Origin of the sequence: Psychrobacter glaciei (assembly GCF_014652895.1) — a bacterium.
Classification (GTDB): Bacteria; Pseudomonadota; Gammaproteobacteria; order Pseudomonadales; family Moraxellaceae; genus Psychrobacter; species Psychrobacter glaciei.
This window is the reverse complement of record NZ_BMZR01000001.1, coordinates 1-57,671: the sequence shown is the minus strand read 5'-3', so window position 1 is coordinate 57,671 and position 57,671 is coordinate 1. Positions and strand designations below refer to the sequence as shown.

General features: G+C 43.8%; 47 protein-coding genes and 1 pseudogene (1 of these 48 running past the window's edge). 19 read left to right on the top strand and 29 right to left on the bottom strand.

The window, feature by feature from the left end:
• From hutH to hutI, 3 genes are all read left to right on the top strand, one after another.
• Positions 1 to 1,081, top strand: the 3' portion of a protein-coding gene (hutH, locus tag IE130_RS00240; RefSeq protein ID WP_189579981.1) for a histidine ammonia-lyase. 482 nt of this gene lie to the left of the window's left edge; the window shows 1,081 of its 1,563 coding nt (coding positions 483-1,563); the start codon falls outside the window, past its left edge; the stop codon is at positions 1,079 to 1,081.
• Positions 1,082 to 1,104: 23 nt separating this feature from the next.
• Positions 1,105 to 2,151, top strand: a complete 1,047-nt coding sequence (hutG, locus tag IE130_RS00235; RefSeq protein ID WP_189579978.1) for a formimidoylglutamase — start codon at positions 1,105 to 1,107, stop codon at positions 2,149 to 2,151.
• 110 nt (positions 2,152 to 2,261) lie between these two features.
• Complete coding sequence (gene hutI / locus IE130_RS00230) at positions 2,262 to 3,539, top strand: imidazolonepropionase (RefSeq protein ID WP_227676127.1); 1,278 nt, start codon at positions 2,262 to 2,264, stop codon at positions 3,537 to 3,539.
• A 358-nt stretch (positions 3,540 to 3,897) separates the two neighbouring features.
• Here the strand turns inward: hutI and gdhA are convergent, their stop codons facing one another.
• A complete protein-coding gene (gene gdhA / locus IE130_RS00225) occupies positions 3,898 to 5,244 on the bottom strand; it encodes an NADP-specific glutamate dehydrogenase (RefSeq protein ID WP_189579972.1) in 1,347 nt (448 codons plus the stop codon).
• A gap of 542 nt (positions 5,245 to 5,786) precedes the next feature.
• Between gdhA and IE130_RS00220 the strand changes: the two genes are divergently transcribed.
• From IE130_RS00220 to IE130_RS00195, 6 genes are all read left to right on the top strand, one after another.
• Positions 5,787 to 6,149 (top strand): roadblock/LC7 domain-containing protein, encoded by a 363-nt coding sequence (locus tag IE130_RS00220; protein ID WP_189579969.1) that lies wholly within the window; start codon positions 5,787 to 5,789, stop codon positions 6,147 to 6,149.
• A gap of 177 nt (positions 6,150 to 6,326) precedes the next feature.
• Positions 6,327 to 6,821 (top strand): PAS domain-containing protein, encoded by a 495-nt coding sequence (locus IE130_RS00215; RefSeq protein ID WP_189579966.1) that lies wholly within the window; start codon positions 6,327 to 6,329, stop codon positions 6,819 to 6,821.
• Between the two features lie 3 nt (positions 6,822 to 6,824).
• The gene (locus tag IE130_RS00210; protein ID WP_189579963.1) at positions 6,825 to 7,574 is read left to right on the top strand and encodes a PhnD/SsuA/transferrin family substrate-binding protein; all 750 of its coding nucleotides are present in this window, start codon (positions 6,825 to 6,827) and stop codon (positions 7,572 to 7,574) included.
• A gap of 11 nt (positions 7,575 to 7,585) precedes the next feature.
• Positions 7,586 to 8,209 carry a hypothetical protein gene (locus tag IE130_RS00205; RefSeq protein ID WP_189579959.1) on the top strand — a complete coding sequence of 208 codons (624 nt, stop codon included), beginning with the start codon at positions 7,586 to 7,588 and terminating at the stop codon, positions 8,207 to 8,209.
• 140 nt (positions 8,210 to 8,349) lie between these two features.
• Positions 8,350 to 8,964 carry a hypothetical protein gene (locus IE130_RS00200; RefSeq protein WP_189579957.1) on the top strand — a complete coding sequence of 205 codons (615 nt, stop codon included), beginning with the start codon at positions 8,350 to 8,352 and terminating at the stop codon, positions 8,962 to 8,964.
• Between the two features lie 385 nt (positions 8,965 to 9,349).
• On the top strand, positions 9,350 to 10,030 hold the full coding sequence (locus tag IE130_RS00195; RefSeq protein WP_189579954.1) for a class I SAM-dependent methyltransferase: 681 nt from the start codon (positions 9,350 to 9,352) through the stop codon (positions 10,028 to 10,030).
• A gap of 30 nt (positions 10,031 to 10,060) precedes the next feature.
• Here IE130_RS00195 and IE130_RS00190 read toward each other — a convergent pair whose 3' ends face one another.
• From IE130_RS00190 to IE130_RS00165, 6 genes are all read right to left on the bottom strand, one after another.
• Entirely contained in the window at positions 10,061 to 10,615 is a 555-nt protein-coding gene (locus IE130_RS00190; RefSeq protein ID WP_189579951.1) for a GNAT family N-acetyltransferase, read from the bottom strand.
• Between the two features lie 56 nt (positions 10,616 to 10,671).
• Complete coding sequence (locus tag IE130_RS00185; RefSeq protein WP_189579948.1) at positions 10,672 to 11,376, bottom strand: nucleotidyltransferase family protein; 705 nt, start codon at positions 11,374 to 11,376, stop codon at positions 10,672 to 10,674.
• Complete coding sequence (locus IE130_RS00180; RefSeq protein WP_189579945.1) at positions 11,373 to 12,680, bottom strand: XdhC family protein; 1,308 nt, start codon at positions 12,678 to 12,680, stop codon at positions 11,373 to 11,375. Before IE130_RS00180 ends, IE130_RS00185 begins: the two co-directional genes overlap by 4 nt.
• Positions 12,681 to 12,792: 112 nt before the next feature.
• Positions 12,793 to 15,231, bottom strand: coding sequence for a xanthine dehydrogenase family protein molybdopterin-binding subunit (locus IE130_RS00175; RefSeq protein ID WP_189579941.1), 2,439 nt, complete (start codon positions 15,229 to 15,231; stop codon positions 12,793 to 12,795).
• A 2-nt stretch (positions 15,232 to 15,233) separates the two neighbouring features.
• On the bottom strand, positions 15,234 to 16,226 hold the full coding sequence (locus IE130_RS00170) for an FAD binding domain-containing protein (protein ID WP_189579938.1): 993 nt from the start codon (positions 16,224 to 16,226) through the stop codon (positions 15,234 to 15,236).
• The gene (locus IE130_RS00165; protein ID WP_189579935.1) at positions 16,223 to 16,894 is read right to left on the bottom strand and encodes a 2Fe-2S iron-sulfur cluster-binding protein; all 672 of its coding nucleotides are present in this window, start codon (positions 16,892 to 16,894) and stop codon (positions 16,223 to 16,225) included. Before IE130_RS00165 ends, IE130_RS00170 begins: the two co-directional genes overlap by 4 nt.
• 559 nt (positions 16,895 to 17,453) lie before the next feature.
• Between IE130_RS00165 and IE130_RS00160 the strand changes: the two genes are divergently transcribed.
• The 3 genes from IE130_RS00160 to IE130_RS00150 all read left to right on the top strand — a co-directional run bounded on the left by IE130_RS00160 (position 17,454) and on the right by IE130_RS00150 (position 19,739).
• A complete protein-coding gene (locus IE130_RS00160; RefSeq protein WP_189579932.1) occupies positions 17,454 to 18,008 on the top strand; it encodes a carboxymuconolactone decarboxylase family protein in 555 nt (184 codons plus the stop codon).
• Between the two features lie 323 nt (positions 18,009 to 18,331).
• A complete protein-coding gene (locus IE130_RS00155) occupies positions 18,332 to 18,985 on the top strand; it encodes a DsbA family oxidoreductase (RefSeq protein ID WP_010201018.1) in 654 nt (217 codons plus the stop codon).
• Between the two features lie 55 nt (positions 18,986 to 19,040).
• Entirely contained in the window at positions 19,041 to 19,739 is a 699-nt protein-coding gene (locus tag IE130_RS00150) for a haloacid dehalogenase type II (protein WP_189579928.1), read from the top strand.
• 517 nt (positions 19,740 to 20,256) lie between these two features.
• Here the strand turns inward: IE130_RS00150 and IE130_RS00145 are convergent.
• Complete coding sequence (locus IE130_RS00145; RefSeq protein WP_189582404.1) at positions 20,257 to 21,366, bottom strand: S-(hydroxymethyl)glutathione dehydrogenase/class III alcohol dehydrogenase; 1,110 nt, start codon at positions 21,364 to 21,366, stop codon at positions 20,257 to 20,259.
• A gap of 211 nt (positions 21,367 to 21,577) precedes the next feature.
• Here IE130_RS00145 and IE130_RS00140 point away from each other — a divergent pair, with 211 nt between their 5' ends.
• Together IE130_RS00140 and IE130_RS00135 are read left to right on the top strand one after the other, a co-directional pair.
• Positions 21,578 to 22,471: a LysR family transcriptional regulator gene (locus IE130_RS00140; protein WP_189579925.1), complete on the top strand. Its 894-nt coding sequence runs from the start codon at positions 21,578 to 21,580 to the stop codon at positions 22,469 to 22,471.
• A 264-nt stretch (positions 22,472 to 22,735) separates the two neighbouring features.
• Entirely contained in the window at positions 22,736 to 23,254 is a 519-nt protein-coding gene (locus IE130_RS00135; protein WP_189579922.1) for a DUF302 domain-containing protein, read from the top strand.
• 83 nt (positions 23,255 to 23,337) lie between these two features.
• Here IE130_RS00135 and IE130_RS00130 read toward each other — a convergent pair whose 3' ends face one another.
• The 8 genes from IE130_RS00130 to epmB form a co-directional block, all read right to left on the bottom strand.
• On the bottom strand, positions 23,338 to 23,625 hold the full coding sequence (locus tag IE130_RS00130) for a DUF4031 domain-containing protein (protein WP_189579919.1): 288 nt from the start codon (positions 23,623 to 23,625) through the stop codon (positions 23,338 to 23,340).
• Between the two features lie 66 nt (positions 23,626 to 23,691).
• The gene (locus tag IE130_RS00125) at positions 23,692 to 25,953 is read right to left on the bottom strand and encodes a transglutaminase TgpA family protein (protein WP_189579916.1); all 2,262 of its coding nucleotides are present in this window, start codon (positions 25,951 to 25,953) and stop codon (positions 23,692 to 23,694) included.
• On the bottom strand, positions 25,950 to 26,987 hold the full coding sequence (locus tag IE130_RS00120) for a hypothetical protein (RefSeq protein WP_189579913.1): 1,038 nt from the start codon (positions 26,985 to 26,987) through the stop codon (positions 25,950 to 25,952). The genes IE130_RS00125 and IE130_RS00120 overlap by 4 nt, the downstream gene beginning before the upstream one ends.
• A 91-nt stretch (positions 26,988 to 27,078) precedes the next feature.
• Positions 27,079 to 28,086 (bottom strand): AAA family ATPase, encoded by a 1,008-nt coding sequence (locus IE130_RS00115; protein WP_189582402.1) that lies wholly within the window; start codon positions 28,084 to 28,086, stop codon positions 27,079 to 27,081.
• A 66-nt stretch (positions 28,087 to 28,152) separates the two neighbouring features.
• On the bottom strand, positions 28,153 to 28,614 hold the full coding sequence (locus IE130_RS00110) for a c-type cytochrome (protein ID WP_189579910.1): 462 nt from the start codon (positions 28,612 to 28,614) through the stop codon (positions 28,153 to 28,155).
• Positions 28,615 to 28,814: 200 nt separating this feature from the next.
• A complete protein-coding gene (locus IE130_RS00105; protein ID WP_189579907.1) occupies positions 28,815 to 30,908 on the bottom strand; it encodes an EAL domain-containing protein in 2,094 nt (697 codons plus the stop codon).
• A 364-nt stretch (positions 30,909 to 31,272) separates the two neighbouring features.
• Entirely contained in the window at positions 31,273 to 33,027 is a 1,755-nt protein-coding gene (locus tag IE130_RS00100) for a cyclic-di-GMP receptor FimW-related protein (RefSeq protein WP_189579904.1), read from the bottom strand.
• A 153-nt stretch (positions 33,028 to 33,180) separates the two neighbouring features.
• The gene (epmB, locus tag IE130_RS00095; RefSeq protein ID WP_189579901.1) at positions 33,181 to 34,188 is read right to left on the bottom strand and encodes an EF-P beta-lysylation protein EpmB; all 1,008 of its coding nucleotides are present in this window, start codon (positions 34,186 to 34,188) and stop codon (positions 33,181 to 33,183) included.
• A 165-nt stretch (positions 34,189 to 34,353) separates the two neighbouring features.
• On the opposite strand from epmB, the gene efp reads away from it, so the two are divergent.
• Entirely contained in the window at positions 34,354 to 34,926 is a 573-nt protein-coding gene (efp, locus tag IE130_RS00090; protein WP_189579898.1) for an elongation factor P, read from the top strand.
• A 475-nt stretch (positions 34,927 to 35,401) separates the two neighbouring features.
• On the opposite strand, the gene IE130_RS00085 is transcribed toward efp, so the two are convergent.
• The 13 genes from IE130_RS00085 to IE130_RS00025 all read right to left on the bottom strand — a co-directional run bounded on the left by IE130_RS00085 (position 35,402) and on the right by IE130_RS00025 (position 50,644).
• A complete protein-coding gene (locus tag IE130_RS00085) occupies positions 35,402 to 37,219 on the bottom strand; it encodes a GAF domain-containing hybrid sensor histidine kinase/response regulator (protein WP_227676090.1) in 1,818 nt (605 codons plus the stop codon).
• Between the two features lie 21 nt (positions 37,220 to 37,240).
• Complete coding sequence (locus tag IE130_RS00080; RefSeq protein ID WP_189579891.1) at positions 37,241 to 38,110, bottom strand: tRNA threonylcarbamoyladenosine dehydratase; 870 nt, start codon at positions 38,108 to 38,110, stop codon at positions 37,241 to 37,243.
• An 87-nt stretch (positions 38,111 to 38,197) separates the two neighbouring features.
• Positions 38,198 to 39,223 carry a TatD family hydrolase gene (locus tag IE130_RS00075; protein ID WP_189579888.1) on the bottom strand — a complete coding sequence of 342 codons (1,026 nt, stop codon included), beginning with the start codon at positions 39,221 to 39,223 and terminating at the stop codon, positions 38,198 to 38,200.
• Between the two features lie 725 nt (positions 39,224 to 39,948).
• On the bottom strand, positions 39,949 to 42,195 hold the full coding sequence (gene gspD, locus IE130_RS00070; protein WP_189579885.1) for a type II secretion system secretin GspD: 2,247 nt from the start codon (positions 42,193 to 42,195) through the stop codon (positions 39,949 to 39,951).
• Positions 42,196 to 42,335: 140 nt separating this feature from the next.
• Positions 42,336 to 43,226: a type II secretion system protein N gene (locus IE130_RS00065; protein WP_189579882.1), complete on the bottom strand. Its 891-nt coding sequence runs from the start codon at positions 43,224 to 43,226 to the stop codon at positions 42,336 to 42,338.
• Positions 43,227 to 44,042, bottom strand: coding sequence for a type II secretion system protein N (gspN, locus tag IE130_RS00060; RefSeq protein WP_189579879.1), 816 nt, complete (start codon positions 44,040 to 44,042; stop codon positions 43,227 to 43,229). It abuts the gene before it with no gap.
• 206 nt (positions 44,043 to 44,248) lie between these two features.
• Entirely contained in the window at positions 44,249 to 44,572 is a 324-nt protein-coding gene (locus tag IE130_RS00055) for an H-NS histone family protein (protein WP_189579877.1), read from the bottom strand.
• A 696-nt stretch (positions 44,573 to 45,268) separates the two neighbouring features.
• Positions 45,269 to 45,706, bottom strand: coding sequence for a BLUF domain-containing protein (locus IE130_RS00050; RefSeq protein WP_189579874.1), 438 nt, complete (start codon positions 45,704 to 45,706; stop codon positions 45,269 to 45,271).
• A 52-nt stretch (positions 45,707 to 45,758) separates the two neighbouring features.
• Entirely contained in the window at positions 45,759 to 46,277 is a 519-nt protein-coding gene (locus tag IE130_RS00045) for a BLUF domain-containing protein (protein WP_010201341.1), read from the bottom strand.
• A gap of 75 nt (positions 46,278 to 46,352) precedes the next feature.
• Positions 46,353 to 47,036 (bottom strand): hypothetical protein, encoded by a 684-nt coding sequence (locus tag IE130_RS00040; protein WP_189579871.1) that lies wholly within the window; start codon positions 47,034 to 47,036, stop codon positions 46,353 to 46,355.
• A 572-nt stretch (positions 47,037 to 47,608) separates the two neighbouring features.
• Entirely contained in the window at positions 47,609 to 48,232 is a 624-nt protein-coding gene (gene ssb, locus IE130_RS00035) for a single-stranded DNA-binding protein (RefSeq protein WP_189579868.1), read from the bottom strand.
• 312 nt (positions 48,233 to 48,544) lie between these two features.
• Positions 48,545 to 49,147, bottom strand: a complete 603-nt coding sequence (locus IE130_RS00030) for a DUF3833 domain-containing protein (RefSeq protein WP_227676089.1) — start codon at positions 49,145 to 49,147, stop codon at positions 48,545 to 48,547.
• 132 nt (positions 49,148 to 49,279) lie between these two features.
• Positions 49,280 to 50,644 carry an MFS transporter gene (locus IE130_RS00025; protein WP_189579865.1) on the bottom strand — a complete coding sequence of 455 codons (1,365 nt, stop codon included), beginning with the start codon at positions 50,642 to 50,644 and terminating at the stop codon, positions 49,280 to 49,282.
• Positions 50,645 to 51,289: 645 nt separating this feature from the next.
• On the opposite strand from IE130_RS00025, the gene uvrA reads away from it, so the two are divergent.
• The 4 genes and pseudogenes from uvrA (at position 51,290) to IE130_RS00005 (ending at position 57,645) form a co-directional block, all read left to right on the top strand.
• A complete protein-coding gene (gene uvrA / locus IE130_RS00020) occupies positions 51,290 to 54,196 on the top strand; it encodes an excinuclease ABC subunit UvrA (RefSeq protein WP_189579862.1) in 2,907 nt (968 codons plus the stop codon).
• 375 nt (positions 54,197 to 54,571) lie between these two features.
• On the top strand, positions 54,572 to 55,996 hold the full coding sequence (locus tag IE130_RS00015) for a hypothetical protein (RefSeq protein WP_189579859.1): 1,425 nt from the start codon (positions 54,572 to 54,574) through the stop codon (positions 55,994 to 55,996).
• A gap of 385 nt (positions 55,997 to 56,381) precedes the next feature.
• Positions 56,382 to 56,816, top strand: a pseudogene (locus tag IE130_RS00010) (ATP-binding cassette domain-containing protein); the annotation flags it as partial.
• Positions 56,817 to 57,000: 184 nt separating this feature from the next.
• Entirely contained in the window at positions 57,001 to 57,645 is a 645-nt protein-coding gene (locus tag IE130_RS00005; RefSeq protein ID WP_189579856.1) for a hypothetical protein, read from the top strand.
• Positions 57,646 to 57,671 lie beyond the last annotated feature (26 nt).

Sequence of the window (57,671 nt, the reverse complement as noted above, 5' to 3'; positions counted from 1 at the left end):
GGGTGAAGGTGATGTCTTTGTTGCTGGTAAAAAAGTGCCTGCTGCTGACGCTCTAGCCCAGCATGGACTTGAGCCTATTACTCTTGCAGCCAAAGAAGGCCTTGCACTGATCAACGGTACGCAAGTATCAACTGCACTGGCATTACGTGGTTATTTCTTGGCACGTGATTTACTTGAAACAGCTACCATTGTCGGCTCACTGTCGATTGATGCTGCCAAAGGCTCCGATTCACCGTTTGATGCGCGTATTCACGAAGTACGTGGCCATCATGGTCAAATCGAAATCGCCAAAGCACATCGTCAGCTAATCAAAGGTAGCGCTATTCGTGCCTCACACGATGGCGAACAAGACGATAGAGTTCAGGACCCTTACTGCTTACGCTGTCAGCCGCAAGTCATGGGTGCCTGTCTTGATATCATCAACCAAGCAGGGAAAACCTTATTAATCGAATCCAATGCGGTAACTGACAATCCACTTATCTTTAATAACGAAGATGGTCCTGTCGCCATATCAGGTGGTAACTTCCATGCTGAGCCAGTCGCTTTTGCCGCTGATATTTTAGCCTTGGCAATTGCCGAGATTGGTTCTATGTCTGAGCGCCGTATCGCTTTGCTAATCGATGCAACTCTGTCAGGTGGCTTACCGCCATTCTTGGTTGATAACGCTGGGGTGAACTCAGGCTTTATGATTGCTCATGTGACCGCCGCAGCACTGGCTTCAGAGAATAAATCTATCGCCCATCCTGGTAGCGTCGATAGTATCCCAACCTCTGCCAACCAAGAAGACCATGTGTCTATGGCCACCTATTGCGCACGCCGCCTATACGAGATGGCGCAAAACACCGCGACCATCATTGGCATTGAGCTATTAGCTGCTGGTCAAGGTATCGATTTTCATCGCGGACTAGACACTTCAGAGCCGTTGACTGTGGCACATCAGAAACTACGTGAGCAAGTGACTTTCTATGACAAAGATCGCTACCTCGCCCCTGATATTGAAGCGGCCAAGCAGTTAGTATTAGACGGTACGCTTGCTGAACACTGGCAGTCACTACGCAGCAACTGGTATGAGTCTAAATAAATATTAATTTGCGGAGAACGGCGATGACAATAGCGAGAACAACAACACCGAATACCACACGCATTAGCCATACACCTGCTGATATGACCCAGTGGACAGGACGTGCAGAGCCATTTGAGACTGCGCGTGCCCGCTATTGGTATCAACTTTCTCAGCCTTACGAGGATCAAAATATTGGGCTAATTGGCTTTGCATGTGATCAAGGCGTCAGACGCAATCAGGGCCGCGTGGGTGCTAGAGCTGCCCCGCCATTGATTCGTCGAGCTTTTGCTAAGCTGCCAGTCATCGCTGATTTACAACAACGTTTTGATGGTCAATTATCAACCTTATTGGGTGATGCTGGCGACATTTATTGTGATGATAATGATGGCTTTGCCGAGAGCACCCTTGAGCAAGCTCAGATTAAATATGCCGATGCAGTGAGCACTATCGTTAAGCAAGGTGGATTACCCATCGGACTGGGCGGTGGTCATGCCATTGCTTATGGTAGCTTTTTAGGGTTGTGGCAGGCCTTAGAAAATACGAAAAATGCCAATGTCACACCTACTATCGGGATCATTAATTTTGATGCCCATCTTGATATTCGTCAGTCGGATGTAGCGACTTCTGGGACACCATTTCGCCAAATTGCCGAGCATCTTGACGCACACGATCAGCCTTTTCACTACTGCTGTATCGGCGTCAGTCGCTTTTCTAATACGGCAGCGCTTTTTGATCGCGCTGAACAATTGGGCGTACAGGTTATCAGTGATGAAGACTGTCATTATCAGCCTTGGGACACACTTGCTGAGCGGGTCAAAAACTTTGTAGATCAGGTCGATATAATATATCTAACCATCGATATGGATTGCCTACCATCTAGTATTGTCCCGGGAGTGAGCGCACCTGCCGCTTACGGCATTGAACTAGGTTTTGTTGAGCGTATGGTCAAAACTATCATGGCATCAGGCAAAGTAAAAATGGCAGACATTGCTGAGATCAATCCTACCTTTGATATTGACAGTCGTAGCTGCAAAGTTGCTGCTCGCTTACTAGCCACTATTGTAGAGCAGCACTTACTTAGCGCTTAGATCTTACCAACAAAGATCACTGACTTCACAATAATTAGGAGCATATTATGAATGAATTAAAGAACTCCATATCGAAAAATCCTATAGAACAAACGCTAGATGCATCTACTATGACATCATTTGACCATGTCATTATCAATGCCAATCTTGCGACGTTTTCAGCGCAGCATGGTTTTGGTATTAATACAGGTGGTGATACAAATGAGCAGGCTGATAGCATCCCATATGGCCAGTTACTTAACGCGGCTATCGGTATTAAAAACGGCAAAATTGCTTGGATTGGTGCACAGGAGCAAATTACTGCTTATTTGCCGCATTATCAAAAACATCAAATCACAGACGTCGATAGCAAATGGCTAACCCCAGGGCTTATCGATTGTCACACGCATATCGTTTATGGCGGCAACCGCAGCAATGAATTTGAAGCGCGCTTGCAAGGTGCTAGTTATCAAGACATTGCAGCACAAGGCGGTGGTATTGTCGCGACTGTCACTGCCACCCGCGCCGCCAGTATTGAATCGCTATTTGCACAAAGTGAAAAACGTCTACTCGCGCTTATGAAAGAAGGCGTTACCAGTATCGAAATCAAGTCCGGTTATGGTTTGGACTTGAACACTGAGCGCAAAATGCTCACGGTCGCCCGTCAGCTAGGAGAAAAATACGACATTCATGTGAGCACCACTTACCTAGCAGCGCATGCCCTACCCACTGAGTACAAAGACCATGCGGACGACTATATCGAGCAAGTCTGCGAGTGGCTGCCGATTCTACATGCAGAAGGCTTAGTCGATGCAGTCGACGGATTTTGTGAAAACATCGCCTTTAGCACAGAGCAAATTAGACGAGTGTTTGAAGTGGCTCGTTCATTAAACCTACCAGTCAAACTGCACTCTGAGCAATTATCTGATATAGGTGGTAGTGCCTTAGTTGCTGAATACAAAGGGCTATCGAGCGACCATCTAGAACACTTATCAGAAGAAGACATCAAAAAAATGGCGGCTAGCAATACGGTTGCCGTGATATTGCCAGGGGCGTTTTATACACTACGTGACACTAAGTTGCCGCCGATTGAAGCTTTGCGCAAACACCAAGTTCCTATAGCGATTTCAACCGATTGTAACCCTGGTACCTCACCGTTAACGTCGCTGTTATTAACGATGAACATGGGCTGTACGCTGTTTTACCTGACACCCGAAGAAGTGCTGGCAGGCTCGACCGTCTATGCAGCTCAAGCTTTAGGACTACCGAATAAAGGAAAAGTAGAAGTGGGCTGTGATGCTGATTTGGCACTATGGGATATCGCCCGTCCTGCGGATTTGGCTTACCAGATGGGATTAAATCCTATCCAAGGCATTATGGTTCAAGGTAAATGGCGCGAGATAGTATAGCTAGAGTGGATTTACTTTAAAACAGAGACAGTGCGGCTGGGATGAATTTTTCGTAGCCTCTGTGATAGCAGCAAGCAAGGAAAATTTATACCAGTCGCATCTATAGTCGGTGAACTACTAAACCGCTACGGCGTTACCCTCCTTAAATGTACTACTTGTACAATCTACAGTCGGCTGCCTTGTACCCATTTTAGAGTTCTTTGACTATAACGAGTAATATATCGATATTATTCTGAACTGACTATAACTCATCTTGATTTATCGCCATTAAAAAAGCCCCAATCATTCAACGACTGGGGCTTTGCTATTTGTCCATATGAACCAACTATTAAGGCTTGTTTAACCCATATAAGTAAGACTAGTTCAAAATACCAAAAGCGACCAACGCATCAGCCACACGTTTGAAACCAACCATATTGGCACCAGCCATATAGTCGACATAACCATTGTCAGTTTGACCATATTGTTCTGAAGCGTTCGCAGCACTGTCGTGGATATCTTTCATAATACCTTTTAGACGCTCATCGACTTGCTCAAAGGTTTGATATTGACGTACAGAGTTTTGCGACATCTCAAGCGCAGATACCGCAACCCCGCCAGCGTTAGCGGCTTTACCAGGTGCATAATGGACTCGGTGCAAACGGATATGATCAATCGCTTCAGCAGTGAGCGGCATATTAGCGCCTTCGACCACGTACTTCACACCATTTTCGACGAACAGTTTGGCGTCAGCTTCATTGACTTCGTTTTGAGTGGCACATGGAATCGCAATATCAGCCTTAAACTGCCACGGTTTTTGTTTGGCAAGCCACTCTCCACCATGAACATCAACATAATCTGCTAATGGTTTGTTCTGTTGTTTTTGTTTTTTGAGCCAATCTATTTTTTCTTGATTGAGGCCTTTTTCATCATACAACGTCCCTTGCGAATCAGACACAGTTATTGCCATACCACCAAGTGCATTCACTTTTTCGGCAGCGTGCAATGAGACATTACCTGCCCCTGATATCAGCACCTTTTTACCTTTGAGCGTGTCATTTTGGGCGAGAAGCATATTTTCTAAGAAATAAACCGCACCATAGCCAGTCGCTTCTGTACGCATCAAGCTGCCACCGAAGCCCACGCCTTTTCCAGTGATAACACCTGTTGATTCGCGTGTTAAATTTTTATACATCGCAAACATGTAGCTGACTTCTCGACCACCGACGCCGATGTCACCAGCAGGCACATCCATGTCTTTGCTCACATAATGATGCAGCTCACGCATAAAGGCGTAGCAAAAACGGCGAATCTCACTGTCCGTTTTACCTTTAGGATCGAAATCTGACCCACCTTTACCGCCACCAATAGGCAAGCCAGTTAGGGCATTTTTGAAAATTTGCTCAAAGCCTAAGAACTTTAATACCGACTGATTGACGGTAGGATGGAATCTAAGACCACCTTTATAAGGGCCTAAAGCATTACAGAACTGCACACGCCAGCCACGATTGACTTGCACGTCGCCTTTATCATCTTCCCAATTGACACGAAAACCAAATACCCGATCAGGCTCCACCAAACGCTCAAATACTTTCAATGCACTATATTCAGGATGAGCATCATATAAAGGTTGAATCGTAATCGCCACCTCTTTTACTGCTTGAATAAACTCTGGCTGATGCGCATAACGTGCTTCGATTTTTTCGATGGCCTGACTGATACTCATACATCTCTTCCTTAGGATAAAACTGGGGATCATATTTACTTACGTCAACGTCACGTCATATCACAACGGATAAGAGGATTACGGACGCTAACGTAAAACTGAAATCGCCCCTATACAAGGTTCTGTATAGAGACAAATGGGATTAAAAAAGCTGACTGAATTTGTGCTTATATGGCAAATTTAGAAGTGACAACATTTTTCATCTTACAACTATATATCATCTTTAAGACTGATAAGTCTAGTAAATATCTCCATCATAAAACTCTATAAGCAATTTTTGTTGGCTAAATTTAAGCTGTTACGTTTAACCGCTCATCGACTAGACATAATAGAAAAATGTCATTTCTCTCTAAAAAATAAAGACAAAAGGAAAATATTTGATGATAAACGGTAAAAAATACCAAAAAATTCGCTTTTTATTGAGCAAATGTATATCAATATTACTAGTAAGGAATTATAATACCTTTCTTATAACAAGGATATTTCTAGCTAATTCAGCTAGTTCATAAATACAAACCAATCACCAGTACAGAGAAAGCGATATGCGTACCGATTCATTTCAACAGATACTAGAAGACCTAAACAGCTCATCGGCAGATGTTGAAGCATCTGCCCTAATCTCTAACGATGGTCTGATGATTGCTTCAGCTCTACCAACTGGTATCGATGAAGACCGTGTAGGTGCTATGTCAGCAGCATTATTATCGTTGGGTGATCGTGCAGGTCGTGAATTGGCACGTGGCAGTATCGATCGTATTATGATTCAGGGTGAAAAAGGCTACGTTATTATGACGTCATCAGGAGATGAGGCGGTACTCACTATTATGGCAAAACCAAATGCCAAGCTTGGTTTGATATTCTTAGATATCAAACGTGCCTCAGAAGCCCTTGCAAAGCTGATTTGATCGGCGACTGCTTATTGAATTTATTAGCTTTTTAATTACTATAAATATAGTCGATTCAACATAATTTGGATACAAGGAAGTCGAGTGAAAGTACTACGAGTAGTAGACTAAGCAAGGCTGACACCTTATCCAATTTATAGAGGATTGACTACATAATGACCAATGAAGGAGATGACCATGGGTTCTCCAATCCCTGATGCACACAAGCCTGATATGCCTGCCGAACAGATTACCCTGACTTACCATGATGGCACGTCGCGTACTGTCTATGACACTGGTATCGAACGCCCTTATCCAGATGGTAAATTGATTGTATCGCGTACCGATTTGGATGGCGTACTGACACACGTCAACGATGCTTTTGTTCAGATTAGCGGTTACCATGTCGATGAATTGATTGGCCAGCAGCATTATATTTTGCGCCATCCTGACATGCCAAAAGCGGCTTATAAAGACCTGTGGGACACTGCCGAAGCAGGGAAAAAATGGCATGGCTACGTCAAAAACTTGTGCAAAGATGGTAGTCATTATTGGGTCTATGCAACCGTCGTACCTAACGTTCGTCACGGCGAAACCGTCGGCTATACATCCGTACGACGCAAGCCATCACGCAGCAAAATCGAAGCGGCAATGGCGCAATATGCCCAAATGAAACAAAACGAGGAAGGCTAAATCATGACGACACACAATATGTTAATCGCCCCAGATTTTTCACCTGAGCGTTTTGCAGGCTGGCACATGTTCAATACGTTGATTCAAAAACGTGCCAACTTAAATATGCACTTGAACATCCCCGCATCACATGCTGAGCAAGAGCAAGTCATTAATGCGGGTGACATTCAGGTCATTTACGCCAATCCCTTTGATGCAGCAACCCTAATCCGTGAGCAAGGCTACCGTGCCGTCGCCCGCCCTATCGGAAAGTCTGATGAGATGGTCATTGCCGCTGCTGCAAATAGCGACATCAACCACTTAGAAGACATTCAGGCTGGCGCGACTGTCGCCATGGCAGACAACCGAGATGTCAAACTGATTGGTTTGCGATTACTAGAAGCGGTTGATATCGAAGAATCTGATCTGACATGGGATGTCACTGAAACCTATCAGGCAGCTGCCCGTAAAGTTATTAAAGGGGATGCCCAAGCCGCGTTCTTTTTGGCAGAGATTTTTCATAGCTTTTCGCGGTTGACCAAGACCCAGCTCTCCGTACTTATCGAAAGTGATTTGGCAGATATCAGCCATGTACTCCTGATCAAAGAAGATTTTCCAGATGCGCAAATCTTTATAGAAGCGATTCTTAATTTGCATAACGATGATGATGGCAAAAATGCCTTAGCTGAACTTGGTATGCCGCAAGGGTTTGAGGCGATGAATGAAGAAGACGCCGAATTTATGATTGATTTGATGCAGACCTTGCTGGACTAAGGAACACCATTATGTCTGATGTAGACCTTATCAAAGAGAATGAGAAAGTTGCGCACCGAGCATTTCGGTTTTACTCACGCAAAGTATTTTTGGCACCCAACAACCGCCACTTTCATGAACAACGTATCAATGCGGCGCTACTACTGACTGAAAGAGAACCGCTGCAAGGCGCTGTTGCAGATTTTTTTTATGGCTGTTGGTATGACATTCCTTATGATGTAAATAACCTGTTCATTCGTGTCAAAGATCGCCTATACCCTCATATTCAACAAGGGTTTCGCGACTGTATCGATAAGAAAAGATATATTCAACGCAATAGTATGCTCGCGACCCGTTGGAGTGTATTGATATCGCCGTCTCTCAATGAGCAAAAACAACGGTTACGTATCAGTAGCGATGATGCCAAAGAAATCGCTAAAGACATCTCGACGGAGCTAATGCAAGCGCGTGATGACAAAGATTGGGGCACGATTGAGCAAATCGAAAATGAGTTCTTTGCCCACTGTATCGCGCGCAATGATCGTTTGGCGTTTTCCTTAGTATGGTTTCGCTTGGGCAAAAGTGATTGGCAGTTTGATATACGTTGGGATGATTGCCAACAGCACCTTGATCAAACTATAGCCAAATCCATATAAATCCGCTACATCGTCATCCTCGCTAAGCATATTAATGTATAACTTGCGCTCGGTTTCCTTGTATCGAAATTATTTGAACTCAACGATATGAAAAACTAATTTATCGCCACTCTATAACCTTCATCATAATGGTAGTTACTATGTCTTCTTATTTAAATGCTGATAAAACGTATCTAACTCTGACCCCAGCCGGTATTTTTGAAGCATTTTCACAAAATGAACCGACTGCTGAGCAGCTAGCATTACAGGATTTATTGTCTTACGATCAGACATTGCTCGCTGCTGATTGGCTCCAGCGTTATTCTGACACTTGGCTACAGCGCTTTATAGAACATGGCTGGATTGAAAAACTGTCTCTTCTGTTACCAGCGCCCAATCTGCCACTAGATCAGTTTTTGCCCTATGTGGTTGCCAGCTTATCGGGCAAACGCCGTGCTGCCATTGGCTCTGATGAAGGATTTTGCTTGGCACGTATTGGCTACAGCCAAGAAGAAGCAGATATGCTCAGTGTGGCGGCGGCTGATTTTTCAGGATTTATGCTACGACAAAAGCAACGTGGGTGGGCAGTAGAAAGCCAAGCTATCTCATTCTTTCAGCAAGTTGACCTGCTCATTCCTGAGACCAGCTTTGTGTTTTTATGGATAGATAATGCTGGCTACGTTCTCATCATCGATGGCGAACCTTTGACCAATAGCCGTGCCTTTGTAGAGCTGGTATGGGCACTAAAAACTTCTGGGTTAAGATTTCTGAATTAATTCAGTTGAACCAATTGATATACTGCTCAACATCAATATTTCACACTAGAATAATACTCAGTGCGCTTATATAAAATTAAGCGCACTGCCGTCTCTTACACCAACTCTTCTCATGCCATTCATTTTTCTACGGCTTTCTAATTCTAGTCAATGTCACACAGTAATAAGAATACCCTCAGAATTAACAACAACTTGTCAACGTTTAGGTCATACTCCTCTCATGCATGTAAGATGTTTTCTTACCGCTGTTTAAGTTTCCATAAAACCCTAGCTTCTACAAAATATAAAGCCTCCAAGATTTAAATCACCTCGTCCAACGTCCTACCTTACTGAAAGTGGCAACCTCTGCCAAACTTTGCATTCTTGCTTATTTTTAGGACAGTTTATGACTTCGCTGACCACTGTGCGCGTGCGTTATCAAACGATTGAAATTGGCAACACCGATATCCATATTTGCACCCTGCGTGACAACCAACAATTTAGTGACCCTGACGATGAAGCGTTGAATTTGGGCATTTGCTCGGCTTCTTGGCCGATGTTTGGGGTGATATGGCCGTCAAGCTTGGTACTGGCCAATCACATGCTCGATTACGATATCGCAGGCAAACGTATTTTAGAAGTTGGCTGCGGTATGGCGCTCTCTAGTCTACTACTCAATCACAGACATGCTGACATCACAGCGACTGACTATCATCCAACGGTTGAGTATTTCCTTGATAGAAATACCACGCTGAATAATAACAAAGAGATCAATTTTGAGCGTTTAGACTGGGCAGAAGACAATAGCCATCTGGGCAAGTTTGATATGATTATCGGCAGCGACTTGCTTTATGAAGATCAGCACATCGATATACTGGCTGAGTTCATTGACCGTCATGCTATGCCAACCTGCGAGGTCATCGTGGTCGATCCTGGTCGCGGTCGCAAAAATAAACTGACTAATAAGATGGCTGAGTTTGGCTTTAGTAGTCAACACGTCAAGCCTGAGAATACCACTTATCTGGATTTACCTTTTAAGGGGCATATCTTGACATTTTCGCGGGTTGAGACTGGTCAAAACGAATAAACAATACAGAGCCCTTTTACAGTAAGTTTTCTATATATTTTGCCACTGCTGACGAGATATCTTGTACAACACATGCTCAGCAAGCGGATGAGTTGATTTGAGCGCAGGATGATAAAAATTGTCTTGCGTATCCGTCATACCAATGCGCTGCATGATCAGTTGCGAGCGCTTATTAATGACCGCCGTAAATGAAACCACTTCCTCAAGCCCCAGCTCAGTAAAGGCAAAATTCAAAGACGCACGAGCTGCTTCAGTAGCATACCCTTGTCCCCAATGTTCTTTGCTCAAACGCCATGCAATCTCAACCGCAGGAGCAAAGGACATATCAGCATGCGTATCGTTTAATCCAACAAACCCGATAAAGCCACCGCTATTTTCTTTATCACCTTTTAGGCTAACTGCCCAAAGCCCCCAGCCATTATCTGCAATAAGCTGCTGGCACTTATTGGCAATGACATCACTTACTTTAGGGGTTAACAACTTAGGAAAGTATTGCATTACTTCTGGATCAGCGTTCATTTCAGCGAATATCGCAAAGTCGCTTGCTTGCCACTGTCTAAGGTAGAGGCGTTCAGTTTCTATCATATTTATAATTTTATTCTCTCGCGTCTCATGGTTTAAAATAAATTATATTCGTAAAGCTAGTCATCAAGCCAGCCTTGCTGTTTTGCATATGCTAGCTGCTCAGGCGTATCAATGTCATAGCTAAGTTGATCATTATCGACCCTCCCTATTTGATCAGTGGGCAATCCTCTGATTAGGTTACGAAGCCCTTTATCGCCTATCAATGCTGACTGCCACTGTCTAAGCAATTTATAGTTAATTACTAAAGGTAGACCTATGATATCAGATGCACCCTCATGCAGATTTTGGTGTTTTTCTAAAGGTTGCCAATGGTGATAGTTACTCGCAACCACAGCCTGCTTGCCAGCGAGCAAAGCCGTCAAATGCAACTCATCTAGTAAAACTTGATCCACTCCCATGATGAGCACTCGATTGATTGACGGATTTTCAAAACTAGCGATGGTTTCAATACCCAAACTTAAACTATGCGCCATACCTGTGTCAGGTTGTGGATTCACCACTATTTGAACCGATGGGTGTTGATCAGCTAAATCCGTAATCGCACTGGCAATCAAACGACGATTATCAGGAATAACGACAACGATAGCTTGCGGATTGGTGCTCAGTGCCAGTCGAGTCATGCAGGCAATTAACGGCTCGCCATCCTTAAAAAGCATCTGTTTTGGTTGACCGAGACGCTGACTGATGCCACTTGCCAAGATGATGACCGCGTGATTTTGGCACTGTCTTACATTCTCTTTTTTAAAATCATTCTTGCTCATACAACACTCGGCACAATATCAGAATCACTACTCGTCTCTGCTATATCTGAACAGTGATTGTGTGAAAATTCTACTGGTTTGCTTTGCCCGTGCATGACCGTATTTATCTCTGCCATGATACCGAGCGCGAGTGCCTCAGGGCCGTCGCCTCCTAACTTATAGCCAATCGGATAATGCAATTTATGGATACCAGCCTCTAAAATAGTAGGATTGCTGATATTTATGCTAATTTCATTGATTAAACGTTCGGTCCGGTAGCGCGGCCCCAACTGTCCTAAGTATTTATAATTGTCTGGATGCTCTAACAGTATCGCGAGACGAGCACGATCTTGACTCAAACTGTGTGACATTAGAGCGACTGCGGCGTTATGGCTCAGCTGAAGCAAAGTCTCACTGTCATCTAAAGATAGCGACATCACCGCATCCGCTTGAGGAAACCGCATGCGCGTCGCATATTGCGCGCGACTATCTATAACTGTCACATGCCAATCTTGTAGCTTGGCCATGGTCACCAGCGGCATCACATCATTACCCGCCCCGCAAATCAGTAAGCGCAATTGTGGTTGCAGGCGTTGCACGAGCCACTCTGTTGTTACTTCATCATTCTCTATAGTCACATATTCAGTGGTCTTATCAGACAGCTTATATTGTGCTAATTCTTCTACGGTATTAGCAAGTATATTTGAAGGGTTTATTTTCCCTTGTTCTGGAATACTTCCCAAACTGTGATATTCATCTAAATTAATACGCATGCCAACTTGCAAGTTATCACTGTTTTGCGATATAGAATCTCGAAACTGTCCATCGTTAGCGCGTATTAAAGTCGCCACTGTGATCGGCTGCTGAGTACGTCGAACTTGACGAATTGTCTCTAACAGTGGCTCAGCCGTTGCTAATCGCTCAAATAGTACATGCACTCGTCCATTACAGCCCAAGCCAAAATTTAACTCATCAAAGTTCGCATCATCTAAATCACTATCTGACTCATTATATATATCAGACTTAGTTTCCTTAACGCCTACTTGCGCTTGGCCATTGTCAGCATATTCAATATCATCACCCGTTTGATAAACCTGCACATTGGCACCATCACGAGTAAGCCAAAAGGCACGTTTGATAATGTGCGGCTCTAGACAGCCTCCACTGATCATCCCAACCGAGCGACCACCCTCACAGATGAGCATCATCGCGCCAGCACGACGATACGCTGAGCCCTCGGTGCGTACGACCGTTGCCAATACAGCATCAACGCCTTGCTGCTTAGCCGTACTTGCCAGCTCAAGAATGTCAGCGACCTGATTCATAACGCCTCTTATTTGATATTTATTTTTTTGATAATGACGAAATGATACTGCTGATTGAGTTATAAAAACCCGCTCATTAAGCGGGTTCCTGTCGTACATATGGCTTAAAAAATTACTCTGGCATCTCATAAAGCAGCTTATCGAGGGTAATCGGAAAATCATATACACGTACGCCAACGGCATTATAGACAGCGTTAGCAATCGCGGCAGCAGCGCCAGCAATCGCGGTCTCACCGATACCTTTTATATGCATTGGGTTGGTATAAGGATCATCTTCTTCTACCAATATCACATCCAACTGCGGTACATCTGCATTGACGGGGACGTGGTACTCAGCAAGGTCATGATTACACAGACGACCATCACGTTTATCGTGGATGACCTCTTCCATCAATGCTGAACCAATACCAAACACCATGCCACCATAGCATTGCGAAGTCGCTGTTTTGTGATTAAGGATACGACCTGCGGCAAATGCGCCCGTCATACGTTTCACTCGAATCTCGCCCGTGACTTTATGAACGGCTACTTCAGCGAAGTTCGCGCCAAAAGAGGATTGACGATACTTCTTACCATTTTTACCTGGCTTTATTTGGCCTTTGGCACTGATTTTTTGCTCATCATAGCCCGCGACCACGTCAGCAAGCGCATATGATTCTGTATTGTCAAAATCATATTTTTCTGATTCTGACTGTTCTTCTAATACATTCTCTGAAAATGAAACTCCGGTCGTTTCAGATATTTTATCAATAGTGCTATCAGCGAACGCTTGGCTACTCTCTTTGGCTGCCTCTATAGCAGTTAGATCGTGTTTGCCTACTTGCTTAATTTGACCGTTATCTAGCTGAATCGTATCAGGGTATAGACCCACTTTTTCTGCTATCATCTCACGCAGTTGTTCACAAGCGAGGTAGACGCCACTACCTGCACTCGCCGCTCCCCAACTGCCACCTGAACCTGCTGCGGGCGGAAATGCACTATCGCCCAGTTTCATCTCAATATGGTCAATGGGTAGTCCTAGTAAATCTGCGGCTACTTGAGAGAACACAGTATAAGACCCTGTACCAATATCGGTCATGTCTGTCTCGATAACTGCTTTGACACCGAGCGCTTTTGACTTATCGATTTGCAGGGTTGCGCGCGCTTCAGAAGGCTGTAATTGATTCCCACGTGCCGCAGCTGCCATGCCCGTTCCTATCCACCAGTCACCTTCTAATTGACTGGCAGGCTTGGCGTTGCGCTGACTCCAGCCGAACTGCTCTGCACCTTGCTCCATACAAGCAATCAGCTGCCGTGACGAAAACGGAATGTCTTTACTAGGGTCTTTTTCGGGTTCATTGCGGCGACGCAGCTCGATAGGATCAATGTCTAATTGTGAAGCCAACTCATCCATCGCACATTCAACGGCAATCATTCCAACCGCCTCACCAGGCGCACGCATCGAGCCTGATAGCACTTGGTTCATGTCTACCATTTCATAGTTTACACGGCGGTTTTTACCGCGGTACAAGTAATGAGTAGATAAAGCAGTCGGCTCAAAGAATGCCTCTCCAGGCAAATTGCTAGAAACGGTATCGTGAATCAATGTGTCAATAACGCCGTCCTTGTCACAGCCAATCGCAATGCGCTGACGAGTGTTTGAGCGTCTGACTGTCGCTTCCATGACTTGTGGACGGGTCATGGTAATCAATATTGGACGACCAAGCTCTTTTGAAGCGATCGCAGCGGCAATAGATTCAGGGGCGATACCTAGCTTGCTACCAAACCCACCACCGACATAGTGCGCGATTAACTGAACTTGGTCTTTGTTTAAGTTTAAGGCGTCCATGACTTGCTGCTTGCAAGACGCAAGCATTTGATTGGCAGTATAGAGAATTAGCTTGTCTTCCTCCCAATGCGCCAATGTCACATGTGGCTCCATCGCAGAACTGTTTTGACTCGGCGTATGGTAAAAGCGATCGAGCGTCACCTCTGCATCAGCTAAACCTTGCTCTGGGTCGCCTTGAACATAATTTTTATCAGAGCCTTTTTTTTCATCGACTGCATGGGCGTTAGACAGCTCTTTAGTAAAATTCAATGCCGCTTGGTCAGTCTCATCTTTATAAATAACTTTAAGCGCCTTCGCCCCTTCTGTTGCCGCTTCAAAAGTTTCAGCGATGACCACAGCGATAGGTTGACCATGATAAAAAATCTCAGTTGCTCCCTGCTTTGGTGCCTTTTTTAACCCGCCTTGCTGAGAATTACGCAAGAAATGCTTAGGGTCTGTGACAACCTTGATAATATTAGGAATGCCGTCTAAAGAACTGCTATCAATGTTCTCGACTTGACCTTTGGCAATGGTCGCACCGACCAAAACACCGTAGGCTTTATTATCTAAGTGGATTTCGGCACTATAATGCGCTTGACCGCTAACCTTTAACGAGCCATCAACACGGTTGATTGGCTTACCGACCAGTTTGCTCGCCGTTTTGCTAAACAGAGACTCGACAGGCTCATCCATGGTCATTTTTTTGGTCGGTTCTGACTGAGTAATTGATTCAAATAATGACATGATTATGCTCCCTTGCCCGCTAGTGCGCGCTGAATGACTTGTTTTAGTAGGCGACGCGTCAACGGTATCTTAAAGTCGTTTTGACCATTACCTTTGGCATCATGCAATAACAGATCGGCAGCCTGCTTAATAACGTCACTATTGCCATCGGTGTCCATTAATAATGCCTCAACTTCTTCGTTACGCCATGGCTCAGTCCCGATACCGCCAAACGCCAATCGTACCGTTTTCAAACTACCGTTTTCGTCAGCATCTATTACTGCGGCACAAGATACCAGCGCAAAGGCATAGGAAGCGCGATCTCGTACTTTGTCATAAGTATGCATGCCCTTGACAGGTGCAGGTAATACAACATGAGTGATTAACTCGCCTGCTTCCAACACGTTTTCGATATGCGGCGTGTCTTTTGGCAAGCAATAAAAATCTTTTACATCGATAGCACGAGTCGAGCCATCCGCCTTAACTGTTTCGATAGTGGCATCCAGCAAGCGCATGGCCACTGCCATATCAGAGGGGTGCTGAGCAATACAGGCATCGCTCGTGCCTAAAATAGCCAGCGTACGGTTTTCACCATTGACAGCAGGACAACCAGTCCCCGGTTCGCGCTTATTGCAGGCACTGTCTGTTTGATAGAAATAATAGCAACGAGTACGCTGTAAGAAATTGCCGCCAGTGGTCGCTTTGTTACGTAGCTGACCTGTCGCTCCTGCCAAAATCGCTCGGGACAATACTGGGTAATTTGCAATAACGTCAGGATGCGCTGCCAAATCGCTATTGGTCACAAGCGTGCCGATACGCAAACCACCATCGGCAGTGGTTTCGACCTTTTCTAACTCTAAACGAGTAATGTCGACCAATTTGATTGGCGTCTCAATCTCTAGTTTCATCAAATCTAATAAGTTGGTACCACCTGCGATGAAGGAAGCATCTTTGCTACTAGCAGATATCGCGGCTTGCTCTGGTGCATCAGCACGGCTGTATTCAAAACGTCTCATGAGCGGCCTCCTGTCGTAGCAGTTGCTGTTTTATTATTTACCGTCTTATTATTTGCTGAGACTTTGCCGAGTTGCGCCTCACTAGGCGGCGGTGACCAGATACCTGTCACGCTCGAATTTTGCACTGCGTTGTCTGTTGTTTGAATACTAGATTCTGATACCTGACTCTCAAGCACTTGTGAAATGGCTTTGATAATATTGGGATAAGCTGAGCAGCGACAGATATTACCACTCATGCGCTCAGCAATTTCTTGTATAAGGAGACCATCAGGATGTTGCAGGTCTGTGCTGACATGGCTTGGCCAATTTTGTTTGATCTCCTCTATCAATGCGGTCGCTGAGCAAATCTGACCTGGGGTGCAATATCCGCACTGAAATGCGTCGTTGTCTTTAAAGGCTTGTTGCAATTCTGATAACGAATCCGGCATCCCGATGCCTTCAATCGTTGTGATGTCATCCCCATCATGCATGACGGCAAGTGTCAGACAAGAATTAACCCGTCGTCCATTGATGAGCATCGTACAAGCCCCGCATTGACCGTGGTCACAGCCTTTTTTAGGTCCAGTAATTCGTAAGTGCTGACGACAGACGTCGAGCAGTGTCGTACGGGCGTCAAGATTATCGAGCTGATAATCCTGTTTATTGATTGTTAAGGTCAAAGTAGACATGCTGGCTTCTCGCTGGCAGATGAACATAATGGAATGGTAAAATACGCCTCAAAAGACGGCATCGATAAATTTATTATGACGTATCAAAAAAGTTGTTTTGTTTTTACTTTGTAGTTATTACAGTGTAGTTTTTAATCATAGGTAGTTTTTAATCATAGAGAGTGTCGAGACATGAGTGATGCTGCTAACGGGCATCTTATTTATGATGATGACTCTTTTTTACATTGGTCAGTTTTCTATATTCGTCAGTAGACAATCGAACAAGTTTTAAATGTGTTCGGTAAAATCTTCAATATAGTCATTATCCTTTTATGAGTCACATTTTTGGTGCCGTTACAAATTGGCTATATATCTTCACAATTCATTGTTGAGCAATCACTCAAATTTGTTTATAGTGGTTGCAGTTGATTCACTTAGAGAAGATTGACATGTTAAATTGAGTATTCACTCAAATTGACTTGTCCTTTTTAAGAGATCTGATTTCAGGTATCTACTCTAAGAAATATAAGCTACAACACTTTAAAAACGACCTAACAACTATTTATCTTAAGGATTTTGTATGACCGAATTTACATTACACGACAAAGAAACCGCACCAGCAGAGAGCAAAGACTTGCTAGACGTTTCTATCAAAGCATTTGGCATGGTTCCAAACTTGCATGCTGTGATGGCTGAAGCGCCTGGATTGCTTGAAGGCTATCAACGTCTACATCAGTTGTTTTTGGACAGCAGTTTCGATGACGAAGAAGTCACCGTTGTCTGGCAAACCATCAACGTCGAGCATGCTTGTCATTATTGCGTACCTGCACATACTGGTATCGCCAAAAGCATGAAAGTGGATGATGCCATCACCGAAGCATTGCGCAATGAAACTACACTACCGACTGAGAAATTAGAAGCGCTACGTGACTTTACACTCTCTGTAGTCCGTGGTCGCGGTAACGTAGATGATGCTGCTGTACAAGCATTCTTGGATGCTGGCTTTACCAAACGTCAAATCCTAGAAGTAGTCCTTGCTGCGGCGCAAAAAGTGATGAGCAATTACACCAACCATCTTGCCAACACGCCAATCGACAAGCCATTCCAGAAATTTGAATGGCACAAAGCAGACTAACGAAACCACCAATTTGGGGTTGTAATGACCCCTCTGGTGTTTTTATACTGCTGTAAGAGAGACTGCTGTTCGAAAACAATCGAGCAGCAGTTTTTTCAGTTAACATCTTATTGAATAAGACGATAGTTATAGTCAAAGTATCCTAAAAACGCTACGGTATTGCTGATATCAATTTTTTGTCGCCTCTGTCTGCGCAGGCGCAGTAAGCAAGAAAAATTGATGTCAGCAGTACGTGATGTATCGATATTACTTTTCACTGACTATAATTACCATCATAAATACCAAAATCATGAATAACAAACTTGTAAATAACGAGAGGTCATATGAAAAATATCGAGAAGCCCTTACGCATAGATATCGTATCAGATGTCGTTTGTCCTTGGTGCGTCGTTGGTTATAGACAGTTGGCTGAAGCACTCAAGCAAACCAATACCGAGTACGAAATTCATTGGCATCCGTTCGAGCTAAACCCTAATATGCCAAGCGAAGGTCAAAATTTTCGGGAGCATATTGCCGAAAAGTATGGCTCAACCAAGCAAGAGTCTGACGCTAGCCGAGCAAGAATGACGGAAGCTGGTAGTGAAGTTGGTTTTGAGTTCAACTTTAGTGATGACATGCGCATGCACAACACCTTTAACTTGCACCAGCTTTTACATTGGGCGCATCAGCAAGGTCGCATGCATGAGTTAAAGCAAGCATTGTTCACCGCCCACTTTACCAATGGCAGAAACATCTCTGATCATTCCGTACTCGCCGATATTGCGTCGGAGACTGGACTCGATCGTAGCGAGGCGCTAGCAGTACTGGAAGACCAACGTTTTGCTAAAGAAGTACGTGCCGCTGAGCAACATTGGCAGCAGCAAGGTATCCAAAGCGTACCTGCGGTGATATTCAATGAGCGTCATTTGGTTAGCGGTGCTCAAGGGGTGGAGAACTTCACGAGTATCTTGCAGCAGTTGGCTGACATGCCAGACTAGGTTTTATTAGCTCTTACATTGACTCTTACATTGACTCTTAATAAAGGAATCTCTTATGTCTTCTGAGCATCCACCTTCGATTATCGTATTTGACGTCAATGAGACGCTACTCGATATTGATACCCTCGCGCCTTTATTTTCTCGCTTATTTGACAATGAAAAAATACTGAGAGAATGGTTTGCCCAATTGGTGCTTTATTCTCAAACCATGACCTTATCCGGTCTCTATACACCTTTTGGCGAACTTGGCGTCGCTGCCTTACAGATGACGGCTGATATTCATAGTGTCACGCTGACAAAAAGCGATATCGATGAGTTAAAAGAGCGTATGAGCAAAATGCCAGCTCACCCTGATGCGGTGCCAGCATTAACCAAGCTAACTGAAGCAGGGTTTCGACTGGTGACGTTGACCAACTCAGCGAGCAGTCCATCTCCAACACCATTAGAAAAAGCAGGACTAAGTCAGTTTTTTGAGCAGCACTTCAGCGTTGAGACTGTTGGCAAGTTCAAGCCTGCACCTGAAACCTATCAGATGGTAGCCAAAGAGTTGTCTGTTGAAGTGTCAGAGTTGTGTTTGGTCGCCTGTCACCTTTGGGATACCATCGGCGCGCAAGCGGCTGGCTGCCACGCTGCATTTCTCACGCGACCTTGTAACGCGTTGCTATCAGCGTCGAATGTTCCCACACCTGATTTTATAGCATCAGATTTAGGTACGCTTACCGATCAGATTATTCTTAATAATCAGAGCAAATAACCCTTCTGATTTTTAGCAATAAAACAAAAAATGCCGCTTCTACTAATAGAAGCGGCATTTTTATGAATGCTATGACACGATATTCATTTTAAAACTAGGGCGTGTTGAACATTCGACCATGGCACTGACAGAGACTATTTTTTAGACAGTTCGACGTTAAAACAGTAAGTTTAGTCATTCTAAGCGTCTATTTTTAACCATGAAATGGCAAAAAATAGACCTGTCTCTTCGAGCTGATTCGAAAACTGCCCTATGCTGCGTTGTAAACCTAGTTAAGGCATGAGCATTACCGTCGTTTTACGCCTTGTCTAGAACAGTTTTCGCAATCAGCAGTGCCTATTTGTGAATGTTCAACACGCCCTAATATAGTCAGTGAAAGGTAATATCGATACATCACGCACTGCTGATACCAATTTTTCTTGCTTGCTGTGCCTGTGCAGACAGAGGCTACAAAAAACTGATATCAGCAGTATCGTAGCGTTTTTGGAATATTTTGACTATATTTCAAGATTAGCTTCTAAAAATGAATAACCGTACGAATACTCTCGCCTTTATGCATCAAGTCAAAGGCTTCGTTGATGTCATCAAGACCCATCGTATGAGTAATGAAATCCTGTAATGGGATTTCGCCCGCTAGATAGCGCTCAACATAACCTGGCAATTCCGTACGACCTTTCACGCCGCCAAATGCTGAGCCTTTCCAGACTCGACCAGTCACTAACTGGAATGGACGGGTTGAAATTTCTTTACCTGCACCAGCCACGCCGATAATAACCGACTCGCCCCAGCCTTTATGGCAGCACTCAAGCGCGGAACGCATCACATCGACGTTACCGATACATTCAAACGAATAATCAACACCGCCATCGGTTAACTCAACGATGACTTCCTGAATTGGTTTGTCATAATCTTTTGGATTAATACAGTCAGTTGCGCCTAGTTTTTTGGCTAACTCAAACTTGCTTTCATTGATATCAATCACAATAATGCGGCTGGCTTTTGCCATTGCAGCACCAATGACCGCTGACAGCCCAATACCGCCCATGCCAAAGATAGCAACCGTAGCACCTTCTTCGACTTTTGCAGTGTTCATGACCGCACCCATACCAGTCGTGACGCCACAGCCAAGCAAGCAAACTTCTTCTAATGGCGCTTCTTTATTGACTTTAGCCAATGAAATCTCTGGCAAGACCGTATATTCAGAAAAAGTTGAGCAACCCATATAATGGTAAATTGGCTGACCATCTTTATAAAAACGCGTTGTGCCATCTGGCATCAAACCTTTACCTTGAGTCTCGCGCACGGCTGAACACAAATTGGTTTTGCCTGAGGTACACATTTTACAGACGCCACATTCTGCGGTGTATAGCGGAATGACATGGTCGCCAACTTGGACACTGGTAACGCCTTCGCCGATTTGCTCAACGATACCACCACCTTCATGACCCAAAATCGCTGGGAATACGCCTTCTGGGTCTTCACCAGATAAGGTAAACGCATCGGTATGACAAACGCCGCTAGCGATGATTTTTACCAAGACTTCGCCTTTGCGCGGCAGCATGACATCCACTTCTTCGATAGATAGCGGCTGGTTTGGCCCCCAAGCAATGGCGGCTTTCGATTTGATAAATTTATCTGACATAAGAGTCTCTCTTTTTAATTAATTTTATCGTTTATTCAGCGCAGACCTATTCAGCTTATAGTGCTTACCTAGTAGAGGCAAGCTACAGTTGTAGCAGTCTGTAAAACATTTCATGCTATGTCGATAATTATAGTTGTTTCTGAGATGATAACAATATGCTATATTTGCAAATATCTTTTACACAGTGGTAACAATCATGCGCTGGGATGGTATTAGCGAATTCGTTTGTGTGGCAGAATATGAGAGCTTCACGCGCGCCGCAAAAGAATTGGGCCTCTCGACTGCGCAAGTCAGTCGGCAGATCAGCGCGTTAGAAAAGCGCTTGAATATAAAATTGCTATATCGAACCACGCGCAAGGTCTCACTGACCGAAGAAGGCCGCGTGTTTTATCAGCATTGCCGCGGTGTGCTCGATGGCTTGGATGCCGCTGAACAAGCAGTGAGCCACCTACAGTCAAAGCCACAAGGCAGGATTAAACTGACCGCTCCTGTCACTTATGGTGAGCAGCAATTATTACCACTGGTCAATGATTTTATGGTGCGATACAGTGATATCGAAGTAACGGCTTTTTTGAGCAATCAAAAAATGGACTTGATCGACGGTGGCTATGATTTGGCGATTCGTATTGGTAAATTAAGCGACTCAACGATGATGGCAAAAAAACTCAGCCGTCGTACAAATTTCGTCTGTGCCGCGCCAGCTTATCTTGAGAAACACGGTATACCGCACTCTTTGAGTGAGCTGAGTCAACATAATTGTCTGCTAGGCACACGTGACTATTGGCACTTTATAGAAGATGGCAAAATAGATTCTGGAAAAAATACGGATAAAGAAAAAAATCTACGCGTTTCTGGCAGCGTTCAATATAACAGTGGTCATAGCCTAGTTGATGCTGCGCTAAAAGGGCTAGGTATCGTGCAGCTACCGGATTATTATGTGCAACAGTACTTAGCATCAGGTGAGCTGGTCAGCTTGCTGGATGACTATAGAGAGCCTGAAGAAAGTATATGGGCTATCTATCCGCACAACCGTCATTTATCGCCAAAGATTCGATTACTGGTAGATTATCTATCGGAGCATTTAGCATGAACATGCAAAGCCCCTATTCGGTTTTACTTAACATTCGGTTTTACTTAAAATGAATATTATCCACTATCATTAAGGAATATCTGTAATATTAGAAGAAGGTCGCTTAACAAAACCAAGCATCACTCACTAAATATAGTTGAGGAATTTTAGAATCGCTACAAGGCGACCGACCGCAGATAGTACACTGAGTCCATCTAGGACGGGTAACACCGTAGCGGTTTAAAAGTGCTCTGACTATAAACAACCATAATAAAAGGAATTTTTATGATTAAGACTGTCTCTATCGCTGCCTTAGCTTTGGCCATGTCCTCGTGTGCCAGCGTTGAAAATATTTTAAACGCGCCAGATAAAATGCCGTCAACACCAGAAACGATGACTGCTATCAATGCTGAAAAGGGTTTGGTTACGATGCAAAGTAATCATTCCGTTCAAGATACTGCGGATAAGCTGGCAGCGATTATTGAAAGTAAAGGTATGAAAGTATTTGCGCGCGTCGATCATCAAAAAAATGCGCAAGGTGCCAATTTAACATTGAGACCGACGCAGGTAATTATGTTTGGTAACCCAAAAGCGGGTACGCCATTGATGAATTGCGAGCAAAGCGTTGCCATCGACTTACCACAAAAAATCCTTATCAGTGAAGATGCAGATAAAAAAGTCTGGTTGTCGTACAACAATCCTGAATATCTCAAAGACCGTCATAACATCAAAGGTTGTGATACCGAGATAGCTAACATCGCAAAAGCGCTTGATGGTGTCAGTAAGGCAGCTATTGCAAAGTAAGCTATAAATGGAAATATGAACACAAAAAAGGTGGGATGCAAAAGCATAACCCACCTTTTTTATATCTTTAAAAGATTAACTTATTAGCCATTCTTAGACTGTGCGATTTGCTCGTGTAGCTCTATTTTTAACTTCTTAGCACATTCGATAATCTTTTTTCGACCGGCAGGGATAGCGCCATATTCAATCGCTATCGCGCGCATCTGTACCGTAACATCATAATGCGGGTAACTGGCATGACGGTGGAATAAGCGCTGATCTACTTCTATCAATAAGGCAAACTCATGCAGCTCTTGCAGCGTATCAGCCAACATATGACACCATTTATAGCCTTTAAATTCTATCTGCACAAAATCCACATATATTGCCATAGAGCCGCCTCCTTTATTACCCTTAACATCTTATCATGTGCTAAACCACGCTTTCACAAACAGCCATCAAAATAACTCACCGACATTTTTTTTGAGCTGTTTGAGCACTATTTGATATTCTTTATCACTGATTTCAAGTGCACTGAGACGCCCATAGCGTAGCTGACGATAGTCTTGTTGAATCTGCATTATTTTGGTTTGGACAATTTCTGAGTGACCGCTGTCTGTTAAACGGCTATCAGTACCACCTTCGGCATTTGAATCAATAGCCAGTGCCACGCGCTCAAGCCATGCTAGTTGGCCTTCACTGTCATCACGAGCCAGCGATTTATCCACTTTACCAATACGTCTTGATAGCTGTGCAAGCGGCAGATCTGCTAGATGCCAGCGTTTGCGGCGACGTTGCCAAATGACAAAGATTAAAATAGCTATGACAGTAATAGCACTCGCTGCCAACCAAATAATTTGCTGCATCACTGAGCGGATGTTGAACCATTTGAGTAGCGAGTCAGCTTGTTTGTCCTGATCGTAACCGACGACGTCTTTTTGCCAATAGTAGCTGGCTTGATCTGAGAGGCGGCGCAAGGTTTGTAGCATTTGATATTGCTGATAGCTGATTTGCGCACTAGCGCCATCACCGAACATCGCAGCTCCCTGCGACTGCGTCAGCGCATCCATTCCTTGCTCAACGCGCTCAGGCGCAACAAAAGCTGTCGGATCAACACGTACCCAGCCTTGACCCTCAAGCCAAACCTCCGTCCAAGCGTGCGCGTCTTTCTGCCGAACTTCCCAAACATTGCCGCTGCGGCTTAGCTCGCCACCTTGATAGCCTGCCACGACCCGCGCAGGTATACCAGCTGCCCGCATCATAAACGTAAAACTTGAAGAATAATGCTCACAAAATCCCGCTTTGGTCTCAAATAAAAACTCGTCAATACGGTTCTTATTCAGCCGTGGCGGCGATAGTGTATAACGAAATTCTGTTTGATTAATCCAGCGTTCAATAGCTGCAATATAGCGCACTGGATCTGAGCCAGATTGCGCAAATAATCGCTTTGCCAGTGCGCGTGCTTGTGGGTTGCCATCAGCTGGCAGAGCAAGATTCAGCCGCCGTAATGCTTCAGACAGAACAGGGTCAATGCGCATCGGCGCAAACTGTAATACGTCATAACGGAACTGCTGAGTAACTGGCTGGTCTTTTAATAGAGTAAAGTTTGAAGTAATACTGATGTCTTGGCGCTGGGCAAAAGGATAATCGAGGCCAAATAGCCAGTTTTGTTGTGTGGGTTCTAGAATAACCTCATAGCTGGTAGGCGCAACTTTCACTTCATCGGGGATAGTAGCAAAGGCGTTCTCAATCCAAACAGGCATTTGCGGTGCAGGCCGCCACTGTTGTTGCTGAGGGCTAGGACGCCATGTAACCCCATCAAACTCGCTAAATACCAAGCCGCGCCAGTACAATTGCTGCTGCGGTGGGCGCTTATCTGCAAACTCTACCCGAAATGCCAGCTCAGTCGATTGTCCCAAATTAGCAAAATCCCCGGGCGACATACTATCGGAGACGCCAGTGGTTGCTTGCTGACCCGATAGCTGCACTGACCATAGCGGTGGTAAGCGCGGGAAGAATAAAAACAATACAACCAATAATGGCAGTGCCCCAAGACCTAATACACCCAAAGTGCGCAGACGACCATCACCGCGAGTATTGCCATCGTCATTGAGCGCAATAAATGCCAACAAGATAATGACAGCACCGATGATTACTTCTAAAGTCGTAACAAGACCTTGATCCATCAAAAACAGCGCAGCAAGCACGAATAGCGATAAATTTAAGACCACATAAGCATCGCGCCGTTTATACAATTCCCATAGCTTACTGATGAGACATAGCACTAAAAATGCCACGCCCATATCCAGTCCAAACGCTGTATTGTACGTCAGCCATAGACCGACAAGACCCAGCAAGAAGCCGAGCATTTGCATGCCTTGATAGACGCGTTTTAAATGACGCAATTTTTTGAACTTAGCTTTGATGCGTGGTAGTTGGGCCGCGATACTAACCACAGCAAAGCCAATCAGCCATAAAGGCAGATGCGCGGCATGAGGTAAAATGACGATGATTTGGGCGATTAATACCCAATAATACGCTGGCAAGGCAAATAGCTTGCGAGTCCATTTAGTATCGCTAGCCTGTTCAGTATGAGAAGCGATATTTTGACCCAATGCCAACTTCTCAAAGCTTGCAGAATTTATAAAGTCTGATTTAGAAGAGCCAGTAAATACTTCTACCGGTTTCTTTGAGTCATCTATTTTAGAGATATTGGTCATGGCGTTTTTGCCAACCTTAGCAAGCACGCTTGCGCAAAACTATCACCTTCTCCCATCGGGGCAGCAGCAGAGGCATCACTCGGCAAGCACATCTTAAACGGCACACCCAGCTCACCCAGCCTCATCGCCCCATACGTCATCTGAGCCAGCCTCTGCTCATGATGCACCGCTGGCATATCGGCATAATCTAAGCTTTGTTCATGACCGACTGGATCAGCAAAGTGCTTGGTAAACATACCTTGACCGCGCGCCACATGCCCCCAAGAAACTCGTGCCAGCGACTCACCTTCGATATAATTATCGAGCCGCTCAAAGTCATCTTGACCTTGTCGATATTGCCCGCCTGTTGGTAAATCCTCCAAACTTGCGACCGAATACTGCGCCTGCCAGTCAAAGGCTTCAGGTTTTGGATAGACCCACGCCGTACGCGCAAAATAGACATAAGACCATGCCCGCATAATGCCCAAAGGATAAACGGTTTTGATTTTTAATCGTGGTAATTCAAACTGCCCACGACTATGCGTATGTACTGGCAAACGAATAATTTGCTCACCTTGTAGCCGTGTAACGAGCACAGAGTTTTGACTATCTACGTTAGGTTTGATTTTCTTACTGGATTTTTTATCCGTCTCTTTATCAACCTGCTCAAAGCCAAATAACAACTGCCGCCTTGGTTGGCGGCTCTCACTGCGCAGCTGCAAAGTCACCCAAACAGGCTCACCCGCTTCTGCCATGGTCACTTCTATTAATTGTACTTTTAGACCTGAGATATGAGCAAAGGTCACATGAAAGCTGATCAGCCAGACACTGACCAAATAAAAACATAAGCCCAGCACCAGATTATTGCCATAGTTGATGCCAGCGATAAAGGTAATGACCAATAACACCGCAAATAGCATCCCTTCACGGCTAAAAAATATATAGACATTGCGCAAATTGAGCGTGGCGCTATCACTTTTAGGCGCACGCGAGGCAAACCAACGGCTTAATGCTGAAGTAGCTGGTACGGTTAAGGCTTTTGGCAAAAAGCTCATGATTACCCTATCCTTACCATAAAATTAATACTCTCATTCACAATTGAATAGCAGTTTTAGACATAAACGCACGTTATGAAAAATCAAACGGTTAAACAATAACAGCCACGTCTGCCAAAATGCGTTGCGCGATGGTTTGTGTCGCCTGCCCTCCAGTCACGTACGCAGGCACAAAACGCTGACCGAGACGATGATCAGTGACCGCAGCGAACACCGCTTGAATATCTTCAGGTGTCATCTCCATATGCCCCGATACATAGGCATAAGCTTGTGCAGCACGCTGTAGTGACAGCACACCGCGCGGTGATAAGCCATGATACTCTTGGCTTGCTCGTGTTTTTGCCACCAGTCTTTGTAGATAATCCAAAACCACATCCGCAACATGAACTTGCTTGACCCCTTGCTGGGCTAATAAAACAGCGTCCGTATCTAGCACAGCATCCAACTCTTTTAATAGCTCGCGGCGATCCTGACCTTTTAAGAGCTCACGCTCTGCTGCAGGTGATGGGTAACCGAGCGACAAACATAGTAAGAATCGATCTAGCTGCGATTCAGGGAGTGGATAGACACCTGCTTGCTGCAAAGGATTTTGGGTTGCAATCACAAAAAACGGCTGCGGCAAAGGATAGGTTTTCCCATCTTGGGTGACTTGCCGCTCTTCCATCGCTTCTAATAATGCGCTTTGCGTCTTGGGGCTGGAGCGATTGATTTCATCTGCCAGTAACAGCTGAGTAAAGATAGGCCCAGAACGAAACTCAAACTGCTGTTTACTTTGGTCATAGATACTCATGCCTAAAATATCTGCTGGCAGCATGTCGTTAGTAAACTGCACACGACTAAAGCTCAAGCCCAATAACTGTGCCAATCCCTGCGCCAAGGTCGTCTTGCCCATACCCGGTATATCTTGCAGTAATAAATGACCACCTGCCAATATACCACTGAGCGCCAACTTAACGGCTTGAGGTTTGTCCAACACAATTTGGTTTAACTGTGCCATAAGCTGGGCGATTTTTTGCTGATTATGGCGATAGTCGCTAGCACTAGGCGCAGATTGACTGAGTATCTCTGATGTTGACTGGAGTGTAGAGGGAAGAGACATATCGATGGCTGTATGGGTCATAGTAATCATTGGCTCGTTTTTTGGATAATGAGTATAAATCAGGAATTACTTTGCCTCATCTTCCACTAGGGGCGCGGCGGCACGAAGCGTTGACAGATAAGCGATTACATCCGCACGCTCTTTAGCATCAGGCATAGGGTTTGATAGCATCTTTGAATCTAGCATGGCTTTTTCCGCATCCGCAATATAAGGATCGAGCGTTTTTGCATCCCATATCCAACCTGATTTTTTTAGCCCATCACTATAGGTGTAATCTTCTAGCTCTGCGGCGGGCGCACCATATATATTCATCAACTGCGGGCCTTTTTTATTGAGACCGGCATTGAGCTGATGACACTGACCACAAGCCTCTTTATAAATTAGGGCACCATTGACAGCGTTACCTCCAGTATATAGTGGCAGCGTGACAGGCGCGCGATGATCAGGTGGTATACTTTCCCCGCAGGCGGTGAGCAGTAGAACAGCGGTAAAAATACCGCTCAATGATGACTTACTGATAATAGACATTTTTGACAATCTTTAGTTGAGGAGCACCAGCTATATAAGACGATATCGATAATAATGCAATGCGAAATCAGGCAAAATCGGTCGGCACGCATAGATAGCTGTTTAAAAATAGAGCGTTATTTATCGGCATCTAAACCAATAAACAACGCTTAAGAAACGTCTAGGGTTATACCTGTATGGTCACACAAGATTAGGTGCTCTTATGTACCACTAGCCACTTTTATTGTACTGCTTGGCTCTTCCAAATAATACCCTTGCAGATAGCGCGCACCTACACTCCAAGCGACAGACATGGTTGCCGCTTCTTCAATGTAAGGCATCAACACATCGATTTTAACCGCGTTGGTACGCACGATAAGAGACTTAACGGCTTCTAAATTATCCGCAGAATCGATATCTTGCACGTAACTACGAGCCAAACGTACGATATCTGGCTGGACAACGCTGGCAATCTCAACGGACTTAGTAGACGAGCCAAAGTTAGTAATACCAAGCTGACAGCCCACTTGGTCAAGTGCTTCAAATTGAGATTTGGCAACCGTTAAATGATCAGCGATATCTTGTTCATTAAATTGTAGCGTCAATGCTCCTGCAGCACCGCCAACGGCATTAATCAGCTGACTGGCAACGTTTGGTAGCTTTTTATCAACCAGCGAAGCACTGGTCAATTGTATCAATAATCGTGCTTCAGGATGGATCTTACGGACGTCATTTATCTTTTTACAGGCATTAATCAGTACCCAACGATCTATTTTTTCTAGCAATTGATGCGCTTTAGCAACTGCCATAAATTGTTGAGGCGTCAACACGGTATTGTCAGCATCTGCCAATGGCAGCCGCAGATAGACTTCAAAAAAGTCACTACGGTCATTATTGATGTCATATATCGCCTGAAACGATAGCTCAAAACGATTATTGGCAATGGCATCGACTAAAGACTCAGCGAGCGCATGGTCATCACTATTGGCATGCTCGCTTGGATCATACAAATGATAGGTGCCACCTTTATTGGAGGTCTCAGTCATAATCTGAGCAATGGCATCCATCGCTCGCTCTAATACAATCTTAGGCTCAGCGGTGTTTTTTTCGATTTTGACAATACCAATACTAACGGTGGTGCTTGTCGTACGCTTATCGACTTCAATGAGCATCTCACTAATACGTGAGCCAATGTGCTCGGCGAGCTGTTCGAGCTCTGCGGCTGTCTGATTCTCTACTAGTATCGTAAATGCTGTATCGCTAAAGCGGCTTACATAACCCTCTGGCACCAGCTCGTCTAGGGTATAAGCTACCTGCTTGACCGTCGTATCGACACCCTGCAAACCCAAGCTACTTCTAATTTTACCAATGTTATCGAGCCGAACATACATTAGCCCTGCAGTCAGTACGCCATCGATTGCTTGCTGGTGTACCATCATCAACTGCTCTTCAAAACCGTGGCGGTTGTTGATTCCTGTCAAGCTATCCTTTCGCTCAGCTTCTGCCAAGCGCTTAGCAACCTCAGCACTATTACTGTTATTTTGTTGGATAATAATTTGAGTAACTGGCTCACTATCCAAGGTGGCTGCTGCCAGCTGTAGTTTTGCCTCAAAGGTACTGCCATCTTTACGTAGGCTTTCGAATTTGAACTCGACCTCTTCACGGCTACCCTTATCAAACTGTCGCAAAAACTGCTTAAAGGCTTTGACGTTGTCGCCACCTGCGATCAAATCAATAACGGGTACACCAATGATATCGTTCATTGATTCAAAACCAAATAGCTGAAGATAAGGGTCATTGGCAAAGATATGAATACCTTGGTCAAGATAGGCAACCGCACTTTTGGAGTTTTTGATTAAAATATTAGCGCGCTGCTCTGCCTCAGACAATACATGATGCAGAGCTTTTAGCTGGCGGCGGCTACGCAAATTATCATGCTGTAAGCAAATCGCCATCACCACTGCTGTCTCTTGGTCTGCCCTAAGCGCCTTAACCATCGTGCCATTCATCACAGAAGGCAAACCGTCCTCATTATGAGCAGTTGGAGCTGTCTCTGCACTCATCAGACAGATCATCGGCAGATCAATACTCTGCTCTTGCACGATGCCCACCATGTCGGTAAAGCTCATATCATAGGCTTGGCCAAAAACTAAAACATCCCACGGCTGGCGGAGTGATTTGAGCAACTCTTCCTTGTCATCCAAAAAGCCTAGATTGATGCTGTCATAATAAGAATCTAGCAAATCCACCAGACGCTCAGCATAGAGCTGATCGGCATCGATAACTAGTAGATTTAAGACGGACTGAGTACGCATAGGAGGCCTTTTGAATCTTATGATCGTATTTATTTTTATCGCTTAATTTCGATACCTTGCTGCTTTTTCTAACATCAAAATAGCACGGCAAATAAGCAAGCACTACAAGTATTAGGCTCAGCGGGTATTGAAAATACTGGTTTATTAATGCGGTCTAGGATGACTGACTTGGTAGGTAGGTATTTCTAGACCATAAAAATGTAAGTCGCAGTATCTCTCATTATAGACAATAATTTGACCGACTGCATATTAACTTAACTTGGACATGCTGAAGTATGGCAAATAGTAGACTTAGAGAGGCTGCCACCGCAGCCGATTTATATAGGATTGACTATATCACTATCCAAATAAATACTTGCGTAAACTACAGTTGTACCACTTCATACTGGCTAAACTCATCGGTCACCAATAAGGGATGTAATAAACGTAACAATTTCTGTTTATTATGCAAGCGCATGATCACTCTATCATTGGTCTGAAAGTGAAAGGTCGGCACTATTAAGCTGCAAGTCGTCTGTAGCTGATCATCGCCAGCGACAATGAAGGCTGGCACAAAATGCTGACTGCGTGACTTCCTATCCTCTAGACGCAGCCCGCAAGTGATTAACTTGTGACCAAGGACTTGCCACTCTACCTCTGGATTATGAGTATCAAGATTGAGCCAGCGTACAACCCCAATTGACCAGTCAGCGGTCATCGTCTCAGAACGGCATAATAAAGAGAGACTCATTATTTGTAACGGTGGCGGAGTGGTAATGGGAGGACGAACGTCAACGTCAACGTCAACATCAACGTCAACATCAACATCAACATCAACATCAACATCAACATCAACATCAACAGGATTTACCATCAGCTGCAACGTGCGAAAAGGCGAAAGGACATTTTTGCTGTCAAAGGTTTCAACGATTGATAAGTTACTGTCCACGGGTTTTTTTGGTACGGTATCATAGCGAGGTCGCTCCCCATCCGGCAGCTCTTTGGTGCCGATCAAGCTTATCAATCCTTGCGCATGACTAGCATGATAATGAATATCGTTAAATCCAATCACCATTGTGGCATCTTGCTTAGCGCTATACTTATTCGGTACGGTTAATTGCGGCTGCATATAGCGATAGGTTATCGCCATTGCTATCTTATTCAGCAAACAGCACTCAACGCCTTCGCTACCCTCATTGATTAATGCTTGCTGGCGTGATTTTAGATGCTCGATCACTGATGCCAGCTCAATGAAGAGACAGTCGTACTGGCTCTCATAGGGATTGATGCTAGAGTGGGCGGTCAAATAAGTAGGTGGATTCTCACTATGCAAATTGACAAAGACGCGTGTCTCAGTTTGCGGCTCTATGGTCGCAACGATTGGTTCAGCCCACTCCGGTAATAAGCGATGGACCAGCAAGATATTAGAACGACGCAATCCGCGCACATTGAGCAAGCTATGCAAACATATTTGACAATACAATCGATGTATACTGTCCGCGCGGTTGGTAACGACATAAGCACTTAAGTCAAGCGTTGCAGCATGGCGCTGACAGGCAAGATAATACAATCGATTGAGTGCAGCCCAGACATATGACGGTGGCTTTTGATAACAAATGGCCTCTTCCATCAATAGTTTTTGGTACGTTAACATCGTCTGGTAAATAACGATGGCTAACGTCATTGGCGCAGATTTTTCGCCCGTAAAACGGCGCTGCCAGCCGCTACTTGCCGGCGTTTTTTGATTGTCTAACAACGATATTTCGCGGCGTATCACACCGTCGCAGACCAAAATAATAAGATAATATAAAGATTTTACTTGAGCAACACAGTCCAACTGAGCATCACTCAGCGCTCCCGTCTCATGGACGTAAGACTGACGTAGAGCAGCAATCAGCCGATCGGCAGCATCAAGGACGATACGAATTAATTTGAAACGTTGCTGATCATCTACGTCAGCCACTCTCAACTCTGTGAGTACTTTTTCCAATTGCTCCGCTTGCTGCGCTTCTGTTTGCGATGGCAAAAGTGCCACCCACTTGCGCAAATGCTGCTCTTGACCGTTGGTCGAGTGGCTAGAAGCAGGCAGTAACGGCTCTGTCGAAGCCAGATGCTCTTGAAAATCCGATAAAGTTATCATTACTATCCTTAGTCATTACGCAGTGATAGCTGCACAAACTATTAGCAAGCGGGTAAGCGTTAGCTATCGATAGAAGGTCGTAATAACAGCTGCTTATGCACTTATTGGTCATTATTTGTCCATAAATAATATTGCCTCGTCATCATGCAACTTTTAAGCCCCATTGTAAATGTCAATCGGCACCTTAAACGGTCTATCTGGCAGCTCCCTGACCAGCTTAGGTACCAGATAACCGGGTAATGCTGCCAATAATGACCAATAAAGCGCGACTGCTGACCGCTCGTCGCTATCGAAATGTGCTGCGCCTGCCACTTTATCCAACACGTGCAAATAATAAGGCAATACGCCAGCGGCAAATAAGCGTTGGCTTAAAGCGATTTGAGCAGCAACGCTGTCATTAATACCTTTTAGAAGTACGGCCTGATTTAATAAAGTCATGCCAGCTGCTCGCGCCCGCTGCAAATACTCTGCTGTGAGCACATCAATCTCATTAGCATGATTACAATGAATGACCATGACGATATGACAGCGACTTTGTGCCAGCCTCTCTAATAATGGCGCATCCAAACGTGCTGGAATCACTATTGGCAAACGAGTATGTAGCCGAATGGTGGTCAGTTGTGGGATGGCTTCCAAGGTATCTAGCCAAGCAAATAATCGCCTATTGGTCACGTTTAAAGGGTCGCCGCCACTCAAGATCACCTCATTGATCTCAGGATGGGCAGTAATATAGTCGATGATGCTTTGTTTGGCATCGGCAGTGGGCATATTGGCACTATAGTCAAAATGCTGACGGAAGCAGTAACGACAATGAATCGCGCAAGCACCTGTAATCGTTAACAGCACTCTTGACTGATATTTATGCAATAAGCCTTTGGTCGGGTTATGGTCGTTTTCGGCTAAAGGATCTGCCACGTAGCCAGTCACTGTGACTTGCTCTTGTTGGTCGGGTAGCACTTGCTTTAATAAAGGATCATGGCTATCGCCAACGGTCATTTTTGCGACAAAAGCACGCGGCACTCTTAGCTCAAAATGCTCAGGCACATAAACGTCAGCACGCAAGGATTCCAGTTTTAGGATACTAAGCAGCTCATCAATGCTGGTAATGCCTTCGGATAATTGCGTTTGCCAGTTTTTTTGTGTGATTAAATGGTTTATCATGACAACCTAGTACCTGTGCCTAAAAGGCGTCATTATACGCCCTTAGTGAGTACCCTATCAAAGCATACCAGTCATCCATGAATAGTTGGCGTGACGACAGCGCTTAGCACAGTTATCTCCACACCCAAATACTGATCATATATTCGCAACCTTTAGGAGTTTCTTGTGGCAAGTTTTTCTACTAATGAATTTAAAGCCGGTCTAAAAGTCATGCTCGATGGCAATCCTTGTGCCATTCTTGAGAACGAGTTTGTCAAACCTGGTAAAGGTCAAGCCTTTAACCGTGTCAAGTTGCGCAATCTTCGTAGTGGTAAAGTATTGGAGCAAACTTTCAAGTCAGGTGATAGCTTAGAGGCGGCTGATGTCATGGACACTGAAATGAACTATCTATACAACGATGGCGAGTTTTGGCATTTTATGCATCCTGAAAGCTTTGAGCAAATCCAAGCTGACAAAACAGCAATGGGCGACTCAGTACAATGGCTAAAAGAAAACAGCAATGCCGTATGTACCATCACTCTATTTAATGGAAGTCCATTGTCGATCACGCCACCCAACTTCGTTGAGTTACAAATCACGGAGACAGATCCTGGCGTACGTGGTGATACTTCAGGTGGTGGCGGCAAACCTGCTAAGTTAGAGACAGGCGCGGTTGTGCGTGTACCATTGTTTGTTCAGCAAGGTGAAGTCGTCCGTGTCGATACCCGTACTGGTGACTACCAAACTCGCGTCAACTAATCGCTCGACTTGATTTAGGGGGTGTCCTCATTTCAAAAATGGCGATAAAAATGAGATAAATTGCCATCAAACGAGGAAAATAGCGCAGATAATATCGAGATATTGATAAACTATTTGACGATGTTTGGCAAAATTTAGCCATTTTTAGCGCATTTAGAGAATGCTCGATTGAATTGAGGACACGCCCTAGTAACGCATAAAAAAAGCTTAACCATTATTAAATGGTTAAGCTTTTTTATTACTTGTCAGAAAGCCATCGAAAAAACATCATAAACAAGCACTAAAACGTTTTTAACAATCAGCACAATAAAGAATGCATTTGTGAGATTTAGTAGATCTATAGTCAAGGAATTTTAGAATCGCTACAAGGCGCCCAACCGCAAATAGTACACTGCGTACATCTAGGATGGGTAACACCGTAGCGGTTTAAAAGAGCTCTGACTATATCTTTGCAAATTAAGTCTGCCTTACTCTCTTAATCAGCTGACGATTGCTTATGCATCAGCCAATATTGTACCAAGGCGTTTAGCTGCTCTTGTTTAAAGGGCTTGGTGCAATAATCCTGCATGCCCACATTGAGATATTTTTCGCGCTCGCCATCCATTGCATTAGCAGTCAAAGCGATAATCGGTGGCAGTACTTGAGGATCATAAAGTTCGTGTAACTTAATAGTCGCCTGTACGCCATCCATAATCGGCATATGATGATCCATCAAAATGAGGTCATAACGCTCAGGGTACAACGCAAAAGTCTCAATCGCTTGCTGCCCATCGGTGACATGCGTAACCGTATGACCACTATTATTCAGGGCTTTTTTGGCTATCGTCGCGTTGACACTGTCATCTTCAACTAACAATATATGACCAGAACGCTCCTGAGTGGGCACTATCATAGTAAAGTCGTTTGAATCTTGCCAGCTCTCGTACTGCTCCTCACCGATAGTAGGTAGCGGTAATAATACCGTAAAAGTAGTCCCGACACCGACCACACTATCTACATTAATGCCCCCACCCATTAGATCCACCAGAGATTTACACACAGACAACCCAAGACCTGTACCACCATACAGACGATGGGTCGATTTATCAGCTTGATTGTAAGCATCAAATATCGCATCAACTGATTCAGGCTTGATACCGACGCCTGTATCGGTGACCTGAATATATAAGGTCATGTTTTCTTGGGTATTGCTCTCTTCAATGATACTGTCACCACTAATGGTCTCATCAGTCAAAACATCATCAGATTCATCATTTCTAGACTTGTCATTTTTAGACTTGTCATTGATATAGCAACAATTGGGCACGTGCTTAACATCGATACTCACTCGCCCACCTTCACGGGTGAATTTGATGGCATTATTGACAAGGTTGACCATGATTTGTTTGAGACGTACCGGATCTCCTTGCACATAAGGCGATAGTGATTCCATATAATGGTAGTCTAAAATCAAGCCGCGCTGTCGAGCTTTAATAGCAAAGAGACTGACCACTTCATTACATAAGGTGGACAAGTTCATCGGAATGGCATCAATGGTCATTTTGCCAGACTCAACTTTCGATAAATCCAAAATACCATTGATAATCGCTAGTAAATGCTCATTTGAGACTTTTATATTGTCCACATACTCTTGTTGTTCTTGGCTGAGCTTGGTCTCGCTAAGCATCTCTACCATGCCGATAATGCCATTCATCGGTGTCCGTATTTCATGGCTCATATTGGCCAAAAAGTCCGATTTCATCTCATTAGCATGCTTGGCGACACGTTGTTTATCTTGTAGTTGTAAAGCATCGGCAGCCATCATCGCGAACTGGGCCAATAATTTTTCTTGCTTAGCATCAAAGCCATAATAAGGCTCTGTATCCATCAGACAGAAAGAGCCTAGACGATACGTCTTATTGTCTTCATGCATGATAATAGGAGCACCCGCATAAAAGCGCAGATGGGTAGATTCTGTCACCAATGGGTTTTGATCAAAGCGACTGTCTTTTGACAAATCTGCGACCACAAATACCCCATCCGACAGCAAGGTATAGTTACAGATAGCCACTTCACGCGCCGTCGTACATATATCAACAAGCCCATGTACAGATTTTAGATACTGAGTCTCCTCATCCATAAAGGTAATAGTGACAACTGGCATGTCAAAAAACAACTTAGCAAGTTCAGTCAGACGAGAAAAAGCAGGCTCATCATTATGGTTGAGCACCTGATATTTTTTGAGCTTGCTAATACGATCTACTTCATCTGCGGCGACTGGGTAGCTGCGCTTAGGTGAGTTGGGTATCGTCAAGGTGGACTCCATTCATTAGAATCAGACGTTCGTCTGCTTTATCAACAATTGTAACGCTTCACTCACCATCAGCATTGCCACGACCGATGTCACTACTACTGCTGAACCATAACCGCCGCAATGTAAACCGCCCGTTTGACAGCTTTTATCGACGCGTGGTGGTTCTGTAGAATAGACGCATTTGATGCCGAATTTTTCTTTTAGAGCGCTATTAATGCCTTTTTCGTGACGTAATTTATTGCGAAGCTTGGCCAGTAGTGGATCTTGATAGCTATCGCGCAAGTCACTTACCGTAATTTTACTAGGGTCTATCTTACCACCCGCACCGCCTGCACAGACCAATTTTAATTTATTGAAACGACAATGTAGGGCGATAGCAAGTTTGGCCTGCATATCATCGACACAATCTAAAATGACAATAGGATGACCTTGAGCAATGGCAGCCTTTGCTTCTTCACGGCTAGGCAGGAGTGCGGCAACATTATCGACTGTCAGGAAATCATCAATTAAATTGATGGTGACCTTGGGGTTAATCTCACCAAGCCGTTGCCCCATCGCCGCAATTTTGCTTTGCCCAAAGGTACTGTCTAACGCTGGCAATTGCCGATTGACATTAGAAGCCACCAATACATCCAAATCAATCAGAGTAATAGTGCCAACTGCGGTACGAGCCAATGCCTCTGCTGCCCAAGAACCAACGCCCCCGACGCCAATCACATACACATGTGCTGCCGCAAAAGTATCAACGGCTGAGCGACCATAGAGGGTTTGCGTTCCTTGGAAACGCCGCTCATATTGCTCACTTGCGCTATCACTATCGTCATGAACGACAGAATGCTCAACGGTATTAGGCTCTACAAACGACGGGTCAAATAATTGTGCTTCACTCATAACAGATTAAACGCTCTTTTTAAAGGTGGTAACTCAAGTTGCTTTTATTTTATTCTCTATCACGTTACTTTTTACTGTTAGTAGCCGTTACCCTTTTGACGGTATAGGATAATGCCAGTCAGTACGTAGGGCATCGCAACTATTTTGCCATAGTTGCTCGGCAAGGCGATATGACGGTACATCGAGTAACTCACTCAGGCTCAGCAGCACCCATGGCAAATTGGCGGGAACGTTTATATTATGAGCGGAAGTATCATCCCTTCCATTGTCTGAATTTTGCCCAAGCGCTGACTGGCTATTGTTTGAATGCTGACACATAATGGGTGTCATATCCGGACAGTCAGTTTCAATCACCAAGCACTCAAAACCATAACTATCAACGGCTACTTGAATCGCGCGACGCAGTTTTTTAGCATTTGGATTGGTGACTTGTCCAGTAATTCCGAGCTTAAATCCTAGTTTTACAAAAGCCTTTGCCTCTTGCTCACCACCACTAAAACTATGCGCGACCCCGCCCAAATCATGCGCATTATAATCATGCGCTTTCAATATGGCTAACGCTTCAGCATGGGCTTTGCGGATATGCAGCATCACCGGTAGCTGATGGGTCACTGCCATATCCAATTGTGCCTTAAAAAAATACTCTTGCTTGGCCAGCATATCAGGCTGTTTCATCTCATCTGTAAAAGTATCTAAGCCAATCTCACCGATTGCTAATGGGCGCTCGTCAGCGAGCATCTTTGCCATATTATCCAAATGTGATTCTGTATGCTGCTTGATATAAAAAGGATGTAGACCCAGCGCAATATGAGCATCTAGAGACGAGTTATGCTGGTTGCCAGCCTTAATTATCGATGATTGCACTATAGCTGCTTGCGCTGTAATCGATTGAAAACCTTCATTAATTAGACGCTTAGTCTCATACAGACGATCGAAATGCTCATATAAATAACCCACCAACATAAGATGGCGCACCCCTTGCTCATAAGCGGCCTCGACTTGCACTGCTCTATCCGCATCAAAAATTGGCGCATCAAAATGCGTATGCGTATCAATCAATGGCAAAGCAGATGATGAATGCGGCGTGATATATAGTGAGTCAAGAGCAGTCATTAACAGGTTCCAAACTTAATCGTTGTTCGTAAAAATATTCATAATAGGCTAAATCACCATGAGAAAAGTCCACATTTAGCATCTAAATGATCGTGATGCGTTTTGTTTTTTCATCTCGCTTTGTGGGTGACTGTCTGATTGTCGACTGTTACCTGTTTGGCGGCTGCTACGACGCGGTATTAGTAATAAAGCCGTACCAACTGCGCTTAACATAAGCCATTTTTTTTTGCTAATACGATGCGCCATCACCTCCACCCCTTTACAGCTTGTTTGTCTTTTAGAGTGCACTAAAACGTTATTTTATCAATATTCGGTATATCTAAATTACTTAGTATACTGGGATATAGTAATGGCTGTGTTTATCTGTGTTATGAATACGCAAGCTTATGTACGGTGTCATATTTTTAGGGTCTGTTGAACATTCAAATGTGGTACTGGCAGTGGCTATTTTTTAGACAATACGCAGTGAAATTTTTGACGCCTAGTCATTCTAGGTTAGACAATTTCGCCATGTATTGGCAAAAAATAGTCCTGCCCTGAAAGGCTGATGCTAAAATCACCCCAAACGTTGTTATAAACCTAGCTAAGGTCTCGACATTATCGTCGGTTTACGCCTGATTTGATAAAAGGTTTGATGCGATTTTAGCGATCAGCAGTCCTAATATTTGAATGCTCAACAGACCCTAATAAAACCGCACGATACGATAGCTTGATTGAGCTTGCGTTTAACGCTTGAGAGGATAAGTCGTGATACCACTACTTGGACTATCTACTTTAGTAAAACCTTGTGACGTAGCTTTTGGTGTTTGATTGCGCCTCGGTACGAGCGGATTGAGTGGCATCAATTCGTAATCTGCATCGACATTGCCATCCCAGCCTTCTGTCCCACTTAAGGGCAACTGCTTAATCGTCCCGTTTTTGTCAATGACCAGCTGTAGGACACGCATTTGGTTGAACTTGCGTTCAGTCACACTCGCCACTGCACCGCCATCGCGTAGGATAGTCGGCTGTAGAAAGATGATTAAGTTGCTTTTTTGCGTGTTGTCATTGTCAGAACGAAACAATCGACCAATAAAGGGTACATTGCCCAAACCAGGCACTTTTTGTTGGCGCGTCGTGGTGTTATCGCGCATCAAACCGCCTAGAGCGATGGTCTGTTGATCGTCGGCTAGAATAGTCGTGTTGATGAGGCTCTTATTGGTAATCAAACCACTGGCATTACCCGTACTACCTGGCACGACTGACGATACTTCTTGCGATACCTCCAAGCGTACTGTGCCATTATCACCAATATGCGGAATGACATTGAGATTAATACCAATATCTTGGCGATCAATCGTTTGAAATGGATTGTTTGAATTGTTGCCACTGGTGGTAAAAGAGCCAGTCACAAAAGGCACGTTTTGACCAACCAAAATACTCGCCTTCTCATTGTCCAATGTCAAAATCGATGGCATAGACAGTAGATTGGCACTAGTGGAAGAATCCAGTGCTTGTAAGATGGCACCATAAAACTCAGTATTACCCTGACTGTCTTTTCGACTGTCTCCAATCCCTATCAAAGCACCAGCGATAGAGCTGGCAGCAGCGCTGATACCTGCCGTACCAGTACCTGCTAAGGCGGCAGCCGCAAGGGTTGTCGCACTAGCACCAACATTGTTAAAGTTTACTACCCCATAACCACTGTTGGCATTACCCAGCGCCCACTGCACACCCAGTTGGGTCGCATCATCGCCCGATACTTCGACAATAGCGGCTTGAATCAATACTTGTGCGCGGCGACTGTCTAATTGGCTGACCGCGTCTTCAATCTCAAACATCAGCTCGGGTGCGGCATTGACGATCACTGCATTTTGCGTTTCATCAGCGATGATGCTGAACGGCCGACCGCCCACCCCCGTACTTGTTCCACTTGCGCTGCTAGCAGGCACTACTGCTGTACTGCTATTACCAATGCTATCACTGGCTGCACCATTAATCGATGCACCTGTCGTACTTGCATTATTTAGCGAGGCGGCCTCTAATGTCGAGGTCGCGCCAGCGCTATTGATAGATTGATTGGCTAGCAAGCCACGTAGCATATCTGCAATATGACCAGCACTGGCATACTTCAATCTAAAAACCCGCAAACCACTCAGGCGTCTTGTAGGCGTGGTATCCAACTGATTGACCATTTCTTGGACTTTGGCAATCATTTCAGGGCTGCCTTTGACCAGCAGCCTATCACTGGACGTATCGGCAATGACTTTCAGCTGATTATTGCCCCCTTGTGCTTGCCCACTACCGGCACTCGCCACCAAAGCACTGATCAACTCCATCATTCGCTCTGCATCGACATGTCGAAGCGGTATCACTTGCAAACTGTCATTAACGTTGCTGTCCAAATCGCGGATGAGCGCGGTTAATTGATTCAAGCTATCAGCGCGATCTGACAATACCAACGCATTAACACCAGGCACAGCAGCAGCATGGGCAGACTGTGGCATGAGTGGTCGTATGACTCCCAACACCTCTGCCGCTTGAGTATTGGTTAAATAAATGACCCGAGTTGCCAGTGCTTCACCGACACTATCACCGCGCAAATCGACGGCCACACCAGACTGCTTGGCGACATTATCCGGCACCAGTTTAACTGTTGTACCTGAGTCAATCGCGGCAATACCATTGACTTGCATCACACTCAAAAACAGCTGATAAATCTCATCGCGAGACAAAGCTTTATTGGAGATGACCGTCACATTACCATTGATACGTGGATCAAGGACAAAGTTTTGATCGGTAATGGTCGCCACTTCATTAATAAAGGCTTTAATATCAGCATCTTGCAAGTTGACTTTCCAACTCTCGGCACTAACAAGACCTGTACTGGCCGCCCATAGCGGTACTGCTAGGCAAAGAGGACGGCATAGGCGCATCAAGCGCTGTAAGGTATGGTGCAAAGGCGTGACTGAAAATTTATGAGAACGTACCATATTGATAATTACCTACAGTGATGTCGCTTAGTATGTACTGAATATTGTCAGCTGGCGTGTTGCTACCATAGCCCCAACCAGATGGTCATTATTTACTTAAAACGGCCTAATAAGAAAGAGCTTACTAAAAAATTGCTTGCCTAAAATTGCTGGCGAATCGTAATCACTTGCTCGCCACGTTTGACTTCTATTTGTGCTTCGCCTGCTTGCTGTACTTGTTGCAGGATACCAGCATCTTGGCTAGGATTATTGCCCACACTTTGACCATTAACGGTCAAGACCTGATCACCCGGCTCTAGTCCTAGACGATTGCGTAGTTTTGAAGGCATCGCCGCCGTTACCTGATAGTTTTCGCCTGATGCCATGACACCCATCCTGCTCAGATAACTGGCTGGATTTTCTTTCAGTGACGTGATGGCCTCATCAATAGCAGATTGCGGGCTGCTCTCAGGAGTCGTCTCTGCTGTGGACTCAGTATTGTCTTGTGCTGGCATTGGGGCACTGGGCAATGCGTTGCTGTTTGGCAAACGCTGATTGCTGACGGCACCTGCTAGCATATCGCTTTGGTCGAGTGCCATCGCCTCTGCCATTCTAATGACCGTTTGCTGATCACGGGCATCGGCGATGATGACGGCATTCCAGTCGACAGCGATCAGAGTATAGTCACTGTCTTTTAGACTGTCACCGATGCGATAATTTTTGACCTCGCCATTGACGTCTAATAAGGCGGACGACATACTCTCTGGCACAGCTAGCAAAACCCCTTTTAAGCCAATATTAGGGGGTGGCTGTACCGCCGCGGCGACAGGATCAGGGTCAGCAAAAATGGCAAACAGACCACTGTAATCATCGCCAGATGTATTAGCGTTTTGTAGAGGAGCTAGCGGTAAAGCTGGTGCCAAAGGTGCCGCTAGCAACAACCACAATAGCCGTGCCGCCGTCCAGCACAGCCAAGCAATTGCTAATAGTAGCAGCCAACCAGCGCAGCGATTGAGAACATTGATGATGGGTTTTAAGGTAGCAGTAGACATCTAGCGCGTCCCCAAACCGGCTAGCAATGGCTGGCGCACACTGACAACGGGCGTATCTTGCGGGGCTTGTCCTTTGTATTCAGGCATATTTTCTAATAAACGCTGGGTCAAGCTAACATCTAGCATATTATCGCCATCGACATACAGATCCCCTAAGCGCTTATCTTGATTATTTAATAAATTAACGTGCAGCAGATTTTTATCATTTTTTTGTTCCGTACTAAGCTCGGCACGCATCGCTGGCATAGTGATATAAAAAACCTTACCACCACTCGGATAACCTACTTCACCGCCGACCCAAGTCAACTGACCCTCGGCTTCACTGAAACCAGAAGACTTTTTATTGGAGTCACTATCCGAACCGGTCTGCCGTTTTAACGATACCGCATTGACTTGAATCGGTGTGTTGGGCAGCTGCCAATCGACCACACTGGCCAATGTTTCCGGCGCAATCTTGCCGCTCATATCATCGATCTGCCATGCGCTGGTGCCCAGTTTTATTTGACCGTTTAATCTGGTCTGCTCTGTCGTGATATCGACTTCTGCACCCAACTTACCCAAAAATAATTGCCACGGCTGCCACGACCAATTCGCCGCACCTGTCAATGGCTTTGCTGACAAAGGCAGCTGCCAAATCGCTGAGCCTTGCCATAAGTTGCCCGACACGTGCTGCACATAAGGATTATTAGGTGCATATTTTTCAAGTAGCCACGACGCGGGCATTTGCAATAAGGCAAATAGCGCAAATAATATAAACCCAAATAGCCACCACAGCTTACGGGGACGCTTATGAGACGACGCAGAGACTTGGGCCACGGTTACACAACTCTTATATAAGGTAAAAACGTCATTATCATAACAAACAATAGCATACAGATGACAGAAAAAAAGCCAGTATCTTTTTACCAAAATATTGGCAATAAAGATACTGACTTCTGTCTACTAATGCACTTTTGACTCAATCGTTATGAAAGTCATAAGGACAAAGTAATGCCTAGCATTGCTACTCGAATCTTGACAGATTAAATAGCGAAATCTTCAATGTCACGACCTGCTGCTAGCGCATCAACCAACCATAGTGGCTTGCGACCGCGACCCGTCCATGTTTCTTCATTATTATCGGTGTTGCGATACTTGATGTTACGCTTTTTCTCTAACGTCTCACCAGCCTTTAAAATCTCTTCGATGGTGCTATTACTCTCTTCGGCAATTTTTTCAAACTGCATATAAGCATCATACAAACGCTGATGTTGCTTTTTGGCAATTAACTGTTGGGCGTTTTCAGTGATGGCACGTAGCTCATCGACGTTTAAACTGTCTAAATCAAGGGCAGTATTGTTGTTCATAATAAATCCAACTTTTATATAAGGGATATAAACCTAATAAATATAATACTATTTATTAAGCGCTAAAGAGTGCCAATTCACAAATAATAAGTAGTAATACGAAATTTAATAGTCAATTTCATTTATTGCTTATCAAAACGTTATTATTAGTGACGTTGATAAGCTATTACCAGTGGCATTAATAAGTAGGGACAATATAAACAAAAACAGTATTCATAACAATAGGGAATTAATGAACTTTGTAGTCAATATGCAACAATATCAATACAATAAAACCAATCATAAGTTTTATGTCAACACAGTCACCAAAATAATCATCGTAATAACTTTATAGTCATCGGACTATATCATACGAAATAGCCAATAATTAGCCTAATTTAATGCTATATCTTTTATCCACTTAAAAAACCTTTATTTGGACCAACTTAGGAATAAAGCCGGTAAATAATAATATTATAAAAAGCTGTAATTAAACAACATTAGTCAATCCACTCAATACAGGTAAGCGTATTAATGCTACAAACAATAAACCTTCAGATAGTCGCTTCTGTTCAAATCGAGGGCACGACTTAGGCATGCGAGAAAAATTTATATCAGCAAAACGCCATTTTTAATGTCCCTTTTTTATTTTGAACTGCTTAAGTGCCATATTACTTAAGTACCATACTGCTTATTATTCGATGTTAATTCAACAGACTAAGCCCGTTGTGCACTAAGCTCAGTCATCAAATCCAGAGCGGATTCGGCACTTAATAAATACGGATTGAAATCAACTGTCGTAGAGTATTTGAGATAAATCGCGGCGTTAGATTCGGTTGGAGAAGCATAGTTCATTGACCATTTTGCCCATTTTCTATGCTTGAGCTCACGTGTTTCAATCACCTGTAAATCGTGATGACGCTGATCGGCAATGAGAGCGTACAATAAACGATTAATCTGTGCTCTAGGTCCTTCGACCGTTTGTAAAAAATAGTCTTTATTAAAGGTCAACATACCCGTGATGCCATTTGCCGCATTATTGGCTTGGGCTTGCTGCAAAATCTCATTAAAGTCTTTCGCTGATACATCTGGGTTTGCACGGCTCACGTACGTCATACTCATTAAAATATGCGCATCTGAAGTTGATGATGTCATCTCTGGTCTCTTATGCAATGTGATAGGGTGTTGGCACCTTTATAAACGTCAATTAGCTGATAGCAAACCAAGACTTCTTCTTGGTAGAAGCCTCTTTTTCTTCTTGCTCTTGAAGTTCTGACAATGTATCAATCAGCATCATGATTTGGTTGGCGCTCATCAGATAAGGATTGAACTGAGTGCTTGTCGAAAATTTAAGCGCCAGTCCTTTATTCTCATCACTTGGGATAAGATATTTCATCGACCACTTATTCCAGTGGCGCTGCTCAATCTCGCGACATTCAATAATCTGTAGGGAAAAATGCCGCTCGTCTTTTACAAGCTTGCGTAATAGCTCATTAATGACAGGTCTCGCTCCTTCAATGCTTTGAAGAAAGTAATTGTGATTGAATACCAATGCACCTGTAATGCCATTATGCTCATTATTCTGTTGCGCTTGCGCTAGGATACGCGTGACCTCCCCATTAGGGTTGTCTTTGTTATAACGGCTAATATAGGTCAAACGTGTAATAATATGCTCGCCATGTAGCATATTTGACTGGTTCTTTTCTGACAGCTCAGCGACGTCCATAACGCACTCCGATAAATTATTTAAATTTTCTTGTAAGCAATAGCCAAATGCATCGCTACGATGAGTGAGTAAAATTTAGAGTTTGATTCTTTTGGAAAACTCACCCACACCCTGCGATAAACCACCACTGGTAGAGCGCTGGATCTTTTGTATGAGAGCCAATAATTGCGGGGCATCGGTACACTGCTCCAGATTTAGCAGGTAACCCCATACATCTTCAGATGGTGCATTTTTTTCGATATAAGTCGCCAATTCTGACTTTAATGTCTCAAAATTAACATCAGCGGCTTTGCGCTTAAAATAGCCAGTAAAGGAAGCTGCCTTTTTTGGCTTATCGTTAAAGGTAGCATCAAACTCAGCGGCACTATTGCTCTGCGATTGAATAGATTGAGACTGAAATGCTTTGCTGTCTTCATTAGCTGGCGTCGTGGGCTGTATTTCAGCCACTTGCTGCTCAGTGACAGTACGTGGTGCCGCTGGTTGCGAAGATACATACGATTGACTTGTAACGCTGGCATTATCATCTGCTATCAACTCAATACACTGAAACTCTTGTAACAACTCAATCAGAGGTGCTATCCCGCCAAACTCAGCGAACATCTTACTGTTATCAAGCGAATCAAGATACTGTTGATAAGTCTTTTTGCCATCAATCATGATTAACAATGTTCTCGCCTCTCGCGGCAACACACCTAGACTTTGCGTCTTAATTTCTTCTCGACCCAAGTCGCTTTTTCGAAATACATCGCTATTATTCATCTGATAAACCTAACGCTGATACTTAAGCAAACACGACCACAATACGGTGCTGCCTAAATAATTTTTGATACTTTGGGCTATAAATCCACCCTACCTTGAACTTTTATAAATTCTTTCAAAACTATTTTTTTTAAAAGATTTAAGGTGTAATTTTTGCTAAATCATTGGCGACTTTTTATTATATCAACACATTTAATGAAGCGTTAGTATTAGCGAAATCTAATAGAATGAACGGTTGATATAGGATATAAGTGGTCATTTGAATAAGCTCTAGCGAAAAAAAATAAAAACAACCATGAATAATTTCGTTTATAGATATGGTTGATATGATAAACAAGCAGATACATTGCTAACAGAAATGAGGAGTTTTTCTTATTCTATCGTATTTCAAATTCACTTTTTTATGCTGTATAACATTATCGAGAGCAATAAAGTAATTGTTAAATTATAAGTATTTTCTTCATTAACTATTTACGCTTACTTTATTTTCTCCATAAAAAAAGAGCCTATTCACATAGGCTCTATCTAACTTAATCAACATTCTTTATTTACGTATTCCTCTAAGGTATATCCTAGAATGGAATATCATCATCGACAGGACCATCTGGCATTGCTGTCGGCTTTGATTGTGCAGGCTTTTGAGCAGGTTGATTAAACTGATTCTGCTGAGCAGGTGCACCTTGATTATTGTTGAAGCTGTTTTGACCACCGCTAGATTGGTTATAACCACCTTGCTGAGCAGGCTGACTGTTTGCTTGCTGACCAAAATTATTCTGGTTACTTTGACCGCCTTGGTTGCCGTAGCCTTGATTTTGGCCACCTTGGTTATTATTACTGAAGCCGCCATTATCCTGACCACCCGTTGCGCCATCCAGCATTTGCATTTGCTCAGCGCGAATCTCAGTAATATAGCGGTCTTGACCATTGGGATCTTGATATTTTCGGGTACGCAAACTGCCTTCGATATAGACCTTACTGCCTTTACGCAGATACTGCGCAGCGATTTCGCCTAGACGATTAAAGAGTGAAATACGATGCCATTCGGTGGCTTCTTTCTTTTCACCGCTTTGCTTGTCTGTCCACTGCTCTGACGTCGCAACCGAGATATTGGTCACGCTACCGCCGTTACTAAATTGACGTGCCTCAGGGTCTGCTCCAAGGTTACCGATGATGATAACTTTATTAACTCCGCGCATAGTTCCGTCCTCTTACTTATGAATAATTTAATTACGAGCTTTAATCGAGTCTTTAATATAAACCATTAATTCTATCAGTAATATGGCTTTACTTTAACTATTTTCTTTTAAAATATCTAGTCACTGTATACAGCAAACGACATGCTACGTCGTGCAGTGTTGAGGCTTTGTCTTTATCACTATTAAAAATCAGCTTCCCTCTGTGCAATACTATCCATTATTTTGAAGTATCAACATCTTAGCGAGGATTATAAATAGAAAGGACTCCTTAGAGCCCTGAAAAACACCATAGAATATCAGTAACGCCAACGATTATTTATTATTACGATGCATACTGAGAGTGACACTACCCAGCTCTACGCCAAACTTTTTCATGACTGAACGATTGAGCATGACATCGTCATTAATAAGATACATCCAATCATCAAAATTCACTTTGTAAGTCTTGTCCTCAACGGGCAACTCTAATACGTAATTCCAATGCAAGGTATTGCCAACCACTTCCCCTGTCGCCTCGCCAATGACGTCACCTGCCGTACCTTTCCAACTACCATCCATTTGCTTGGTCAGTCGCCATATACGCTGCGATTTTGTGCCATCTGCCCAGTCAAACTTCTCATCCAATACAATGACATTATCGCCTTCGTGAGTGGCATCAATATCGACGTAAAAGCGTTTTTTGACCTCGCCATTGCGACCTTGAAACATGCCCCAGCCATCAATCTGACCGGAGAAAAATTCATGCATATCAAGCGTTGGTGTGGTGTTTTGATAAGCCTGAATATTTTGGGTGGCGCAGCCAGAGGTCAAAAGCGTGGCTGATAGCCCAAAACCCATCGCCAGCTTGACCATTGCTCGGGGAGCAACATCTTTACCAAAAAAAGCACCATTCAACGGCATTTTAAACTGACTCATATTAATTCCTTTTAAACAGAGATGAATTTTTAGTTTTCACTTATTAGGGTCTGTCTACGCGGTTATTGTTTACTCAGTTTTGCCCATTTAGGCTTATTTCTATAACCTTTAGATTGTTGCATAGTTAATCTATTAAAGATCTAATGGACTTTGCGCCAAGCTCGATAGCTGCTGCCGTGAATCCTCTGTCAATTGGGTCTTATCCAGCTTTAAATAAGCCACTTGTTCTTTTGCCATGACCACCAGTTCATCAACGCCGTCTACTGCTAGCACTTGCCGCGACCAATCTTGTATGTTGATGTTTTTGGGAATCGTAACGGTCGTACTTGATAAATACGGTGGATCAGAAATCGGGATAATAAGTAGCAACGAAATGCCCATAATGATAGCCAATATCCCCCACGCCAGCAGATTAGGCTGACTCAATAACAAGCCACCCATTGCCCCGCCCACAAACGCACCAAAGAACTGACTGGAAGAATTCAGCCCCATAGCCGTGGCTTTATTGGCAACTGGTGCGCGTTTGGATATCCACGAAGGAATCGTTGCTTCAAGCAGGTTAAAGCCCATAAAGTACAACAGCAACCCTAAAATAATACCGACGCCGACCTGACTACCCAATGCTAGCACTGCTAAGGCGACGGTCATCAAGGCAATCGCACCCAAGAATACTTGACGCATTTTGCGTTTCTTTTCGGCAATGATAATGAATGGTATCGCGACGGCAAAGCCAATAAATAGCAATGGCAAATAGACTAAACCCTGCTGACGTACGGATAGACCCATTACGTCATTGAGCTGATGCGGCAATATGACAAATATCGCCGTCATGGTCAGATGAAGGGCAAAGATACCGATATGCAAGCGGTTTAAATCGCCGATTTTTAGTACCGTCGCTAACTGCTGACCAATCGATTTATTATCTAAGTTATGCTTGAGCACTCGTAGCGGCGTCGGTACGAAAAAAAGCAGCAGCATCGCTAGAATAGCAAACCCTGAGGTCAACCAAAATAACCCAGAAATACCAAGCGAACCGACCAATAGCGGACCGAAAGCAAATGCCAACATGATAGAAGTCGCAATGGTTAAGCCCATCGTTGCCATCGCTTTGGTGCGCATCTCTTCGCGCGTTACATCAGCGAGTAGCGCCATCAATACCGCAGAGACCGCGCCACTACCTGCCAGCGCCCGACCGATAATAACTTCATAAATATCCGTGGCATTGGCAGCGATGATACCGCCGAGAGCAAATAGCACCAGACCCAAAAAGATAATCGGCTTACGTGGAAACTTATCAGCAGCAAGACTCATCGGTATCTGAAAGATTGCTTGCCCTAGCCCATAAATACCGACCGCTAAGCCAATTAGAAACGGTGTCGCATGCGCATAATTGTCGCCATACACAGAAAATACGGGCACAATCATAAACAAACCAATCATCCGCAAGGCAAATATACCACCGACCCCGAGAATTGCCCGTTTTTCTACGCTATTCATACTTGCCTCACTGGTTCGTCATTGCTGATTTGTCACTACTGCGCTGCTTATACTATTGTGACTCTATCAAGGCTTTAGCTATAAATTAAGCCCACTAGTATAAGACATTCGCCATCAGGTTGCCGAGACTTTTGTCTTTTTACGCTTCCTTTGACCATTCCTGCACTTACCTGTAGGAGTGACACCATAATTTTGTTACCAAGTGCATCTGATGGGTCACCATACCTTGAATAATCCCTCCATCATGACAATAAAGCAAGGCAGCGCAGACATTGTTGCCTAAACAGCACTTATGACGCATGTCCTTATAAAAAGGCATATCCTAAAGTGACACAGCTTGAACTGATACAGCTTGGATAAATTTATAACAAACCCTCCCTATTAGTTAACACTGATTTGATTTAGATTTGCTTATTAAAGTCAAAACAAAGCACAAAATAAAAACAGTTATTCATATTGTTCGATACAACGCTTAACTTTTATCAAACGATATGCATTTGAGAACTATCCACGCTTTTGTTTAACCCATAAACTCACCTTAAATTACCCATAGTCATTAGTTACTCATATTAGTTACTCATATTATTATTGAACGACGACCATCTTTTTTAAATACCATTTTAGCAAATAGGAAACCTATCACCGATGGCACATGACCATATCGCAATACGCGGCGCACGTACTCATAATTTAAAAAATGTCGACTTAGACATTCCACGAGATAAATTCGTGGTCATTACTGGCTTATCAGGTTCTGGTAAATCTTCATTGGCATTCGATACCTTGTATGCCGAAGGGCAACGTCGTTATGTCGAGAGCTTGTCGGCGTATGCGCGTCAGTTCCTCTCGCAAATGGAGAAGCCTGACGTCGATAGTATCGAGGGTCTATCCCCTGCGATTGCTATCGAGCAAAAATCAACCAACCATAACCCGCGCTCTACGGTAGGGACGATTACCGAAATTTATGACTATCTGCGCCTGCTTTATGCACGTATTGGTACGCCGTTTTGTCCTGAGCATGGCGAGCCAATGGTCGCGCAGTCGGTGACTGAGATGGTTGATCAAGTCATGGCACTACCAGATGACACCAAAATCATGATTTTGGCACCCGTCATTCGTGAGCGTAAAGGTGAGCATACGGTCTTGCTTGAGCAGCTGATTGGTCAAGGCTTTGTCCGTGTGCGCGTCGATGGTGATGTATATGACACTGATGAGCTACCAACGCTAGACAAAAAGAAAAAACACACCATCGAAGTGGTGGTCGACCGCTTTAAAGTCCGTGATGATTTGGGCAACCGCGTCGCTGAAAGTTTGGAGACTGCTCTACGCTTAGGTCAAGGTTTGGTGACGCTACACTTTATGGATGGCAATCCAAAAGAAGGCGGCGATGAAAACCAAGTGATGTCAGCCAAGCATTCTTGCCCTGTTTGTGATCGTGCCGTCTCTGAGCTTGAGCCGCGCATGTTCAGTTTTAACAATCCATATGGCGCTTGCCCAAGCTGTGATGGTCTCGGCAAACGTCAGTATTTCTCTGCTGAGAAACTGATTACCCATCATGAAAAATCGCTCAATCAAGGCGCAATTAATGGCTGGGATAAGCGTCATGCCTATTACTTTGGTTTGCTTTCAACCGTTTGCAATCATTTCAAAATTGACATGGATGCACCGTGGCAAGATTTACCAAAAGAACAGCAAGACCTTATTATGAATGGCTCTGGTAAAGAGAAGCTGACCTTTAACTTTACCGATGAGCGCGGTCGCAAGACCAATAAGACCGTACCATTTGAAGGTGTACTGCCTTATCTGGAGCGTCGTTATGCTAAAACGCAAAGCAATCTCGTCCGTGACGAGCTAGCCAAATATTTGGCTGATACCACTTGTAACGTCTGTGATGGTGCGCGTCTCAATGAAATTTCACGCAATGTCCGTGTCGATGAGCACACCATTGCTGAAATCGTCAAAATGTCTATCGGTGATGCGGCTGACTATTATAAAACACTAAAAATTGGTGGTCATAAAGGTGAAGTCGCGGAAAAAATCTTTAAAGAGATTAATGAGCGTCTAAACTTCCTCGTCAGTGTCGGACTTGATTATCTATCCCTTGCCCGCTCTGCTGAAACGCTATCGGGCGGTGAAGCACAACGTATTCGTCTTGCTAGCCAAATTGGCGCGGGTCTGATGGGCGTGATGTATGTGCTTGATGAGCCATCAATCGGTCTACATCAGCGTGATAACGATCGTCTATTAAAAACCTTAACGCGCTTGCGTGATTTGGGCAACACGGTATTGGTCGTTGAGCACGATGAAGACGCCATTCGCCAAGCGGATCACGTTATCGATATAGGTGTCGGTGCAGGCGTACATGGCGGTCATATCATCGCTCAAGGTACGGTCGATGACATCATGGCCAATAAAGAATCGCTGACTGGACAATATATGTCTGGTAAGAAAAGAATCGAGATTCCAGCGATTCGTCATAAAGCCAAAACGATAGAGGTTGAGGAAAAAGGTAAAGCCAAACCGAAAAAAGTACCGATGACCATTGAGCTAAAAGGTGCGTCTGGTAATAACTTACACGATGTTGATTTATCTTTACCAATCGGTATCATGACCTGTATCACGGGTGTTTCAGGTTCTGGTAAATCGACCTTGATTAACCGTACTTTAATGCCACTTGCCGCGACTCAGTTAAACAATGCTTCAACGCTCATCGCGGATAAGCATGACAGCATCAGCGGACTTGAGCATTTGGATAAAATGGTCGATATCGATCAAAGCCCGATTGGTCGTACGCCGCGCTCAAATCCAGCGACGTATACTGGTGTCTTTACCCCAGTACGTGAGATGTTTGCACAAACCCAAGAAGCACGCGCCCGTGGCTATAAAGCGGGTCGCTTTAGCTTCAACGTAAAAGGCGGACGCTGTGAGATGTGTCAAGGCGATGGTCTCATCAAGGTTGAAATGCATTTCTTACCTGATATGTATGTGCCATGTGACACTTGTGAAGGCAAGCGCTATAACCGCGAGACTTTAGAGATTCACTATAAAGGCAAAACCATCGCTGACGTGCTTGATATGACGGTCGAAGATGCCACTGAGTTCTTCTCAGCCATTCCAGCGATTTATCGTCGCCTGCAAGCATTGATGGATGTTGGTCTAAGCTATATTCGCTTGGGTCAGTCTGCACCGACGCTATCAGGTGGTGAAGCGCAGCGTGTTAAGTTAGCGCGTGAGCTTGCCAAACGTGATACGGGACAGACGCTCTATATCTTGGATGAGCCAACCACTGGTTTGCATTTCCATGATATCGATAAGCTGCTCAATATCCTGCATGCGCTACGAGATAAAGGTAATACCATCGTCGTCATCGAGCATAACTTGGATGTCATCAAAACGGCGGATTGGGTGATTGATCTTGGCCCTGAAGGTGGTAAAGGTGGCGGACTGATCATTGCGGAAGGCACGCCTGAGGAAGTGGCAGAAGTCAAAGAGTCATACACGGGTATATTCTTAAAGCCAATGCTAGAGCAAGGTATGAAAGAAGTGAGCTAGCTAATAGTTAGATAGTAATTGAAAGGCTATTCTTTAGGGGGTGGCCTTTTTTGTTGGGTTTTAGGTTTATTAGACTAAACTTACTATTTGATTGTATCCACGTCACTGGTATGCGAGCTAATTTTTTTAGTGACTCTCTTTTATTTGAACGATTTAAAGATATATAAAGCGGAGCACTACCAGTGTCTTCTTTCAAAGTCTTTAATTCATCCTTAACAGTACAAAACAAGACGAATATGAATTGATACACTTTTTCATACAATTCCTAAAAAGGTGGTTAGTGATTAAGTACTATGATAATATTTACATATGTTTACTTTTTAGACATAATGTTTACATTATATTACGCGAAAACTCACTTTAGGCATTTAAATAATGAATTCGAAAAAACGTTTATCACTAGCTATTAGTGCTATTTCATGCACACTATTATTGACTGCATGTGGAGGTGATGACTCTTCATCAACGCCTACTCAGACTACTACACAGAATCCAGCACCAGATTCACAACCAACACCTAATCCACAACCAACACCTAATCCAAAACCAACGCCTGATCCAAAACCAACGCCTGATCCAAAACCAACGCCTGATCCAAAACCAACACCTAATCCAGAACCAACACCTAATCCAGAACCAACGCCTGATCCAAAACCAACGCCTGATCCAAAACCAACACCTGATCCAAAACCAACACCTGATCCAAAACCAACACCTGATCCGACCCCAGCTTTTAAACTACCGCTTTCTGTAAATATTCCCGATCTTGTAGAATCAAATTCTAATAAGCTTCCGTTTAAACATACGAATTCAGGAGCGGTTTCCCTTACTAACGGTATTTATCTTCCAAGACTTGTTAATTTACTTGGTGATGAAGTAAATTGCCCTAGTTCTAGTGATACAGCTTGTCCAAGCTTTATTCGTGTGTGGATAGACTCAAATAACAAGATCCATCAAGACGCTTGGGTGTATTTACCTGTCGATAAAAAGTGGAGCTCTTTGAGTATAAATCCTAGACAACGAATATTTGGTTTTATGGGTTATGGTGATCTTTACTCAGATGGTAGTGTCTTAAGTACTAAAAGATTCGATTCAGAAAATTCTATTTGGACATCTACTCCTGATGGATTTACTGCTAAATACTTAAATAATACGACTTACAAATTCAGTGTTTCTGACAAAAGCTTGAGTAATACTATGATCGATCCCAAGCGTCCTAATGCGGGAACTTATAGCAGCTCTGTTAAAAGCTTTAGAATTGATTCAGGAATCTCAGAGGGCGAATATTACTATTTTGATGATGCCAAAGTTTATTCGTCACAAGCAGCATCTACATCAAATGATGATTCATCTTATCAAAACATCGAAGCCTATCGCGCTGCTCATTCAACGACAGAAAAGGTTGTTTGCGCATTTAAAGCAGAGTCAGGCTTCGGTAGAACGGGACTTGTATTTAATAATACTCAGCTGGGAGCAACCTTATATTCATTAGACTCTAACTGTGCCAAAGATATTGATACTACTGGACCAAGTAAAGCAGTCACAGAATATTTAACTGTGATTAATGGTAAGAGAATTTTATTGTTCCCAGCATTATCTTTTGATAGTGTGACGGATAAATCTTACAATACAGCGATTACTTTAAACGACAATGGTGTACCAGCTCATGGTCGTAGATATGGAGTAGGTTATGCTAATGAAACTCAATCTGGATATATTAACCAGAAAGGGTTTGATGAATGGTTAAAAACGGTAGCAAACAAGACATCAGCACTTGTGTACCCTTCTACAAGCAATTAAATCTATTCAGTAAGCTAACTTATAATCAAGAGCTTCATTATTCTTAATGAAGCTCTTACTTTTTCTACAAGTTCTACCAGCCAACTCTTAACGTCGACTTTGAACGCAGATCAACTTATGTACTAATTATTTATCTTAAGAATGCATACTTACGACGACATTGACACTTATTATGCTTGGGTCTTCAAAAATAGCTAAATCTTGAGTAAGCTTCATAGTTGTAGTACAAAAATAGCATAGTCATCCTCTATAGCCTCGGTTACTTCATATGTTTGTTCTAAGCTAGGAGGTCTACTAGCACTCATTACACATATTATATCTTTGATGTCAGTCATATTAATTCCAACTTTATTTAACCCTTCCAAATAATTACTCTTGAAACTATCTTTGTTATCGTCGCCTGCAAGCACTCATGGATGTTGGTCTAAGCTATATTCGCTTGGGTCAGTCTGCACCAACGCTATCTGGCGGTGAAGCGCAGCGTGTCAAACTGGCGCGTGAGCTTGCCAAACGCGATACGGGACAGACGCTTTATATCTTGGATGAGCCAACTACTGGCTTGCATTTCCATGATATCGATAAGCTGCTCAATATCCTGCATGCCCTACGTGATAAAGGTAATACCATCGTGGTCATCGAGCATAACTTGGATGTCATCAAAACGGTGGATTGGGTGATTGATCTTGGCCCTGAAGGTGGTAAAGGTGGCGGACCGATCATCGCGGAAGGCACGCCAGAGCAAGTGGCGGAAGTTAAAGAATCGTACACGGGTATATTCTTGAAGCCGATGCTTGAACAAGCGATGAAAGAAGTAAGCTGATACAAACTGGCTAATCGTTGATAAAAGGCTACTCTTTAGGGGGTGGTCTTTTTTTGGTTAGGGTATATCATCTATTTCAATTTTTCACTCAAGTCTTAACCAGCATGGCTCAAGTACCATATGTAAGGCACATGTGTACAAAAATATTCTATACTAAAGCTTAGTACAGGAGAGAGAGAAAGTAATGATAGACCTTCAAAATATGATATTACCGTTACTAACAGCATTAATAGGTTTTCTCGGTAAATCTTGGGTTGATGAGCATAATCGAAAAAAGGATAACTTTAATCAAATATCAAACAATGGGTATCAAAAATTATTTGAGAGGAAAATAGACACTTATAACGAACTCGCCTCTATTGGTTTCCAATCTTCTAAATTTGATACAGCATATTCAGGAGCTGTTGAAAGTGCTGACATTAATGAGAATACTAAGAAGACATTGATTCATAAGCATTATATAAAAATATACGAAAGTTATTTGAAATTTGAGAAAACTATACAGAATGACTTCTTGATATTAAGTCCTGAATTAGGAAGCGCTTATTTAGATTGGCAGTCATTTATATATCATGAATCTAAAGAGCTATTGCAGGGTAGCTATCAGATTCACGCTTGTGGAATAGATGATGCTTTTGAATTACTAAAAAGAGAATATAGAATAACAGAGCGAGAGTCTGACTTTCATTCCAAAATCAGCGAGACTGATAAACATAGCTATGAATTGAAGGCATTGATAATTGGAGAGTTAATCGAATTAAACAGTGATAGATTCAACTGTCTAATAGCACTTAGAGACCATCCCAGATTCTGTGTAACTGCCATTTAGATTAAATGCTTACTAATACGATCATC

Bases quoted from the DNA above. Each gene is read 5' to 3' on its own strand.
- epmB (WP_189579901.1), bottom strand. From the start codon at position 34,188: ATGATAAACCATTTAATCACACAAAAAAACTGGCAAACGCAATTATCC.
- IE130_RS00005 (WP_189579856.1), top strand. From the start codon at position 57,001: ATGATAGACCTTCAAAATATGATATTACCGTTACTAACAGCATTAATA.
- gdhA (WP_189579972.1), bottom strand. From the start codon at position 5,244: ATGAGTATCAGTCAGGCCATCGAAAAAATCGAAGCACGTTATGCGCAT.
- IE130_RS00165 (WP_189579935.1), bottom strand. From the start codon at position 16,894: ATGTCTACTTTGACCTTAACAATCAATAAACAGGATTATCAGCTCGAT.
- IE130_RS00205 (WP_189579959.1), top strand. From the start codon at position 7,586: ATGTCTGATGTAGACCTTATCAAAGAGAATGAGAAAGTTGCGCACCGA.
- IE130_RS00100 (WP_189579904.1), bottom strand. From the start codon at position 33,027: ATGATAACTTTATCGGATTTTCAAGAGCATCTGGCTTCGACAGAGCCG.
- IE130_RS00185 (WP_189579948.1), bottom strand. From the start codon at position 11,376: ATGAGCAAGAATGATTTTAAAAAAGAGAATGTAAGACAGTGCCAAAAT.
- IE130_RS00155 (WP_010201018.1), top strand. From the start codon at position 18,332: ATGAAAAATATCGAGAAGCCCTTACGCATAGATATCGTATCAGATGTC.
- IE130_RS00220 (WP_189579969.1), top strand. From the start codon at position 5,787: ATGCGTACCGATTCATTTCAACAGATACTAGAAGACCTAAACAGCTCA.
- IE130_RS00115 (WP_189582402.1), bottom strand. From the start codon at position 28,086: ATGTCTCTTCCCTCTACACTCCAGTCAACATCAGAGATACTCAGTCAA.
- gspD (WP_189579885.1), bottom strand. From the start codon at position 42,195: ATGGTACGTTCTCATAAATTTTCAGTCACGCCTTTGCACCATACCTTA.
- IE130_RS00135 (WP_189579922.1), top strand. From the start codon at position 22,736: ATGATTAAGACTGTCTCTATCGCTGCCTTAGCTTTGGCCATGTCCTCG.
- IE130_RS00050 (WP_189579874.1), bottom strand. From the start codon at position 45,706: ATGACATCATCAACTTCAGATGCGCATATTTTAATGAGTATGACGTAC.
- IE130_RS00045 (WP_010201341.1), bottom strand. From the start codon at position 46,277: ATGGACGTCGCTGAGCTGTCAGAAAAGAACCAGTCAAATATGCTACAT.
- IE130_RS00105 (WP_189579907.1), bottom strand. From the start codon at position 30,908: ATGCGTACTCAGTCCGTCTTAAATCTACTAGTTATCGATGCCGATCAG.
- IE130_RS00180 (WP_189579945.1), bottom strand. From the start codon at position 12,680: ATGAATCAGGTCGCTGACATTCTTGAGCTGGCAAGTACGGCTAAGCAG.
- IE130_RS00120 (WP_189579913.1), bottom strand. From the start codon at position 26,987: ATGAGCTTTTTGCCAAAAGCCTTAACCGTACCAGCTACTTCAGCATTA.
- ssb (WP_189579868.1), bottom strand. From the start codon at position 48,232: ATGCGCGGAGTTAATAAAGTTATCATCATCGGTAACCTTGGAGCAGAC.
- IE130_RS00055 (WP_189579877.1), bottom strand. From the start codon at position 44,572: ATGAACAACAATACTGCCCTTGATTTAGACAGTTTAAACGTCGATGAG.
- IE130_RS00125 (WP_189579916.1), bottom strand. From the start codon at position 25,953: ATGACCAATATCTCTAAAATAGATGACTCAAAGAAACCGGTAGAAGTA.
- uvrA (WP_189579862.1), top strand. From the start codon at position 51,290: ATGGCACATGACCATATCGCAATACGCGGCGCACGTACTCATAATTTA.
- IE130_RS00200 (WP_189579957.1), top strand. From the start codon at position 8,350: ATGTCTTCTTATTTAAATGCTGATAAAACGTATCTAACTCTGACCCCA.
- IE130_RS00130 (WP_189579919.1), bottom strand. From the start codon at position 23,625: ATGGCAATATATGTGGATTTTGTGCAGATAGAATTTAAAGGCTATAAA.
- IE130_RS00175 (WP_189579941.1), bottom strand. From the start codon at position 15,231: ATGTCATTATTTGAATCAATTACTCAGTCAGAACCGACCAAAAAAATG.
- IE130_RS00030 (WP_227676089.1), bottom strand. From the start codon at position 49,147: ATGAGTCAGTTTAAAATGCCGTTGAATGGTGCTTTTTTTGGTAAAGAT.
- IE130_RS00160 (WP_189579932.1), top strand. From the start codon at position 17,454: ATGACCGAATTTACATTACACGACAAAGAAACCGCACCAGCAGAGAGC.
- IE130_RS00190 (WP_189579951.1), bottom strand. From the start codon at position 10,615: ATGATAGAAACTGAACGCCTCTACCTTAGACAGTGGCAAGCAAGCGAC.
- IE130_RS00075 (WP_189579888.1), bottom strand. From the start codon at position 39,223: ATGACTGCTCTTGACTCACTATATATCACGCCGCATTCATCATCTGCT.
- IE130_RS00210 (WP_189579963.1), top strand. From the start codon at position 6,825: ATGACGACACACAATATGTTAATCGCCCCAGATTTTTCACCTGAGCGT.
- IE130_RS00015 (WP_189579859.1), top strand. From the start codon at position 54,572: ATGAATTCGAAAAAACGTTTATCACTAGCTATTAGTGCTATTTCATGC.
- IE130_RS00215 (WP_189579966.1), top strand. From the start codon at position 6,327: ATGGGTTCTCCAATCCCTGATGCACACAAGCCTGATATGCCTGCCGAA.
- IE130_RS00140 (WP_189579925.1), top strand. From the start codon at position 21,578: ATGCGCTGGGATGGTATTAGCGAATTCGTTTGTGTGGCAGAATATGAG.
- IE130_RS00080 (WP_189579891.1), bottom strand. From the start codon at position 38,110: ATGAGTGAAGCACAATTATTTGACCCGTCGTTTGTAGAGCCTAATACC.
- IE130_RS00065 (WP_189579882.1), bottom strand. From the start codon at position 43,226: ATGTCTACTGCTACCTTAAAACCCATCATCAATGTTCTCAATCGCTGC.
- IE130_RS00195 (WP_189579954.1), top strand. From the start codon at position 9,350: ATGACTTCGCTGACCACTGTGCGCGTGCGTTATCAAACGATTGAAATT.
- IE130_RS00110 (WP_189579910.1), bottom strand. From the start codon at position 28,614: ATGTCTATTATCAGTAAGTCATCATTGAGCGGTATTTTTACCGCTGTT.
- IE130_RS00040 (WP_189579871.1), bottom strand. From the start codon at position 47,036: ATGAATAATAGCGATGTATTTCGAAAAAGCGACTTGGGTCGAGAAGAA.
- hutI (WP_227676127.1), top strand. From the start codon at position 2,262: ATGACATCATTTGACCATGTCATTATCAATGCCAATCTTGCGACGTTT.
- IE130_RS00170 (WP_189579938.1), bottom strand. From the start codon at position 16,226: ATGAGACGTTTTGAATACAGCCGTGCTGATGCACCAGAGCAAGCCGCG.
- IE130_RS00150 (WP_189579928.1), top strand. From the start codon at position 19,041: ATGTCTTCTGAGCATCCACCTTCGATTATCGTATTTGACGTCAATGAG.
- IE130_RS00025 (WP_189579865.1), bottom strand. From the start codon at position 50,644: ATGAATAGCGTAGAAAAACGGGCAATTCTCGGGGTCGGTGGTATATTT.
- hutG (WP_189579978.1), top strand. From the start codon at position 1,105: ATGACAATAGCGAGAACAACAACACCGAATACCACACGCATTAGCCAT.